Here is a 57671-nt window from a genome sequence, read left to right as displayed (position 1 = left end):
TTTCTCCACTGAACACGCCAACTCCGCATGGGGATAACGGCTCAGTACGTCACCCATCATTGCACGTGCCACACCCTGGCGCCGGTGGCCAAGCTGCACCGCCATGAACGCGATACCGCAGGCTTGCGGGTCATCCTTCACCGGCAGGTACAGGCAAAAGCCGATCAGCTTGTCCTCTTCCATCGCCACCACCAACTCGACGGCAATGCCCTTGGCACCATTCAGCGCCTCCAGGTACAGGTGCACCTCAAAGCCAATGGCGTACTGGTAGATGTTGTACAGCAGGTTGCTCGGCGGCAGCGCCACGCTGCTGATGTCGGTGAGGTTGTCCACCACCATCTGCAGGATCTGAGCATTAACAGGCTCGGGGCACGGTGTGGTGTAGCGGGTAAGGCTGAACATGCAAATTCCTGGGTTTAGCGTCAAGACAGCGGCGATTGTACCTGTTGCAGCCCGCACACCTCACGCAAACATCCGCGCAACCAGCGATGGGCCAGGTCAGCGTCCAGCCTGGGGTGCCAGAGCATCGACACGGTGAAGGCGGGCAATGTCAGCGGCAATGCGAAGCTGTGCAGGCCTTGCCGTTGGTGGGCGGTGTAGCGTTCCGGCACGCTGGCGATCAGGTCAGTATCACGGGCCAAGGCGATGGCGGTGGCGAAACCAGCGACCACGGTATTGATCTGTCGCGTGAGGCCCTGGGCGTCGAGCGCGTCGTCGATCTGCCCTCGGTCCTGGCCGCGCCGGGAGACGTAGACGTGCTGGCCTGCGGCATACCGCTCGACGCTGACGTCACCTCGGCTGAGGGTATGGCCACTGCGGACCACACCGACAAGACGATCGCGAAACAGCGCCTGGGTCAGCACTTCCGGGCTGGCGGTGGGGTCGACCACGCCGGTTTCCAGGTCGACGCTGCCCTCACGCAGCAAGGTGCTGTCCTTGTCGATTTTATTGATGAAGCGCAGGCGCACGCCGGGCGCGTCCTGCGCGATACGCGCCAGCAATGCCGGGCCGAAGTTTTCGACGAACTCTTCGCTGGTGCGCAGGGTGAAGGTGCGCGCCACCTGGGCCATGTCCAGAGATTGCACGGGACGCAGCACAGCATTGGCCTCTTGCACCAAGCGGCTCACCTGCTCACGCAACGCCACCGCCCTGGGCGTGGGCACCAGGCCGCGACCGGCGCGTACCAGCAAGGGGTCGCCGGTGGTCTCGCGCAATCGGGCCAGGGCACGGCTCATGGCCGACGGGCTCAGGCGCAGGCGTTTAGCAGCAGCCGCGACACTGCCTTCGGCGAGCAGCACATCCAAGGTGATCAGCAGGTTGAGATCGGGCATCTGCGCTCCTTACAAGGCGTTACATGCATCTATTAACTGCAATCCATGCGTCTTCCGCCATGTTAGGTCACGCCGTAGATTTGTGACAGTTCTCTTCATTCAAGGAATTGCCCATGCAGAACTCCCCACGCGGCAGCCTCATCAGTCTATCCCTGTCCATGCTGCTGGCCTCGCTGGGTACCAGCATTGCGAATGTTGGCCTGCCCAGCCTGACGCGGGCGTTCGATGCCTCTTTCCACGCCGTGCAGTGGGTGGTGCTGGCTTACCTGTTGGCGATCACGGCGGTGATAGTGAGTGCCGGACGCCTGGGAGACCGGTTTGGACGGCGGCGATTGTTGCTTGCCGGGTTGCTGCTGTTCGCCGTGGCGTGCGGGTTGTGCGGCTTGGCGCCGTCCCTTGCGTGGCTGGTTGCAGCACGCGTACTGCAAGGCCTCGGCGCAGCCGTAATGATGGCAATGGCCCTCGGCATGGTCGCAGACACTGTTACCAAGGAGCGTACCGGCCGCGTGATGGGTTTGCTGGGCACGATGTCCGCCGTCGGCACTGCAATGGGGCCCAGTGTCGGTGGTGTATTGCTGAGCCTGTGGAGCTGGCGCGCGATTTTCCTGATTGGCGTGCCATTGGCTGGGGTGGCCGTCGCCCTAGCCTACCGCTATCTGCCGGTTGACCGGCCCCGCGTGGCATCCCGCGACGGCTCAAGTTTCCGGGCATCACTAAAAGATGCGTCGTTGCTCACCGGCCTGGTCATGAGTGCCCTGGTAGCGGCTGTGATCATGGCCACTTTTGTGGTCGGACCGTTCTATTTGTCCCGAGGCCTGGGACTCGACCCCGAATGGATGGGCCTGGTCATGGCGGTCGGGCCCTGTGTCGCGGCCATCAGCGGCGTCCCCGCCGGCTGGCTCACCGACCGCGTCGGCAGCCCGCGCATGACACTGGCCGGTCTGGGCCTGATGGCCTGTGGTGCGCTGCTGTTGTCTTTCGCGTCGGGCCTGCTCGCCTACCTGGGCGCACTGGTGATCCTGACCACGGGTTACAGCCTGTTCCAGGCCGCCAACAACACCGCTGTGATGAGCGACGTGGAGGCCGCGCGTCGCGGCACCGTCTCGGGCCTGTTGAACCTGTCACGCAACCTCGGGCTGATTGTCGGCACCTGGGCGCTGGGCGCGGTGTTCGCCTGGGCCAGCCCGGATGTCACCCGTGCGCTCCCCCAATCCGTGATCTATGGCCTGCATGCAACGTTCGGTGTCGCACTGACCTTGATCCTGCTGGCATGGGTGATGGCATGGCGCCGATTCAGTGCCTTCAACCCCCTGCAGAACACCCATTGAGGCAAAAAAACAAAAAAGGCGTTGCACCAGACCGGGTTACATCGCGCATCATGGGCACTTTCAAGCTCAAGGGTAACGTCCATGCGCGTTCTGTCATTGATGATGGGTCTTACGACGCTGGCCGCCACTACGGTGTTCTGCGCCAGCGCGATGGCGAATGAAGAAAGTCAGTTGGTACAACAGATCAACCAATACCGCAGCCAGGTGCAACGCTGCGGCGACCAGGGTTCCCAGGAACTGCCGCCATTGGCCAGCGACACGCGGCTGGTGCTGCCGGCCACCAACGTAGGCGACCTGCAGCAGGCGCTGGCGCGGGCCGCGTACCCGATGGTCAACGTGCAGGCCATCAGCCTGTCGGGGCCAAAAGATGCCCAGGCGGCCATGAAGGCGGTGCGTGAAAGCTTCTGCCGCGTGGTGCTGGACCCGCAATTTGTCGATATCGGCGTGAGCAACAGCGGCCAGGACTGGCGCATCGTGCTCGCCCGCCCACTGCTCACCAGTGGCCTGGGCGATTGGCAGACTGAAGGCAAGCAACTGCTCAACCTGGTCAACACCGCGCGGTCGCAACCACGCCAGTGCGGCACCCAGGCGTTCACGGCCACCACGCCCTTGTCCTGGAACGACGACCTCGCTGGCGCCGCCAACAGCCACACACGCAACATGGCCAACGGTAATTTCTTCGATCACCTCGACCACGACGGTCGCACGCCTGGGGATCGAGCCGAACTGGCTGGGTATATTGCGAAGAACATCGGCGAAAACATCGCCGCCGGTCTGGATACACCCCGCAAAGTTGTCGACGGTTGGCTTGCCAGTCCGGGCCATTGTGCCAACCTGATGAACCCGCAATTTCGTGAGTTGGGTGCGGCCTATGCCATGGACCCGAAGAGCGATGCAGGAATTTACTGGACGGGGGTTTTTGGCGCCCAGTAGGCCCACCCGCACATCCACTCAAATGGATAGTGCGTCAAATTGCTATCACCGCGATAATCCCGCTGAACTGCCAGCGGGCATTCCGGTCAGTTGCTTGTTGGGCCGCCCCTTTCAGGCGTTAAACAGACCGTGGCAAACAAGGTGTTCTGGCAATGATGAATTGGCTGCAAAGCAGCAGCGACATGGCTGAGCGGGTTCGCCAGCATGATTGGACGAGTACGCCCCTGGGGCCGCTGGAGCAGTGGCCGGATGTGCTCAAGACCACCGTAGCGTTGTGTTTTGCGTCGAGCTTCCCACAATCAATCATTTGGGGGCCTCACCTGACTACGTTGTACAACGACGCGTTCATTCCGATCCTGGGCGACAAACCTTTTGCACTGGGTCGTCCATTCAGTGAGGTGTGGCGTGAAGTCTGGGCCGACGTGGGTCCCATCGCCAATGCGGCGTTTGAGGGGCATGCCACCTATATCGAGAATTTCCCCCTGCTGATCGAGCGCGGCGCTGGCCTCGAACAAGCCTATTTCACCTTTTGCTACAGCCCTATCCGCGATCCCGAGGGCAAGGTTGTCGGGATGCTGGATACCGTCACCGAAACCACGGCCACCGTGTTCCTCAACCGCCGCCTGGCGGTGCTGGACGCCGTGGGCAGCGCCGTGGCCAATGCCACTGACGCCGAAAGCATCATGTCCACCACCACGCGCCTGTTGGCCGAGCACCTGCACGTCTCCAACTGTGCCTACGCCGACATGGATGCCGATGAAGACGGCTTCACGATTCGTGGCAACTGGGCCGCGCCGGGATCACCGAGCATCGTCGGCCACTACAGCCTGGCGTCATTCGGCGCGCGGGCCGTGCAGCAACTGCGTGCCGGAGAACCGCTGGTGGTGCAGGACAACCGCGTCGAATTCCCGCCGGAGGAAGCCGCCAGCTACCAGGCCCTGGGCGCGCTGGCGACCGTCTGCTTCCCACTGATCAAGGATGGCCGCCTGACCGCGTTGATGGCGGTGCACCACAAGACGGCACGCGTCTGGTCGCCCTACGACTTGGCGCTGGTCGGGGAAGTCACCGAGCGTTCCTGGGCGCATATCGAGCGGGTGCGCGCCGACGCCGCCGTACGCGAGGGCCTGGCGGCGTTCACCGAGCTCAATGCCACCCTAGAACAACGGGTGCAGGAGCGCACTCTCGCCCTCACCCAGACGGAAGCGGCGTTGCGCCAGTCCCAGAAGCTGGAAGCCATCGGCCAATTGACCGGCGGCGTGGCCCATGACTTCAACAACTTGCTGACCATCATCCGCTCGTCGGTGGACTTCCTGCGTCAACCGGGGTTGTCCGAGGAACGGCGCCAACGCTATATGAGCGCCGTTTCCGACACCGTCGAGCGCGCCAGCAAACTCACCAGCCAACTGCTCGCTTTCGCCCGACGCCAGCCACTCAACCCGGAAGTCTTCGATGCAGGTCTGCGGGTCAAGAATATCGGCGAGATGCTCGAAAGCGTCACCGGCGCACGTATCCATGTGCAGGTGCAGTTGCCCGAGCGTCCTTGCCATGTGCGCGTCGACGCCAGCCAGTTTGAAACCGCGCTGATCAATATCGCCCTGAATGCCCGGGACGCCATGGACGGGCAAGGCACCCTCACCTTGCGCGTGGCCCCGGTGGAGACCATGCCGCGTATCCGGGGCGACGAGGAAAGCCGCCAACCTTTTGTGAGCATCGCCCTGGCCGACACCGGCAGCGGTATTCCCGGTGAAACAGCCGAACGCATTTTCGAACCGTTCTTTACCACCAAAGCCGTGGGCAAAGGCACTGGGCTGGGGTTATCCCAGGTATTTGGCTTTGCCAAGCAATCCGGTGGCAACGTCGATGTAGCCAGCGAACTGGGACAAGGTACCGTATTTACCTTGTACCTGCCGCAGGTCGCGCCCCAGGTGCTGTCCCATGAGCCTCTTCAGGAAGACCTGACGCCGATCCCCGACACGGCACAGCGCCATATCCTGATCGTGGAAGACAACCTCGAAGTGGGCCGCTTCGCCAACCAGATCCTGCAGGACCTCGGTTACCGGACCACATGGGCTACCGACGCGGAACAGGCACTGGCGGTGGCCGGCACGGATGCCCTGGCATTCGATGGGGTATTTTCCGATGTGGTGATGCCTGGCATGACCGGCGTGGCCATGGCCAAGGTGCTGCGCCAACGGCGCCCGGATTTGCCGGTGGTGCTCACCTCAGGCTACAGCGAGGAACTGGCCGAGAGTGGTTATGAAGGGTTTGAGTTCCTGCCCAAGCCCTACTCCGCCGACCAGGTTGCCCGCGCGCTCGCCAAAGCGATGCCCTGAGTCCTACTCCGCCACCGCCACCTGATTGCGCCCCTGGGCCTTGGCCCGATACAGCGCCTTGTCAGCCGTGTTCATCAGGCCGTGCAAGTCCTGATCCTGGGTGTGGGTGGAGGCCACGCCAAGGCTGGCGGTCAAGCCATGCACCGGTTCGGAGGCCAGGCCCGAGATGGCCTTGATCAACTGCTCGGCAATGTCCCGCGCGGTTTCCAGCGACGTATTGGGCAACAGCACCGCAAATTCCTCGCCGCCCAGGCGCCCGTACACGTCGGCCTGGCGGAAGGAGGCGCTGATCACCCCACCAATCTGGCGCAGCACCTGGTCACCGGCCTGGTGGCCGTAGGTGTCGTTGATTTCCTTGAAGTGGTCCATGTCCATCATCAACGCACACAGCGGCTGACGATTGTGACGGCATTGTGCGTACAGCACCTGGGCATGTTCGAAGAAGGCACGGCGGTTCATCAGGCCGGTGAGTTCGTCGGTCTGTGCGGCGCGGGTGGAAATGTTGTGGGCACGCTCCATCTGGCGTGTCAGGCGGAAGGCCTTTTCCAAGGCATCCGACAGCTTGCGCGTGGCGCTGACCACAAAGGTGGAGAACACCAGGACGGCAATGGCCACGCCCACTTGCATGGAGGACGGCTGGAACAGCAACCACAGCGTGCACGGCAACAGCACTACGGCCATGGAGGCCAGCGTCATATAGCGATAAGCCGAGTAACAGGAGACTGCGCTGACTGACATGCCCACGGTAAACAGCATCACCAGCACCTGGGACAACCGATCATCGGTGGGCATGACCGCCAACGCTCCGATCCCCCAAGTTGCGGCAGACAGCATCAACGTGACCCAGTAGCGGCGCTCCCAGCGGTCCGGCGTACGCTCGGCATTGGGGCAGCGGAACCACTCCATGAACATCTTGATGCGAACCAGGGAAGTCACCGCCAATACCACCAGCCAGACCAGGATGACCTGATGGTCAAACCGATCCCAGCACAGCCAGCACAGCATCACCGCGGCCAGGTAACTGCCGAAAATCGCAGCAAATGACTGCCGGAACAGCTGGTGCAAACGATCGGTCCGCACCTGCTCCTCTATAAAGCAATCCTGGTCCTGCCCACGCCCAAGGCCATTCATGAAATTCGCCCGATTCGACTGCCACGACAAAGGCGCCATTGTGGCACCCTGCCAGTAGTGCGGACAACAGAATCCAGCACGGTAGAGCCTTTAAAGCGATTCCGGGCGCAGAATCAGCACGCCCAGCGGCGGCAGATTCAACGACAGCGATACCGCCTGCCCATGGTGCGGCTCATCCTGGGTAAATACCTCGCCTCCATTACCGTAGTTGGAGCCTGCGTACATCTCGGCGTCACTGTTGATCACCTCGCTCCAGCGCCCGCTGAACGGCACGCCGACTTTATAGCCCTCGCGCGGCACCGGGGTGAAGTTGGCCACCACCAGCACCGGCTTGCCGTCCTTGCTCCAGCGCAGCCACGCGTAGACGCTGTTGATCGCGTCGTCACCGATCAGCCACTGGAAGCCTTGGGGCGCGTCATCCTGTTCGTGCAGGGCCGGTTCTTCGCGGTACAGGCGATTGAGGTCGCCCACCAGTTTTTGCACGCCTTTATGTTCGGCGTACTGCAGCAGGTACCAATCCAGTTGCTGGTCGTGGTTCCACTCGCGCCATTGGCCGAATTCGCAGCCCATGAACAACAGTTTTTTGCCGGGGTGCATCCACATGAACGCCAGGTAAGCGCGCAGGTTGGCGAACTTTTGCCAACGGTCGCCAGGCATCTTGTCGATCAGCGAATGCTTGCCGTGCACCACTTCATCATGGGAGATCGGCAGGATAAAACGCTCGGACCAGGCGTAGACCAGGCCGAAGCTCAACTCGTTGTGATGATGGGCGCGGTACACCGGGTCCTGCTGGATGTAATGCAGGGAATCGTGCATCCAGCCCATGTTCCATTTGTAGTTGAAGCCCAGGCCGCCTTGCTGGGTGGGCTGGCTGACGCCGGGCCAGGCGGTGGATTCCTCGGCGATCACCAGGGCACCGGGGGCCTCGATGGCGACCACATCGTTGAGGTGACGCAGGAAGTCGATGGCCTCGAGGTTTTCGCGGCCGCCATGGCGATTCGGCACCCATTCGCCGGCTTTGCGTGAATAGTCGCGGTAGAGCATCGAGGCCACGGCATCCACGCGCAGGCCGTCGATATGGAAGTGTTTGAGCCAGTGCAAGGCCGAGGCCAGCATGAAGCCATGCACTTCGGTGCGCCCCAGGTTGTAGATCAGCGTGTCCCAATCCTGATGGAAACCTTCCAACGGGTTGGCGTACTCGTACAACGCGGTGCCGTCGAATTGCGCCAGGCCGTGGGTGTCGGTGGGGAAATGCGCCGGCACCCAGTCGAGGATCACGCCGATATCCGCCTGGTGCAGCGCGTTGACGAAATAGGCGAAATCCTGCGGCGAACCAAAGCGTGCCGTCGGTGCGAACTGTGACAAGGCCTGGTAGCCCCAGGAGCCGCCGAACGGGTGCTCCATGATCGGCATCAGCTCGATATGGGTGAAGCCCAGTTGCTGCACATAGGGAATAAGGCGTTCGGCCAGTTCACGCCAGTTGTACTGGCGCGCCACTTCGCCCGCTTCGTCCAGCTCGGCCTGCCAGGAACCCACGTGCAATTCATAGATCGACAGCGGCGCGCTGGTCTTGTGCTTCTCGACCCGCGACTGCATCCATTCGTGGTCCTGCCAATCCACCTGCAAGGGCTCGGCGACTTTTGACGCCGTGTCCGGCGGCAATTGAGTGGCCAACGCCACGGGGTCGGCCTTGAGCGGCAGGATCCCATTGGCGCCGAGTACTTCGTACTTGTAGGCCGCACCCGGTTGCAAGCGTGGGATAAAGATCTCCCACACGCCGGAAGGATGGCGCAGGCGCATCGGATGCCGGCGACCGTCCCAGATATTGAAGTCACCCACCACCGACACGCGCCGCGCATTCGGTGCCCACACGGCAAAGCGCACACCTTGCACGCCGTCGACACTGGTCACCTGAGCGCCCAGGCAACTGCCGAGGTCGCGGTGATTGCCTTCAGCGAATAGGTACAAGTCCATTTCACCCAGCAACAGTTGCTGGAAGCTGTAAGGATCTTCGGTGACTTGCTCACCACCGGCCCACTGGATTTTCAGCAGGTACGCCTGGCGCGTGTGAAAGTGCCCGACAAACAGGCCTGGCACCTGGGTCGCGTCCAGGCTGCCGATCTGCTCGCCACTGTCGCGGGCCAGTACCTGGACACTCAAGGCCTCCGGCAGAAACGCGCGGATAAACTGGCCGCCGTGGTCATCATCGTGCGGCCCGAGAATCGAGAACGGGTCGTGGTGTTCGGCGCGTACCAGCGCTTCGACGTCCTTGGACGCCGGCAATGCAGTCAACTTCGGTTGCAGCGGTTCTTTATGTGTAAAGCTCATGACGTCTCCCCACCGCGTGCAGTTTTAGATATGGATCCAAGCCCTCTCAACAGTCCGTGCAACCCTTGCAGGGGCACCGGCAACCACGTTGGGCGGTTCTCCGCTTCGTAGGCCACTTCGTACGCGGCCTTCTCCAAGCTGAACAACGTCAGCGCAGCATCCTGGCCCTTGGCATCCTGCCAGTCATGCGCCAGTGTAGACGTAGCTGACTGATAAGCCTGGATAAATGCCTGGCGTGCTTCTTTCAGATAACAATCGGTTACACGTTTACGGGATACCGCCGCTTCGGGCGAGTGATCCACCCCTTGCACATTCAAGGCCATGGCCGCTGCGTAATCGAACGAGCGCAACACGCCGCTCACATCTTTATACGGGCTGTGCTTGCCGCGTCGTTCGTGCAGCGGCCGCGCCGGCTCACCTTCAAAATCGATCAAGTACGCGTCGCCTTTCACCACCAGCACCTGGCCCAGGTGCAAATCACCGTGCACCCGAATGCGCAAGCCGCCTGCCGTGGCTTTCGCCAAGGCCTGCACATGGCTGGCGATGGCTTTTTTCTGCGCCAGCAAATCACTGACCAGCGCTTGATCGGCCGGGTTCAACTGGCTTTGATGAAGTTTGAGCAACTGCAACGCGCGGTCCAGTTGCGCGCCGACGTCCTTGGCCCAGGCCTGGGTGTCCTTGGCGCTGGTGACCTCTGGTTTGAAGTCTTTGTTGGTGGTCTTGGCGCCGAGCACCAAGTGCATTTCGCCCAGGCGCTGGCCGAGCAGACCGGCAAAGTCCGCCAGCTCGCCAAGGGCGTTGTAGTGCTGCTCCTGCTCGGAAATGGCTTCGGCCAGTTCGTCGCGGATCGCCCGTTCCAGGTTGTTCTGGGTCCAGCTCCAGGCGTCGCCCTGGTTGCTAAGGTAGCCTTGGGCAATCATCAGCAGGTTGTCCTGCCCTTCGGCATCATGGCGCACCATCGAGCCCAGCAGCGGCGAGATGTTGGGGTAGCCAGCTTCGGTCAGGTAGGCGCTCATTTCCAACTCCGGGTGCACGCCGGAAGCGACTTTGCGGATCAGTTTGAGCACCAGGCTTTCACCCACCACCACCGAACTGTTGGACTGCTCGGCCGACAGGTAGCGCACTTCGGACTCATCCGTCAGTTGCAGCTTGGCCAGGTGCGGCGTGGCGGCAAAGCGCAGCTCGCCTTCGTTGGTGTTGAGCACGGTGCCCGCCTGCAAACCCTGGATGACGGCGCGGATAAAGTGTTCGAGGCTAAAGGCATCAGTCACCAACCCCACCTGACGCACTCGGCGTACACGGGCCAAGGCCAATTGCTGCGGCAAGGCACTGGTGAACTGGTCTTCACCGAGAAAACCCAACGGCAGTTGATAACGGCTGACCTGGCCACCCGCTGTCACCTCAAGCTCGCTGAGCAACACAGGGTGCTGGGGATCGCCAAAGCGCACACCGTAGGCGATGCGAACACTGTCGATGGCCGTGTCCTTGCCGGCGAACCAACGGCGCTTGGGCAACCAGGCCGGCAGTACCGCCTGTTCCAGCGAGGCGCGGCACGGTTCGTCCAGCAGTTCTTCCATGCGCTTTTTCAATACCAATGTAGTGAAGTCCGGCATGCTCTGGGCGGGTTCCACGTGCCAGCTCGGCATCTGGTTTTCCGGCGCCAGCACAAACCAATAAAAGCCATATGGCGCCAGGGTCAGCAGGAAATTCAGCTGGCCGATGGGTGGGAACGCATTACCGCCGAGCATCTCCACCGGCACCATGCCGGCGAATGCTGACAGGTCCAACTCGGCCGCCTGGGCACTGCGCGACACGTTGGCCACGCAGAGGATGATCTCGTTGCGCCCGTCTTCGCTGGTGAATTCACGGGTATAGGCCAGGATGCGGCGGTTGCTCGGCGAGAGCATTTTCAAGCTGCCACGACCAAACGCCTTGGATTGCTTGCGCACTGCCAGCATGCGCCGGGTCCAGTTCAGCAGCGAATGCGGGTCCTGGGCCTGGGTCTCGACATTCACCGATTGATAGCCGTATTGCGGGTCCATGATCGGCGGCAGTACCAGGCTGGCCGGATCGGCCCGGGAGAAACCGCCGTTGCGGTCGATGGACCATTGCATCGGCGTACGCACGCCATCGCGGTCGCCGAGGTAGATGTTATCGCCCATGCCGATTTCATCGCCGTAGTACAGGGTCGGCGTGCCGGGCATCGACAGCAACAGGCTGTTGAGCAACTCGACACGGCGACGATCACGTTCCATCAACGGCGCAAGACGGCGACGAATGCCCAGGTTGATCCGCGCGCGGCGGTCAGCGGCGTAGTAGTTCCACAGGTAGTCGCGCTCCTTGTCGGTGACCATTTCCAGGGTCAGTTCATCGTGGTTACGCAGGAAGATTGCCCATTGGCAGTTGGCTGGAATCTCCGGGGTCTGGCGCAGGATGTCGGTGATCGGGAAACGATCTTCCTGGGCCAGGGCCATGTACATGCGCGGCATCAGCGGGAAGTGGAAGGCCATGTGGCATTCATCGCCGTCGTCGCCCTTTTTTTCACCAAAGTAGAGCTGGGTGTCTTCCGGCCACTGGTTGGCTTCGGCCAGCAACATGCGGTCGGGGTAATGGGCGTCGATTTCGGCGCGGATCTGCTTGAGCACATCGTGGGTTTCAGCAAGATTTTCGTTGTTAGTGCCGTCACGCTCGATCAGGTAGGGAATGGCGTCGAGGCGCAGGCCGTCGATGCCCATGTCCAGCCAGTAGCGCATCACCGACAACACGGCTTTCATCACCTGGGAGTTGTCGAAGTTGAGGTCGGGCTGGTGGGAGTAGAAACGGTGCCAGAAGTATTGGCCGGCGACCGGGTCCCAGGTCCAGTTGGACTTCTCGGTATCGAGGAAGATGATGCGCGTGCCGTCGTATTTCTGGTCGTCATCCGACCACACGTAGAAGTCCCGCGCCGCCGAACCCGGCTTGGCCTTGAGGGCGCGCTGGAACCACGGGTGCTGGTCGGAGGTGTGGTTGATCACCAGTTCGGTGATCACCCGCAGCCCGCGCTTGTGCGCCTCGGCAATAAAGCGCTTGGCGTCGGCCATGGTCCCGTAGTCGCTGTGCACGCCACGGTACTCGGCAATGTCATAGCCATCGTCGCGACGTGGCGAGGGGTAGAACGGCAATAGCCAAATGGTGTTTACGCCCAGGTCCGCGATGTAGTCGAGCTTGGCGATCAGGCCGGGAAAATCACCGATACCGTCGTTATTGGAGTCGAAATAGGATTTGACGTGAACCTGGTAGATCACCGCATCCTTGTACCAGAGCGGGTCTTTGATGAAGGTGGCAGCGTTGGGTTTCTTCGCCATTGGAAACTCCTGGAAAATTCATCGGAAGGTTCAAGACGATGGGGTGATGCGCCAGATGCCAAACGGCATCTGCGGCTCCAGCCGTGTCCACTGGGTCTTGCCATACCAGGTCCAACGATGGCCGTTCATCAAGTCTTCACCTTGGGTCTGGGCATCGTCCGGCAGCCCCAATTCCCACAATGGCAACTCAAAACTGGCTTCCTGGGCGTTATAAGGATCCAGGTTCACCGCCACCAGAATGAAGTTGCTGCCATCCTCGCTGCGCTTGCCGAAATACAGGATGTTGTCGTTCCAGGCGTTGTAAAGCGTGAGCCCCAGGTGCGTCTGCAACGCCGGGTTCTGCCGGCGGATGCGGTTGAGCTGGGCGATCTCGGCAATGATGTTGCCGGGCGCGGTGAAGTCCCGTGGGCGGATTTCGTACTTTTCCGAATCGAGGTATTCCTCTTTGCCCGGCACCGGCGCCGACTCGCAGAGTTCGAAGCCGGAGTACATGCCCCACAGACCCGAGCCCATGGTGGCCAGCGCGGCACGGATCAGGAAGCCGGGTCGGCCGGATTCGTGCAGGAAGGCCGGGTTGATGTCCGGTGTATTCACGAAGAAATTCGGCCGGTAGCATTCGCGCCACGGCGACTCGTTCAGCTGCGTCAGGTATTCGCTCAACTCAGACTTGGTATTACGCCAGGTAAAATAGGTGTAGCTCTGGGAATAGCCGACCTTGCCCAGGCGCGCCATCATCGCCGGTGTGGTGAAGGCTTCGGCCAGGAAGATCACTTCCGGGTACTTGGACCGCACATCGCTGATCAGCCATTGCCAGAAAGGCAGCGGCTTGGTGTGGGGGTTGTCGACGCGAAAGGTCTTCACGCCCTCTTCCACCCAACCCACGACGATGTCGCGCAGCTCGGTCCACAGGCTCGGGATGGCGTCCGCCGCATAGAAGTCGACGTTGACGATGTCCTGATACTTCTTCGGCGGGTTCTCTGCGTATTTGATCGTGCCGTCCGGGCGCCAGTTGAACCAGCCCGGATGCTCCTTGAGCCATGGGTGGTCCTGGGAACACTGGATGGCGAAGTCCAGGGCGATTTCCAGGCCATGCTCGGCGGCAGCCTGGACCAGGCGGCGGAAATCATCGCGGCTGCCCAGTTGCGGGTGAATCGCCTCATGGCCGCCGTCTTCGCTGCCGATGGCATAGGGGCTGCCCGGGTCATCCGGGCCGGCGGTCAGGGCATTGTTCTTGCCTTTGCGGTGGCTGCGGCCGATGGGATGGATTGGCGGGAAGTACAGCACGTCAAAACCCATGTCATGGATCATCGACAGCCGCGAGTGCACGTCATTGAAGGTGCCGTGGCGCGCAGGATCATCTGTGATCGAGCGTGGGAACAGCTCATACCAACTGGCAAACAGCGCCGCCTCGCGCTCCACATCAATCGGATAGACCGTACTGATGCTCAGGTAGGCGCGGTGATCGGCCTGGGTCATCAGGTGTGCACTGTCTTCGTGCAGGAACTGCGCAACCTGCTCGGTTTCCAGCAGGCCGGAGAGTTCGTGGTGCAACAGCATCAGGCGGTCACGCAGCTCATTGTCACTGCGCTCGGCGGCCTGCAGCACCAGGCTGCGGCCTTCCTGCAGTTCCAGGCTGACCGGCACACCCGCCTCATGCTTCTTGCGCAGCTCGTAACAAAAGCTGGCGAAGGTATCGATCCAGGCTTCAATGCAATATTCGTGAGGACCCTGCTGGGCCACGGTAAACGCGCCTTCCCAGCCGTTGTTGCCCACATCGGTCATGACCACGCTATGCCAGCTTTCGTCCTGCAGCGGGCGCCAGCGGATCAGCACAGCGAGCTTGTCATGGCCGTCGGCGAACACTTTGCTGCTGACATTGACCCGCTGGCCGACCACGGCCTTGACGGCAAATTCGCCGCCATCAATCACGGGAGTGGTGCTTTCAATCGCGATCCTGGGCAGCAACAGTGCCTGGGACAGTGGTAACAAGGATTCTGTTTCAGCCGTCATCGAGCATCTTCCCCTTACGCCCTGTGGACGCTCTTTGCTTGATCCGAATTCTGAGGCGGCCGGGCTCTTCCTGAGCGAGGCCGTAATAGGTCCGAGCCTGGGTCGCCGTTAAAAGTTCAGCTAGATGTGCCGCCATCCGGCGGGGAATCAATTCGCCCCGGCGGCTGTCCACCGATAGAGCAAAGCACAAAGGAGGCCACACCGATGAATATCCCGATCCCGGCGGAAACGCCGGACCCGAATATCGACAAACCGACCCTGCCGCCGACGGAGCCCGAACCGATTCCAGAGAAGGAACCGCCGAAAAACGAGCCGCCTGCAGTGGAAGAACCGCCGAATACGATGCCACCGGTAATCGTCTGAAACACACGGGCGCAGGGTTCGGTTATTAACGGACGAACCCTTGCTTACCGGTTAAAAAAACAAGAAAAACCGAAGCGTCTTACATGCTTGGCAGCAAACAGCCTTCCGATAAATCAACTGGCCGTTCTTATACTCCTATGCGTAGACGCCCTCCTGATTGCGGGTGGTAGCGTTTTATTTTTTTGATTTAACGCGAGGACGAGCAATGTCGACCATCAATCCCAACCAACCCACTCACTCCATACAGCCGCCCGCCTTGGAAAAGTCCGCTTCGACTTCGCAGGCACAGGATCAACAAGGGGATGTAACCCTCAAAAAGCTCAAAACACTATTGACCCCTGCAAACATAAAGCACCTATTGGAGCACCCCGATTCTGAAGAGTCCCGTGAATTCCTCGCCCAGCTTCGCCCATTGATGACCCCAGCCAATATCAGTTTAATGTTGCGGGGCCCCCATGCAGAAGCACGAGCCAAAGTACTTGAAGAAATCGGCATGTTGTTGAACAAAGACAAGCTCGAAACGGGCCAGAACGCCCTCTTTAAAGGATTGGAGAAAGATTTCATTCGGCGCGCATCGCTGAGAAATCTCGAGTTGCTGACCAAAGCCTTTGATGGAGGGCTGGAGGATATGTACGGGTTCCTGAGCACCTCCAATGAAGCCCTGGGCAACCTCCGGCAGCGGATCGCAGATACAAAATCGGCTAACAAGGAACTCAGTGGTTTCGGTGGCATGCTGAGTAAAGAGAAAATCGACGGAGTGCGGCGCGAGCACAAGCACTGAGCGCAAACGCCGCCTGACAGATCCGAATCATTCATCCTTTTCCAGCAACCGGACGATCCGCGGCATCACACTGAATACCGCGAGGGCCAATAATGTGCTGAGCACCGCTGTCGACTCCCGCCCTAGCCCAGCGGAGACGCCAATCGCAGCGGTCATCCACAACCCCGCCGCCGTCGTCAGCCCTTTTACATGGCCTTCTGCATCATCCTTGCCCTTGATGATCGTGCCCGCACCCAAAAAGCCAATCCCGGCAATCACCCCTTGCACCACCCGACTCATGGCATCCGCCTGGTTGCCGGACATTTGCGGGACAAGCACGAATAACGCTGCCCCCAGAGCCACCAGCATGTGGGTGCGTACCCCGGCAGCCTTGCCTTTGCTCTCTCGCTCGAAGCCAAGGATGCCGCCCAGGATGGCGGCGATCAGCAGGCGCACAGTGATCTGGGTAAGCTGCCTGGCATCGCCGATATCGGCGAATTCAGCCTGCAGGGTTTGCCACGCTTCATGCCACCAGGCGTTCATGGGTGCCGTCCTTTGTCATTGTCGTTAAAAGGTGGACAGCAACGACCGCCAGTCAGTTGCCTGGAACCGGTGCACATCGCGGCCCCCTAACCTTCATAGCCCATGAAAAAAGGAGTCCGGCATGCCTATTCGTATCGACAACCAATTGTGCTATTTCACGCTTGATGACAATGGCCAGGAACAGAGCGTGCCGGCGACCCGGGTCAATATTGTTACTGACCTCGACAAGTCGATGTCCTACGTGGAATTGGCAGCCCAGCGGATCTATATCACCGAGGCCGAGGCCGATGCCCTGACCGTGGCCGGTGCCCACGATGGTCGTCAGCATGTGAAGGCCGATGAACCTGGTTCGCTGATTTAATTGATCCGTGTCAGCGCTCTCTAAATAATGCTGCCCCCCTGGCCCCATGGGGTGCAGCACATTGTCGCAGCGATCGACATCCGCCCCATCTGATCCGCTTTTTCTCGCCATACCTGAGTCTGTTATGCAAACAGCACGGCGCGCATAGTTCATCCGCCTGATGGAGGCTGATGAGCGAACGACCATGAGCGAACACATCCCAACCGTGGAAATTTTTGAGCCCACACACCCAAAGAAGGTGAAGGCCAAATCCAGCGACAACCTGATTCATACCCGCAGTTTCACCGGCCTGTTCCGTACCTTGCGCGTGAGCGGTGCAGCCTTCCTGTTCCTGGCGTTTTTCGGCACGGTGTGGCTGAACTGGGACGATCGGCAGGCGGTGCTGTGGGACTTGGCTGAAAGCAAATTCCATATCTTTGGCGCGACCTTCTGGCCGCAGGATTTCATCCTGTTGTCGGCACTGTTGATCATCTGCGCCTTCGGCCTGTTTGCGATCACCGTATTTGCCGGCCGCGTGTGGTGCGGCTACACCTGCCCGCAAAGCTCGTTTACCTGGCTGTTCATGTGGTGCGAAAAAGTCACCGAAGGCGAGCGCAACCAGCGTATCAAGCTACAAGCGGCGCCCTGGAGTCTGAACAAACTGGCGCGACGCTCGGCCAAGCACACCTTGTGGCTGGGAATCAGCGTGCTGACCGGCCTGACGTTTGTCGGCTATTTCACGCCGATCCGTCCCCTGGCGACCGAACTGCTGACCTGGCAGATGGGCGGCGTCAGCCTGTTCTGGGTGCTGTTCTTTACCGGCGCCACCTACATCAACGCCGGTTGGCTGCGCGAAGCGGTGTGCATGCACATGTGCCCGTATGCGCGGTTCCAGAGCGTGATGTTCGACAAAGACACCCTGACCATTTCCTACGACGTGGCCCGCGGCGAAAGCCGTGGCCCGCGCAAACGTGACGTCAAACCCGCCGACGTCGGCCTGGGCGACTGCATCGACTGCCAGTTGTGCGTGCAGGTCTGCCCCACCGGCATCGACATTCGCGACGGCCTGCAAATGGAATGCATTGGTTGCGCGGCGTGCATCGACGCCTGCGATTCGATCATGGACAAGATGGGCTACCCGCGTGGCCTGGTGAGCTACACCAGCGAACATCAACTGCAAGGCGGCAAGACGCACCTGCTAAGGCCGCGCCTGATCGGCTACAGTGCCGTGCTGCTGGTGATGATTGCTGCGTTGGTGGTGGCGCTGGTGGAACGGCCGATGGTGTCGCTGGACGTAACCAAGGACCGTGGCATGTTCCGCGAGAATGCCCAGGGTTTGATCGAAAACATCTACAGCCTCAAGGTGATCAACAAGACCCAGCAGCGCCAGGACTACCGCTTGGAACTGGTGGACGCCGATGGCTTCCAGTTGCAAGGCAAGACCGAGATCAGCCTGGCGCCGGGGGAAATCAGCGATGTACCGGTGTCGGTGGCGTTGCTGGCGGATAAACCGGCGAGCAGTTCGCAGACCTTGCGTTTCAAGGTCTCGGATGTGGATGAGCCGGGTATCTATAGCATTGCTGACAGCCGCTTTGTAGCGCCATTGAACCGATAAAAACACTCACACTGACTGAGCCCCCATGAAACGCTACGAAAAATTCGCCGACGACATCGCAGAACTGATCCGCTCCGGCGTACTCGGCCCCGGCCAGCGGGTGCCGTCGGTGCGCTATGCCAGCCAGACCTACGGCGTCAGCCCGTCCACGGTATTCCAGGCCTACTACCTGCTGGAGCGCCGTGGCCTGATCCGCGCACGGCCGCGTTCGGGCTACTTCGTCAACACCCATGCGCCCAGTCCGTTTTCCGAGCCGGTGGTGAGCGAGCAGGTGCACGAATCCACCGAAGTGGACGTGAGCGAACTGGTGTTCTCGGTACTCGACTCGATCAAAGACCCTAACACCGTACCGTTCGGCTCGGCGTTCCCCAGCCCCATGCTGTTCCCGCTGCCGCGCCTGGCCCGCTCCCTGGCCAGCGCCAGCCGCGAAATGGACCCACGCCTGGTGGTCACCGACATGTCGCCGGGCAACCCGCAACTGCGCCGGCAGATTGCCCTGCGCTACATGGTGAGCGGGTTGATGCTGCCGATGGAAGAACTGCTGATCACCAACGGCGCGCTGGAGGCCTTGAACCTGTGCCTGCAAGCCGTGACCGAACCCGGCGACCTGGTGGCCATTGAAGCCCCGGCGTTCTATGCCTGCCTGCAGGTGCTGGAACGCTTGAAACTCAAGGCGGTGGAGATTCCGGTGCATCCGCGCGATGGTATCGACCTCAACGCCCTGGCGCAGACCTTGGAACGCTACCCGATCAAGGCCTGCTGGACCATGACCAGCTTCCAGAACCCTATGGGCGCGACCCTGCCGGAAGCCAAGAAACAGGCACTGGTGGAACTGTTGCGCGGCCATCAGGTACCCCTGATAGAAGACGATGTGTACGCCGAACTGTATTACGGCCAACAAGCGCCCAAACCCGCCAAGGCCTTCGATACCGAAGGTCTGGTGATGCATTGCGGTTCCTTCGCCAAAAGCCTGGCCCCGGGCTATCGCGTAGGCTGGGTGGCAGCCGGACGCTTTGCGCAGAAGGTTGAGCGGCTGAAGCTGATGACCTCGCTCTGCCCGTCGATGCCGGCACAGGCGGCGATTGCCGATTACTTGCAGCACGGTGGCTATGACCGGCACCTGAGGAAGTTGCGCTATGCACTGGAAGAGCAACAAAGCGCCATGCTCGCCGCCATCGCCCGTTATTTCCCGGCGCAGACGCGGGTCAGCCAACCCGCCGGCGGGTATTTCCTGTGGCTGGAGCTACCGGAGCAGACGGACTCGTTGAAGTTGTTCCAGATGGCGTTGGCGCAAGGCATCAGCATCGCGCCGGGGCCGATCTTCTCGGCGACCCAGCGCTTTCGGAACTGCATTCGCTTGAATTACGGAAGCCCGTGGACCGAGGCATCGGAAAAGGCCATGGAGACGTTGGGGCGGATTGTGCGGTCTTTCTGATAAGATGGATGGCTTTTCGCCACCCCTCTTCACTTATTAAGACCCTGTTTTTGCGTACACCTTTACGCCTACGTGGGAGGGATAAATACTGTATCTAGCACGGAGGCATGAATGAACGACCTTATTATCCTGAAAGGTTTGGCACTCTCTAATTACAGAGGTTTAGGCAACACTATTCAAAAGATGGCACCCTTTGACAGATTTAATTTTTTTGTCGGTGAAAATAATGCGGGGAAATCCATTATCCTCAATTTCATCTCAGAGCATGGGCAGTATCTTGACCCATCACCAAAACTGTTAGACAAAAGCCCTTTTTTGAGGCTCTCCGGACTCGACATCAATGTCAACACCAAACAAACGCACCCAACTCTGGGTTTAGGATGCTCTACTGAAGATCTTCTAAAATTCACTTCAACTCCCGACTCCTCTTTTAATCAATTTGCGTCTCACCCAGACTTTTACTCCACCTGCAGGGAAGTTCTTGCACCTATAACTGACAGCAACAACTGGGTATGGGTCAACGTTCAGAAAAGCAGCAAAGACACTTGGCAACCTATGCAACAAAATCTACGCACGGCAGTCACCAACATTTCCGACAGGACACTGCTACGTATTCAAAAAATAGTAAAAGACCAGTATGGAGAAAACCATACCCCCGCCCCACACAATACCATCGAACGATGGATCGAGCGCCTACTCGTCGGCGCAAAAACAAACATCACAAAACAACCCATACTCATTCCAGCACTTCGTAAAATAACGCATGAAGAAACAGATACATTCGAGCATTCCGGGACAGGACTAATAAATAAGATCTTTAAACTTCAATTACCCGATACATACGGCTTAGATACGCATGCCGACTTCGACAAAATAAACAAACTCTTAAAGTCTGTCCTTCGGAACGATTCAGTACAAATACACATATCACACAAACATAGTATATCGGTAAAGATAGACGGAAAAATGCTTCCATTGCATGCGCTTGGAACAGGTCTTCACGAGATCATTATCATTGCCGTAACCTGCACATTACTGGAGCACCAAATCATCTGCATTGAAGAACCTGAACTTCACTTGCACCCAACATTACAACGACGCCTTATGCAATATTTACTTAACGAAACGACCAATCAATATTTCATTGCAACTCATTCAGCCTCAATCATGGATATGAGCAATGCCTCCATTTTTCATGTGAGCAGCAAGAAACAAAAAAACCCTGATGGATCGACTGCTGACTTTGAAGAAACCACTATCAGCCGTGCCGCATGCAGTGCATCAAAATCAAACCTAGTACAACAATTAGGCTATCAGGCGTCGGACATCCTTCAAGCCAATTTCATAATATGGGTGGAAGGCCCTTCCGACAGACTATATTTGAACCACTGGCTAAATAAATACTTGGAAACATCTGAAAAAAAGATCATGGAAGGTGTGGATTACTCCATCATGTTTTACGGTGGCAGGCTCCTCAGTCATTTATCCGCAGATGACTTAACCGAGACTGACGATGATATCGCCGCTCTGATTGACGTCAAAAAACTCAACAGAAATCTCGCCTTCATTATTGATAGTGATAAAGGAACCGCAAACAGCGCCATCAACAAAACCAAACAAAACATCAAAAGCACGATTGAATCCAATCACGGTGCGACACATAAAGATCTTTGCTGGATTACAGCCGGCAGGGAAATCGAAAATTACATTTCGCCTGAGAGTACACTGCAAGCTCTTCAGCACGTATACGCAACGACATTCAAAGAGCGCCCCGACCAAGACGACTTCACACACCCACTGCATTTTCTTAGAAACGACCACGTTTTTTTCAAGAAAGCGGATAAAGTGAAAATCGCAAAATATATTTGCGACCAACCAGCCAATCTCAACATTCTCGATCTAAATGAGCGCATTGCGGAACTGGTTGAGCGAATCATGCTCGCCAGGTATCACTGACAATCGAATTTTCCATCATCCATTGGCCATTTCACTGCTACAGGGAAATGGCCCTCGCGACGAACCTTAGCGACCTCCTCCAAGGTCTAGAAACGTCCCGGTGGCATACGACGCCTTGTCCGACAGCAGCCAGATGATCGCTTCCGCCACTTCATCAGGGCGCCCGCCTCGGGCCATGGGAATACCGGATTCGAGCTTGCTGACCCGGTCCGGATCGCCGCTCAAGGCATGGAAGTCGGTGAAGATGTAGCCAGGGCGAACCGCGTTGACGCGAATGCCTTCGCCCGCCACTTCTTTCGACAACCCAATGGTGAAGGTATCCAGCGCTCCTTTGGAGGCGGCATAGTCGACATACTCACCGGGCGACCCCAGGCGTGCTGCCACCGACGACACATTGACGATACTCCCACCCTGCCCGCCATGCTTGGGCGACATGCGCAGCACCGCATGCTTGGCACACAGGATCGGGCCGAGTACGTTAGTCTTCATGATTTTCAGGATGCGAAATTCGGACATCTCATCCACGCGGGATTTATGCCCCACCGTACCCGCATTGTTGACCAGTGCGGTAACACGGCCCAACTCGGCGTCTACACGGTGGAACAACGCGATCACTTCATCCTCGATGCTCACATCTGCCCGCACGGCAATGGCTTGGGCGCCCAGCGCACGCACTTGTTCCAGTACGCGATGGGCCGCCTCTTCGTCGGACTGATAGTTGATGCAGATGCGATAGCCCTGGCGAGCGGCCAGCAAGGCCGTCTCGGCGCCAATCCCACGACTGCCCCCGGTGATGATGACGACTTTGTCCATGCGTGCGGTCTCCTGATTCAACCTGATGTTTAGGGTTGGATCCAAGAATACCTGTCACGCACGGCTTTTGTCAGGCGCAACGGCCTCTTCGGCGCGTTGGATATCCGCCATGAAGCCCTCTGCCGGCAACGGGTGACCCAGCAGGTAACCCTGTAGGGAATTGCACCCAAGCCGTGTCAGGAAATTCTGCTGCACATCCGTCTCGACGCCTTCGGCAACAATCCGTAATCCCAGGGCCTGGCCAAGGGCGACGATGGCCGAGACGATGGCCGCGTCGTCGCTGTCGTGTTCCAGGTCGCGCACAAAGCCACGGTCGATCTTCAGCTCGTTGGCCGGCAGGCGCTTGAGGTACATCAGGCTGGAGTAGCCGGTGCCGAAGTCGTCGATGGACAAGTCGACGCCCATGTCCGACAGCTGCTGCAACACCGTCATGCTCGCGTCGGCGTCGCTCATGGCTGTGGTTTCGGTGATTTCCAGGGTCAGGCTGTTGGCCGGCAGTTGGTGCCGCTCAAGCGCCACCGCCACACTTTTGACCAGCCCGGCGTGGCAGAACTGCAAGGCCGAGAGGTTCACGGCGATGCGCCAGTCTTCATAACCCTGGGCGTACCACAGGCTCATCTGGCGGCAGGCTTCGTTGAGTACCCATTCGCCGATGGGAATGATCAACCCGGTTTTTTCCGCCAGCTCGATAAACATCGCCGGCAGCAACAGCCCCTGTTGTGGGTGCTCCCAACGCAACAGGGCTTCGGCACCGACCGGAATGCCGCTGACCGCGTCGAACTTGGGTTGGTAGTACAGGCGAAACTGTTCCTGTTCCACGGCATTGCGCAGGTCCTGCAACAACTGCAATTGCTTGCGCGCGTTGGTGTTCATCGACGCATCAAAGAAGCTGTAGCCGTTCTTGCCCATGCCCTTGGCGTGGTACATCGCGGCGTCGGCGTTCATCAACAGTTCCTGAGGGTTGTGGCCGTTGCCCGGGAACATCGCGATGCCGACACTGGCGGAGATCTTCAGCTCATGCTCGGCCACCTGGAAGGCGCGGTTGATCAGGATCACCTGGCGTTCGGCAAGGCCCAGGGCATCGTCCGGCTGGGTCAGTTGCACCAGCAACACAAACTCGTCGCCGCCGATGCGCGCCAAGGTGTCCTGGCTGCGCAAGTCTTCGCGCAGGCGCAGGCCGACTTCGCGCAGCAATTGATCACCCATATGGTGACCAAACGCATCGTTGACGGGCTTGAAGCCATCGAGGTCGATAAACATCAGCGCGAAGCAACCGCCCTGCTCTTTGACGGCCTGCATGGCTTGCTGAATGCGGTCCGCAAGCAACGTTCGGTTGGGCAGGCCGGTGAGCATGTCGTGCAGGGCCAGATGGGTCAGTTCCTGGTTGGCTTGAGTCAGGGAATCGGCCAGCACCGCCGTACGTGCTTCCAGGCGTGCGTCGAGCAACGAGGTGAGCAAGGCGATAGCCAGTACCGCCAGGGTCGTGACCAATACCAGGTTATCCAGGCCCTTGCCGCTCAAGCCGTTCAGTGCGGCGCCGCAGAAACTCTCATCGGCAAAACGTGCCGCGGCCATGCCGGTGTAATGCATGCCGACGATGGCAAAGCCCATCACCACCGCCGCGCCCCCCCGTAAAAGGCGGACGTACGGTGTGTTACGGCGCAGATTGTGGGCGATCCACAGCGCAGCGCCAGACGCGACCACCGCGATCAGCAGCGACGCGCCAAACAAGGTGGGGTCATAGTCGATGCCTGGGGTCATACGCATGGCGGCCATGCCGGTGTAATGCATGCACGCGATGCCGGTGCCCATGACCAGCGCGCCAAACCCCAGTTGCCAGGCGGGCAAACGCGGCTGGCTGATCAGCCACAAGGCAAAGCCGCTGGACAACACCGCGATCAACAACGACAGCGCCGTGATGCCCAGATCGAAGCCCAGGGCAAACGGCAAGCGCAGCGCCAGCATGCCGATGAAGTGCATCGACCACACCCCCACGCCCATCGCCATGGCGCCGCCGGCGATCCATAAATAAACGGCGCGGCCTTTGGCGGTAGCGATGCGACCGGACAGATCCAGTGCAGTGTAGGAAGCGAGGATCGCGACAAACAGCGAGATCACAACCAGCGAGGGTGAATAACTACCGATGAGCATGGGACTTCTCGTGCGCAGCGGGCCTGAGAAGCCCGTGCCAGGTGGCAAAGCGGGCGATTGTAGCGAGAATAATTCTTGAGCAGTTGATTAATTATCAGAGGGCCATTAGTGGCATTTTGACGTCAATCAACTGGCTGCACACCCCGCCAAAATCAGTCCTTCTCGGCAATCGGTATCTGACCGTCCCAACCACCGCCCAATGCCGCGATCAATTGCACACTGGCCACCAGGCGCGTCTGCAAAAGGGTCAACACCGTGCGTTCGTTGCTCAGCGCGGTCGCTTGCGTGGTAACCACATCCAGGTAGGCAATCAGACCCGCCTTGTACTGGTTTTGCGTCAGGCGCAACGACTCACGGGCGGCGTCGAGTGCTTCATTGCTGACCACCGCCTCGTCTTCCAGCACCTTGAGTTGCACCATGTAGTTTTCCACTTCACGGAACCCATCCAGCACGGTCTGGCGGTATTTGGCGACGGTCTCGTCGTAGCTGGCCACGGTGCGGTCGACTTCCGCCGAACGCTGGCCGCCGTCAAACAGGGTCATGGCCAGTTTTGGCCCCACCGACCAGAAGCGGTTCGGCAGGCTGATCCAGTCGGCATAGGTGCTGCTGGAGTAACCACCGGCCAGGCTCAGGCTCAGGTCCGGGTAGTAGGCGGCCTTGGCCACGCCGATATTGGCGTTGGCGGCGATCACCGAGCGTTCGGCCGAGGCGATGTCCGGGCGGCGCTCCAGCAGTTGCGACGGCAGGCTCACGGGAATCTGCGGCAGTGCCGGGATGTCCTTGCTCACCGCCAGGTTGAAGTTGGCCGGCGCCTCGCCGATCAACACCGCAATCGCGTTTTCCAGCTGGGCGCGCTGCCAGATCAGGTCGATCAGGCTGGCCTGGGTGGTCTTGAGCTGGGTTTGTGCCTGGGCTACCGCGTCCTTGCCGGAAACCCCGGCGCGGTACTGGTTTTCGGTCATTTGCAGGGAGCGCTGGTAGGTCTCCAGCGTGGCTTGCAGCAAGCGCGTCTGTTCATCCATGACCCGCAGTTGCAGGTAGCTTTGCACCAGTTCGGACTGCTGACTCAGGCGCATCGCCGCCAGGTCCGCCGAGCTGGCTTCAGCGCTGGCTTCGTTGGCTTCCAGGCCCCGGCGCAATTTGCCCCAGATATCCGCTTCCCAGCTCACGCCCAACTGGGCATTGAGGGTGTCGCGGATACCGCTGCTGGAACTGCTCAGGCTCGCGTTACTGCTACCGGTGCCCTGGCTGGCGCGGGTTTTCCCGGCGCTCAGGTCGACAGTGGGATAAAACGCCCCACGGGAGCTGCGCACCAACGCCTGGGCCTGGCGGAAGCGCGCTTCAGCCTGGGCCACGGTCTGGTTGGACGTGTTCAGGCGTACCACCAGGTCATTGAGCTGGCGGTCACCGTAAAGCTCCCACCAGGCGCCACGGGCCAGGGAATCGCTGGGCGTGGCTTGGCGCCAACCTTGGGCTTCTTTGTACTGGACCGGTTCGACGACTTCCGGGCGTTTGTAGTCGGGGCCAATAGCGCAAGCACTGAGCAATAACGCCAATCCCATTGTAGGAGCGAGCTTGCTCGCGAAGGTCGTCAACGAAAACGCGCCCTGCCTGAAAGTACGCGGTGACGGTGAGTTTTTCGCAGGCAAGCCGGCTCCTACAGGGGACTGCGGTGCATTGGCGTTGATTGAATCGGTCATAGCGCAGTGTCCAGGGCAGCATCGGTACGCACGCCGCGCCATTTATTGAAGCGATGGCGCGCGCGGTCGAGATAGAGGTAGACCACCGGGGTGGTGTAAAGGGTCAGGATCTGGCTGAACACCAAACCGCCGATAATCGTCAGGCCCAACGGACGGCGCATTTCCGCACCATCGCCCGCGCCCAGCAGCAACGGCAAGGCGCCGAGGATGGCCGCCAGGGTGGTCATCAGGATCGGGCGCAAACGCAACAGGCAGGCGCTGCGGATTGATTCCAGCGGGCTCATGCCGTCGTGGCGCTCCAACTGCAACGCCAGGTCGATCATCAGGATCGCGTTTTTCTTCACCACGCCGATCAGCAGGAACAGCCCCAGCAAGGAGATCAGGCTGAACTCGCCACCGGTCAGGTAGATCGCAAGCATCGCGCCGACACCGGCCGACGGCAGGGTCGAGAGAATGGTCAGCGGGTGAATATAGCTTTCATACAGAATGCCCAGCACCAGGTACACGGCCACCAGCGCGCCGAGGATCATGAACGGCTGGCCCTTCTGCGTCGCCGCGAATGCATCCGCGGTGCCGGCCATCTTGGCGATCACGTCTTCCGGCAGGCCAACCTTGGCAATCGCCCGTTCAATGGCGGCTGTGCCCTGCTCCACCGTCACGCCGGGCGCCATGTCGAACGCGATGTTCTCCGAGGCGAACTGGCCTTCGTGGCTGACGCGGTCGTCGGCCAGGCTGTTCTCATAATGGGCAATGGTCGACAGCGGCACCCGCGCACCCGTGGAGGTGATCACTTGCATCTGGTTGAGGGTGATCGGGTCCTGGGCGTATTTGGGATTGACCTCCATCACCACCTGGTACTGGTTGAGGCTGTCATAGATGGTGGAAATCTGCCGCTGGCTGTAGGCGTTGTTGAGCACCGCCGTGACCATGTTCATGTCGATGCCCAGGCGCTTGGCCTGGTCGCGGTCGACAATCAGCGTGACCTGCGCCGCACCCCGGCCTTCACGGGCGTCGATGGCGGTGAGTTCCGGCAGCTCGCGCAAGGCCGCCACCACTTTCGGGTACCACAGGCGCAAGGCCGCCAGGTCGCCGCTTTGCAGGATGTAGGAATACTGCGCGCTGGTCTGGTCGCGACTGCCGCCGAATTGCAGGTCCTGGTCAGCCATCAGGAACAACCGCCCGCCCGGCACCAGCGGCACATCCTTGCGCAGACGCTCGATCACCGCCTGGGCGGAAATCTTGCGCTCGCTGATGGGCTTCAAGCGAACCAGCATCACCGCATTGTTGGTGCCGTTGTTGCCGCCGATAAAGCCGGCCACGCTGAGCACCGCCGGGTCCTTGAGCACCGCCTTGCGGAAGGTTTCCATTTTCGGCTGCATCACGCTGAACGACAGGCCGTCATCACCGCGCACAAAACCGATCAACTGGCCAGTGTCCTGCTGCGGCATGAAGGTCTTCGGCACCACCACATAAAGCGCGACGTTCATGCCGATGGTCAGCAACAGGCTGAGTAACGTCAGGCGCCGATGGCGCAACACCCAGTCCAGGCTGGTGGCGTAGCCGGCGACCATGCGGTCGTTGACCTTCTGGCTCCAGCGCTGCAACCCGGTCATCTCGCCCTTCACATGCGGCTTGAGCCAACGCGCGCAGAGCATCGGGGTCAGGGTCAGCGAAACAATCAGCGACACAATGATCGCCGCCGACAAGGTGATGGAAAATTCGCGGAACAGGTTGGTGACAATCCCGCCCATGAACAGGATAGAGAGGAACACCGCCACCAGCGACACGTTCATCGACAGCAAGGTGAAGCCGACTTCCTTGGCGCCCAGGTACGCCGCCTTCATCGGAGGCACGCCTTCGTCGATATGCCGGGAAATGTTTTCCAGCACCACGATGGCATCGTCCACCACCAAACCGGTGGCCAGGATCAACGCCATCAACGAGAAGTTGTTCAGCGAGAACCCGTACAGGTACATCACCGCAAAGGTGCCCACCAGTGAGACCGGCACCGCCAGGGTCGGGATCAGCGAGGCGCGGAAGTTACCCAGGAACAGGTACACCACCAGGATCACCAGGCCCACTGCGATGAGCAAGGTCATCTCGGCTTCGTGCAAGGTCGCGGTGATCACCGGCGAGCGGTCCATGGCCAGGCTCAGCTTGACGCTGGACGGCAGCACCGCCTGCAACGCCGGTAACTGCGCCTTGATCTGCCGGACCGTCTCGATGATGTTGGCGCCAGACTGGCGGTTGATCACCAGCAGCACCGCCGGTTCGTTGTTGAAGAATCCGCTGTTGTAGCGGTCTTCCACGCCGTCACTGATCTTGGCCACATCGCCCAGGCGCAGGGCCGCGCCGTTCTGGTAGCGGATCAGCAGCGGCTCGTAGTCCTTGGCCTTCTCCAACTGGTCGTTGGCCTGGATCTGCCAGTTGCGCTGGCTGTCTTCCAGGGAACCCTTGGGCCGACGCTGGTTAGCGTTGGCGATGGTGTTGCGCACATCGTCAAGGGCCACGCCGTACTGGTCGAGGGCCTTGGGTTCGAGCTCGATGCGCACCGCCGGCAGGGAGCTGCCGCCGATCTGCACTTCACCAACGCCAGGGACCTGAGACAGGCTTTGCGACAGAATGGTCGAGGCCAGGTCATACAGCTGGCCCTTCTGCAACACGTCCGAGGTCAGCGACAGCACCATGATCGGCGCCTGGGACGGGTTGATCTTCTTGTAGGTGGGCATGCTGCGCATACCGCTGGGCAGCAGGTTGCGCGAGGCATTGATCGCCGCCTGCACTTCCCGCGCCGCGCCGTTGATATCACGGTCGGAGTCAAACGCCAGGATCACCCGCGTAGAGCCCTGGCTCGACGAACTGCTCATAGTGGTGATGCCGGCAATCGCGCCGAACGAGCGCTCCAGCGGCGTCGCCACCGTGGATGCCATCACCTCGGGGCTGGCACCGGGCAAGCTGGCCGACACCACGATCACCGGGAAGTCGATCTGCGGCAGCGGCGACACCGGCAACAGGTTGAAGCTCACGCCGCCGAGCAACAGGATCGCCAGGCTCAGCAGCATGGTCGCGACCGGCCGGCGGATGAAAGGTCCGGACAGGTTCATGACTCAACCGGCTCCAGGCTTTGCGGCTCTTTGCGCCAGCGGCGGCCGAGGCGGTCGAAATACAGGTAGATCACCGGCGTGGTGAACAGGGTGAGCACCTGGCTCACCAGCAGGCCACCGACCATTACCAGGCCCAGCGGTTGGCGCAGTTCCGCACCGGAACCGGTGGCGAGCATCAACGGCACCGCGCCGAACAATGCGGCCAGCGTGGTCATCAGGATCGGCCGGAAGCGCAGCAGCGCCGCCTGGTAGATCGCGGTCTGCGGGTCAAGGCCCTGGTTGCGTTCGGCGTCGAGGGCGAAGTCGATCATCATGATCGCGTTCTTCTTGACGATACCGATCAGCAAGATGATGCCGATGATCGCGATCATGCCCAGGTCATTGCCGCTGAGCAGCAACGCCAGCAAGGCCCCCACCGCCGCCGACGGCAAGGTCGAGAGAATGGTGATCGGGTGGATATAGCTCTCGTAGAGCACGCCCAGCACGATGTACATGGTGACCACCGCCGCCAGGATCAGCAGCAAAGTGCTCGACAGTGAGGCTTCGAAGGCCTGGGCTGCGCCCTGGAACTGAGTCTGCACGCCCACCGGCATGCCAATGTCTTTCTGGGTCTGGTTGATCAGCTCCACACCTTTGCCCAGCGCCACGCCAGGGGCCAGGTTGAATGACATCATCACCGCCGGGAACTGGCCGATATGCGCAATCGCCAATTGCGCCTGGCGCTGTTCCACACGGGCCAGGCTGGACAGGCGCACCTGGCCGCCGTCGGTAGTTTTCACGTGGATCTGGTTCAGCGCGTCCGGGCCGAGGGTTTCGCCGGACTGGGCCTGCAGCACCACGCGGTACTGGCTGGCCTGGGTGTAGATGGTGGAGATCTGCCGCTGGCCGAAGGCGTCATACAACGCGTCGGTGATGGTCGACACGCTGACGCCCAGGCGCGAAGCCGCGTCGCGGTCGATCACCAGGTACACCTGCAAGCCTTTGTCCTGCAGGTCGCTGGCGACGTCAGTGAGTTCGGGCAACTGGCTCAACGCGTGGACCAGTTTGTCACTCCACAGTGCCAGCAACTCGGCGTCCGGCGAGGACATGCTGAATTGGTACTGGGTGCGGCTCACGCGGTCTTCGATGGTCAGGTCCTGCACGGGCTGCATGAACAGGCGGATACCCACCAGCTTGTCGATTTCCGGCTGCAGGCGGGTGATCACCTGGGCCGCGCTCAGGTCGCGCTGGCCGTGGGCCTTGAGGTTGATCAGCAAGCGCCCGCTGTTGAGGGTCGCGTTGTCGCCGTCCACACCAATGTAGGAAGACAGGCTTTCCACTGCCGGATCAGCCAGGATGATCTTGGCCAGGTCCTGCTGGCGCTGGCTCATGGCGGCAAAGGAAATCGACTGTGGCGCTTCGGAAATACCCTGGATCACGCCGGTGTCCTGCACCGGGAAGAAGCCCTTGGGCACGATCAGGTACAGGAACACGGTCAGGCCCAGGGTCGCGATGGCCACCAGCAGGGTCAGCGGCTGATGCTTGAGCACCCACTGCAGCATGCTGCCGTAACGTGCGATCAACCAGTCGATCCAGGCGCCGCTGGCCTTGTAGAAGCGGCTTTGTTCCTCTTCCTTCGGCTCACGCTTGAGCAAACGCGCGCACATCATCGGCGTGAGCGTCAGCGAGACTACCAGGGAAATCAGGATCGCCACCGCGAGGGTGATGGCGAACTCTCGGAACAGCCGTCCCACCACGTCAGCCATGAACAGCAGCGGAATCAGTACCGCGATCAGCGACAGGGTCAGAGAAATCAGGGTGAAACCGATTTGCTTGGCGCCCTTGAGTGCCGCAGCCAGCGGCGTTTCGCCTTCCTCGATATAACGGGAGATGTTCTCCAGCATCACGATCGCATCGTCCACCACAAAACCAGTGGCGATGGTCAGGGCCATCAGCGTCAGGTTATTGATGGAGAACCCCGCCAGGTACATCACGCCAAAAGTGCCCACCAGGGACAGCGGCACCGCGATGGACGGAATGATCGTGGCGCTGACCCGGCGCAGGAACAGGAACGTCACCATCACCACCAGGGCAATAGCGATGAGCAATTCGTGTTGCACGTCCTTGACCGAGGCGCGGATGGTCTGGGTGCGGTCGGTGAGTACCGTCACGTCGAGGCCGGCCGGCAAGTTGTCGGTGATGCTCGGTAGCAGCGCCTTGATGCGGTCCACCACCTCGATCACGTTGGCGCCTGGCTGGCGTTGGATGTTCAGCAGGACGGCCTGGTTTTCATTGGCCCAGGCGGCGAGGCGTTCGTTTTCGGCGCCGTCGACGATCTGGGCCACGTCTTTCAGGCGCAGCGGCGCGCCATTGTTGTAGGCCAGGATCAGTTCGGCGTATTGCTGGGGCGAGACCAACTGGTCGTTGGCGTCGAGCATCGACACGCGGGTGGGGCCGTCGAAGTTACCCTTGGGCTGGTTGACGTTGGACGCGGCGATCAGGGTGCGCACGTCCGACAGGTTCAAGCCATTGGCCGCCAGGGCCTCGGGGTTGACCTTGATGCGCACGGCCTGGCGCTGGCCGCCCGCGATGCTGACCATGCCGACGCCGCTGATCTGCGCGATTTTCTGCGCCATGCGCGTGTCGACCAGGTCATTGAGCTTGGGCAGCAGCATGGTCTTGGAGGTGATTGCCAGGGTCAGCACCGGGGTATCCGCCGGGTTGACCTTGTTGTACACCGGAGGCGCCGGCAGGTCCTTGGGCAACAGGTTGGTCGCGGCGTTGATCGCGGCCTGCACCTGCTGCTCGGCGACATCCATGTTGATGTCGAGGTTGAAACGCAGGGTCAGCACCGACGCACCGCCGGAGCTGGTGGAGGCCATCTGCGTAAGGCCGGGCATTTGCCCGAACTGGCGTTCCAGCGGCGCGGTGACCGCACTGGTCATCACGTCGGGGCTGGCGCCGGGGTACAGGGTCATCACGCGGATCGTCGGGTAATCCACCTGGGGCAACGCCGACACCGGCAGCAAGCGATACGAAATGATGCCGGCCAACACAATGGCCAGCATGCTCAGCGTGGTGGCAACCGGGCGAAGGATAAACAGCCGCGACAGGTTCATGAACCGACCTTTTGCGCCTTGCCGGCAGTGGTGCCGGTCTCCCCTTTCGCCGCGGGCTTGCCTTGCAGGTGCTCGGTCGGGGTGGTCGGCACTTCGCTGCTGTCGTTGACCACCTCGATTTCACTGCCGTCCTTCAAGCGGTCGGTGCCTTCCAGCACCACGCGGTCGCCAGCCTTGAGGCCTTCCTTGATCACGGTATTGTCGCCATCGGTATCACCCACCACCAGCGGCTGCACCTTGACCTTCTTATCACCGTCGAGCACATAGACAAAGGTACCGGTGTTGCCGAACTGGATCGCCGCCGACGGCGCCAGCACCACGTTATGCAGGGTGTCGGCCAACAGGTGCACATTGACGAACTGGTTCGGGAACAGTGCCTGGTCCTTGTTATCGAAACGCGCCTTGAATTTCAGGGTGCCGGTGGTGACGTCGATCTGGTTGTCCAGGCTCTGCAGCACGCCGACGGCCTGCTGTTTCACATCGCCACGGTCCCAGGCTTCCACGGGCAGCTTGTTGCCGGCGTGGTAGCGGGTGAGCACGGTTTCCAGGGTGTTCTCCGGCAAGGTGAAGGCCACGCTGATCGGCTGGGTCTGGGTGATCACGGCCAGGAATGTGGTGTCGTTGGCCGCCACCAGGTTGCCTACGTCCACCTGGCGCAGGCCGACGCGGCCGCTGATCGGCGCGCGGATCTTGGTGAATTCGAGGTTGAGCTTGGCGTCATCAACCGCGCCCTGGTTGGTCTTGACCGTGCCCTGGTATTGCAGGACCAGCGCTTCGGCGGTGTCCAGGGTCTGCTTGGCGATACTGTCCTGGGCGTACAGGTCGCGGTAACGCTGCACGTCGACCTGGGCATTTTTCAGCTGGGCCTGGTTCTGCATCAGCGTGCCCTGGGCCTGGAGCAAGGCGTTCTGGTAGCTGCGGGGGTCGATCTCGGCGAGCAGGTCACCGGCCTTGACCATCTGGCCTTCTTCAAAGGCGATCTTTACCAACTCACCGCCCACCCGGCTGCGCACATTGATGGTGTTGAGCGCGGTGACCGTGCCCAAGGCCTTGTAGTACACCGGGAACTCGCCCAGCACCGCAGGCGCCACACGCACTGGCACCGGGCCGGCAGAGCCACCGAAACCCGGGCGCATCATCCCCGACTTGCCGGCACGTCCGGCTGGCGCCTGCGCGGCGGCATCCTTGTGGCTGGCGGGCCAGAATTTCCAGCACAGGCCGGCGATAACCAGCAGCACAAGCAGGCCGAACAGCCAGCGGCGGGACTTACGGGGGGAGGATTGCATGGAGTGATCAACCATTGGGCGCGAGAGCTTCTTCTTTGGGAGGCTGAAAGATAAGCACTGGGGCGCATTTAGAAAAGCGCCTTTACCGGCTATTTACCTTGGGCTTACAACTTTTAACTTCTGACCTTAGTTCATCGACCGTTTCGCTAAGCATCTGAGCTACAAATAAAAACGGCCTGGACTAGGCCAGGCCGCAATCATGCATCAAGCGTGTTACTGCAAAACGACAGTAACGTACCGAAACAGTTACTTCAAAACAGCCAGGGCTGCTTCGTAGTTTGGCTCTTGGCCGATTTCTGGCACCAGTTCGCTGTGCAGCACGTTGTTGTTCTCGTCCAATACCACTACGGCGCGGGCGGTCAGGCCTTGCAGAGGGCCGTCGGCCAGCGAAACGCCGTAGTCGACCGCGAAGTCGGCGTTGCGGAAGTCCGACAGGCTCAGCACATTGTCCAGGCCTTCGGTGCCGCAGAAACGCTTCTGGGCAAACGGCAGGTCAGAGGAGATGCACAGCACGACGGTGTTGCTCAGGTCGTTGGCCTGGGCGTTGAACTTGCGTACCGAAGTGGCGCAGGTCGGGGTGTCAACGCTTGGGAAGATGTTCAGAACCTTGCGCTTGCCGGCGAAGGTTTCCAGGGACGCTTCTGACAGGTCGACAGCAACAAGGCTGAATTCAGGAGCGGTGGAACCGGTTTTCGGCAATTCGCCTTCAACCTGGACAGGGTTACCACGAAGGGTGACTTGAGCCATGAACGGAATCCTTATGTTGATTTGGGTTTAACGAATTCGAGAGGCCGAAGTTAACCACAAAGTACGTTGGCTACCTACCGCCAAACATAAATTGTCATGTCGTCGGTTATGGTTTAATTGCGCGCTTTGCGCCCTGCCCTTCAAGGAGAACGATGTCGATGAATGCCCCTGCCACCAAAGTCCTGGTCATTGGATACGTCTGGCCGGAACCCCGCTCCTCGGCTGCCGGCGGGCATATGATGCAAATCCTTGAGAGCTTTCTTACACAAGGATGGGATATCACCTTCAGCAGCCCGGCCACCATCGGCGAACACAAGGCCGACTTGCCTGCGCTGGGCATCGCCGAACGCGCCATCGAACTCAATAACAGCAGTTTCGATGATTTTATCCGCGAACTGGCACCGGATATCGTGCTGTTCGACCGTTTCATGATGGAGGAACAGTTCGGCTGGCGTGTCGAGAAGCACTGTCCCGATGCCCTGCGGGTGCTGGAAACCTGCGACCTGCAAAGCCTGCGTGATGCGCGCCAGCAGCGTCTGAAGGATCACCTCAAAGCCCATCTCCACAGCGAGGATTTCAGCGCACTGTTCGCGCCGGCGCTGGATGATGAATTCCAGCTGATGGCCAATACGGACATCGCCAAGCGCGAAATTGCCGCGATCTACCGCTGTGACATCAGCCTGATGATCTCGGACGTGGAAGCGCAGCTGCTCACCGAGCAATTCAACGTACCCGCCGCCCTGCTCCACTGGTGCCCGCTGATGTTGCAGCCGCCGACCGAGCCCTTCGTGCCATTTGAAGACCGTGCGCACTTCCTCAGCATCGGCAACTTCCGCCACGCACCCAACTGGGATGCGGTGTTATGGATGAAAAACAGCCTGTGGCCGCTGATTCGCCAGCAATTACCGGGCGCGCAGCTGCATATCTACGGGTCCTATACCCCGCCCAAAGCCACCGCTTTGCACAACCCGGCCCAGGGCTTTCATGTGATGAACTGGGCCGAAGATGCCCTGCAAGTCATGACCGCCGCGCGTATCTGCCTGGCGCCCTTGCGGTTCGGCGCCGGCATCAAGGGCAAACTGGCGGACGCGATGCTCTGCGGCACGCCGAACATCACCACGCCAATCGGTGCCGAGGGCATGGGCGATGACCAACCTTGGCCGGGCGTGATCGAACACAGCGCTCCAGCCCTGGCCGCCGCTGCGGTGTCGCTCTACCAGGACCGCAAACGCTGGACCCAGGCCCAGGAAAACGGCCGCCAATTGTTGGTCCGTCGCTACGACCAGAACGTCCATGGCCCTGCGCTGGTGGCCTGCCTGGAACAGTGCCGCAGCAATCTGAATGCCCACCGCCGGGACAACTTCACCGGCAGCATGCTGCGCCACCATGCGCATAAAAGTACGCAGTACATGTCCCAATGGATCGAGGCGAAAAACCGCAGCCTATAAACACCAGCGCTGGCGAGGGCGCGCGCGACGGGGCATTATCCTACGCAGCAACCACAATAAAGCGACGGCAGCATGACCCGAGCAGCGCGTATCACCGACCCTTCCTACGAACTGATGGACGACCACAACGGCCTGTCCATCATCTATCGCCAGCACGGCTTCCCCTGCCCGCTGGTGCGCTGGCACTTCCACAAGGAATATGAGCTGCACCTGATCGTGGCCAGCTCCGGCAAGGTGTTCATCGGCGACTACATCGGCAACTTCTACCCGGAAAGCCTGTTCCTCACCGGCCCCAACCTGCCCCACAACTGGATCAGCCAGGTGGAGGAAGACGAGGTGGTGCCCAAGCGCGACATGCTGGTGAATTTCACTGATGAGCTGTTCGAGCAAGGCAGCCACATCTTCGCCGAACTCAAGACCCTGGCGCCGTTGCTGGAGCGCGCGCAGTACGGCATCGAGTTCCGCTGCAAAAAAACCATCGCCCAGGCCATGACCTTGATGCAGCGTATCGAGGACACCCAGGGCATGGCGCGCCTGGGGCATTTCTTTATCCTGCTGGAAGTGTTGAGTGCGTGTGAGGACTACCAACTGCTCTCCGGCGTGACTACGCCGCAACTGGCCGATGAGCACAGCATCGACCGTACCAACCGCGCGGTGGACTATATTTTTGCCCACTACGCGCGGGAGTTGCCGCTTGAAGAGGTGGCGGAGTACCTGGGAATGAAGCCCACCTATTTCTCAAGGGTGTTCAAGCAGGCGACTGGGCGTACTTTTATCGAATTCGTCAATCGGCTGCGCATCAGCAAGTCCTGCGAGTTGCTGGCCGATGGCGATAAAGCCGTGACGGATGTGTGCTTTGAATCAGGCTTCAACAATATTTCCAATTTCAACCGACGCTTTCAGCAACTCAAGGGCATGACGCCTTCCCACTACCGGCGTCTTGCGGTGCAGCGTTTGACCGAACAGAATCTGGCCTGAACCGCTTTCTGTAGGAGCCGGCTTGCCGGCGATGCAGACACCTCGGCGTGTCAGGTGCACCGTGTCGATGCCATCGCAGGCAAGCCAGCTCCTACAGTGGATCACCGTGCTCCCGGATAAATCGTTTCAGCCAATCACCACAGAGTGCAAAAAAGTATCAGTCCCAGTGCGCCCAAGGATTTGTCACATCGCCATTTCAAGGCTGTAATCAACCGCACACTCTTCCTGACTCCCTGTAGGAAGACACAACAACAATAACCGTCCTTCTGTAGCCCCCTGGGCGCGGAAATGGAGTGCGCGATGAAGTTCACAGCAAAAGCTCTGCTTGCCTTTTCTTGCATGACCCTCAGCGCCGTCAGCCTTGGCGCGCAAACCCTCACCATTGCCACCGTCAACAACAGCGACATGATCCGCATGCAAAAGCTCTCGAAAACCTTCGAGACCGAGCATCCGGAGATCAAGCTGAACTGGGTGGTGCTCGAAGAAAACGTGCTGCGCCAACGCCTCACCACCGACATCGCCACCCAGGGTGGGCAGTTCGACGTGTTGACCATCGGCATGTACGAAGCTGCACTGTGGGGCGCCAAAGGTTGGCTGGAGCCGATGAAGGACCTGCCGGCGTCCTACGACCTCGATGATGTATTCCCTTCGGTGCGTGACGGTTTGTCTGTCAAAGGCTCGCTGTACGCCCTGCCGTTCTACGCCGAAAGCTCGATCACCTATTACCGCACCGACCTGTTCAAGAACGCCGGGCTGACCATGCCTGAGCACCCGACCTGGACCCAGATCGGCGAATTCGCCAGCAAACTCACCGACAAGACCAAAGAACAATACGGCCTGTGCCTGCGCGGCAAAGCCGGTTGGGGCGAGAACATGGCACTGATCACCACCCTGGCCAATGGCTACGGTGCGCGCTGGTTCGATGAAAAGTGGCAGCCGGAATTCAACGGTCCAGAATGGAAAGACGCGCTGAACTTCTACGTCGACAACATGAAGAAATCCGGCCCGCCGGGTGCTTCCAGCAACGGTTTCAACGAAAACCTGGCGCTGTTCAACAGCGGCAAGTGCGCGATCTGGGTCGACGCCAGCGTGGCCGGCTCGTTCGTCACCGACAACACCCAGAGCAAAGTGGCTGACCATGTCGGCTTTACCTTTGCCCCGCACGAGAAGACCGACAAAGGCACCTCGTGGCTGTACTCCTGGAGCCTGGCGATCCCCACCAGTTCCAAGGCCAAGGACGCTGCCAAGGTGTTCACCAGCTGGGCGACTTCCAAGGAGTACGGTGCATTGGTCGCCAAGACCGATGGCATCGCCAACGTACCGCCAGGCACGCGCAAGTCGACCTACAGCGACGAGTACATGAAGGCGGCGCCGTTTGCCAAGGTGACCCTGGAGTCGCTGAAAGTCGCAGACCCCACCAAGCCGACGCTCAAGCCGGTGCCGTATGTCGGTATCCAGTTGGTGACCATTCCAGAGTTCCAGGCGATCGGGACCCAGGTCGGCAAGTTCTTCTCGGGTGCGCTGACCGGTCAGCAGACGGTGGATGCTGCATTGACCGCCGCACAGACCACTACCGAGCGTGAAATGAAGCGGGCCGGTTATCCCAAGTAACCTCCCTGACCTGTAGGAGCGAGCTTGCTCGCGAAAAAGGTACATCCGAAGCCGCACTGGGCCTGGAATGCCTTCGCGAGCAAGCTCGCTCCTACAGGGGTTTTGCGCACCTGCCTCTAATCGGTCTTGATTACCATGAATACACCCGCCAAAAACCGCCTGGCCAACCCCGGCTGGTTCCTTGTCAGCCCCTCAGTCGCCCTGCTGCTGCTGTGGATGATCGTGCCGCTGGGCATGACCCTGTACTTTTCGCTGATCCGCTACAACTTGCTCTACCCTGGCGAAAACCAATTCGTCGGGCTGGAAAACTTCACGTATTTCATCACCGATTCGGGCTTCCTGCCCGGCGCCACGAATACCTTGTTGCTGGTGGGCAGTGTGCTGCTGATCAGTGTGGTGTTCGGTGTGCTGATCAGTGCCCTGCTGGAGGCCAGTGAGTTCTTCGGCCGTGGCCTGGTACGCGTGTTGCTGATTTCGCCGTTCTTCATCATGCCCACCGTCGGTGCGCTGATCTGGAAGAACCTGATTTTCCATCCGGTGTCCGGAATCCTGGCCGCCGTGTGGAAGTTCTTCGGCGCAGAACCCGTGGACTGGCTGGCGCACTACCCGTTGCTGTCGATCATCATCATCGTGTCGTGGCAGTGGCTGCCCTTCGCGATCCTGCTGCTGATGACCGCCATGCAGTCCCTCGACCAGGAACAAAAGGAAGCCGCACGCCTGGACGGTGCCGGCGCCATCGCGATTTTCTGGCACCTGACCCTGCCGCACCTGGCCCGCCCGATTGCCGTGGTGGTGATGATCGAGACGATCTTTTTGCTCTCGGTGTTCGCCGAGATCTTCACCACCACCAACGGTGGCCCCGGCTACGCCTCGACCAACCTCGCCTACCTGATCTACAACCAGGCGCTGGTGCAGTTCGACGTGGGCATGGCCTCGGCCGGCGGCTTGATTGCCGTGGTCATCGCCAATATCGCGGCGATCATCCTGGTGCGGATGATCGGCAAAAACCTGACTGACAAGCCTTGAGGGCCGCGCCATGACGCTTCAACAATCCCGCCGCCTGCAAAGCCTGTTGCTCGGCACGTTGGCCTGGGCCATTGCGATCCTGATCTTCTTCCCGATCTTCTGGATGGTGCTGACCAGCTTCAAGACCGAAATCGATGCGTTCGCCACACCGCCGCAGTTCATCTTCACGCCGACGCTGGAGAACTACCTGCACATCAACGAGCGCAGCAACTACTTCAGCTATGCGTGGAACTCGGTACTGATTTCCTTCAGCGCAACGGCGCTGTGCCTACTGATCTCGGTGCCAGCGGCCTACTCCATGGCGTTCTACGAAACCCAGCGCACCAAAGGCACGCTGCTGTGGATGCTGTCCACCAAGATGCTGCCGCCGGTGGGCGTACTGATGCCCATCTACCTGTTGGCCAAGAGCTTTGGCCTGCTGGATACGCGCATCGCGCTGATCATCATCTACACCCTGATCAACCTGCCGATTGTGGTGTGGATGGTTTACACCTACTTCAAGGACATCCCCAAGGACATCCTCGAAGCTGCGCGCCTGGATGGCGCGACCCTGTGGCAAGAGATGGTCCGCGTGCTGCTGCCGATTGCCAAGGGCGGCCTGGCCTCTACCGTGTTGCTGTCGCTGATCCTGTGCTGGAACGAGGCCTTCTGGTCGCTGAACCTGACCTCCTCCGCCGCAGCGCCGCTGACCGCGTTGATCGCCTCCTACTCCAGCCCCGAAGGCTTGTTCTGGGCCAAATTGTCCGCCGTGTCGACCCTGGCCTGCGCGCCGATCCTGATCTTTGGCTGGATCAGCCAGAAACAGCTGGTGCGTGGTTTGTCCTTCGGCGCCGTCAAATAATAATTCCTAGCGGAGGCCCATCATGGCCAACCTGAAAATCAAGAATCTGCAAAAAGGCTTCGAAGGCTTTTCCATCATCAAGGGCATTGACCTGGAAGTGAACGACAAGGAGTTCGTGGTGTTCGTCGGCCCGTCGGGCTGCGGTAAATCCACGTTGCTGCGCCTGATCGCCGGGCTGGAAGAGGTCAGCGAAGGCACCATCGAACTGGATGGCCGCGATATCACCGAAGTGACCCCGGCCAAGCGTGACCTGGCGATGGTGTTCCAGACCTACGCGCTCTACCCGCACATGAGCGTGCGCAAAAACATGTCGTTCGCCCTGGACCTGGCCGGTGTCGACAAGAAGCTGGTGGAGAGCAAGGTCAGCGAAGCGGCGCGCATCCTGGAGCTGGGCCCGTTGCTGGAGCGCAAGCCCAAGCAGCTGTCCGGCGGCCAGCGCCAGCGTGTGGCCATCGGCCGCGCAATTGTGCGTAACCCGAAGATCTTCCTGTTCGATGAACCGCTGTCCAACCTCGACGCCGCCCTGCGTGTGCAGATGCGCCTGGAACTGGCGCGCCTGCATAAAGAGCTGCAAGCGACCATGATCTACGTGACCCACGACCAGGTGGAGGCGATGACCCTGGCCGACAAAGTGGTCGTGCTGAACAGTGGCCGTATCGAGCAGGTCGGCTCGCCGCTGGAGCTGTATCACCAACCCGCCAACCTGTTTGTGGCGGGTTTCCTCGGCACGCCGAAGATGGGTTTCCTCAAGGGCAAGGTCACCCGCGTTGAAAGCCAAAGCTGCGAAGTGCAGCTGGATGCCGGCACGTTGATTAACCTGCCGCTGAGCGGTGCCACCTTGAGCGTGGGCAGTGCCGTGACGCTTGGGATTCGTCCGGAACACCTGGAAATCGCCTCTCCTGGCCAGACGACTTTGACCGTCACCGCCGACGTCGGCGAGCGCCTGGGCAGCGACACCTTCTGCCACGTCAACACCGCCAACGGCGAGCCGCTGACCATGCGGATCCGTGGCGACATGGCCAGCCAGTACGGCGAGACGCTGCACCTGCACCTGGACCCGGCGCACTGCCATCTGTTCGACACCGACGGTGTTGCCGTGGCCCGCCCACTGCGCGCTGCCGCCTGATTTCGCGAGACTTTGCTGATGAAACTGAATAAACAGAACCTCACCCAGTTGGCACCGCACGTGAAGCTGCCCACCTATGCGATTGCCAGCACCACGCAAGGCATCGCCCATATCGGCGTCGGCGGTTTCCATCGCGCGCATCAGGCCTATTACACCGACGCGCTGATGAACACCGGTGTTGGCCTGGATTGGAGCATCTGCGGCGTCGGCCTGCGGGCCGAAGACCGCAAGGCCCGCGATGACCTGGCTGGCCAGGACTACTTGTTCACCTTGTATGAACTGGGCGATACCGACGACACCGAAGTGCGCGTGATCGGCTCGATCAGTGACATGCTGCTGGCCGAAGACGGCGCCCAGGCGCTGATCGACAAACTGGCCGACCCGGCGATCCGTATCGTCTCGCTGACCATCACCGAAGGCGGCTATTGCATCGACGACAGCAACGGCGAGTTCATGGCCCACCTGCCGCAGATCCAGCATGATCTGGCGCACCCGAGCGCACCAAAGACCGTGTTTGGTTTTATCTGCGCCGCGCTGACCCAACGCCGCGCCGCCGGCACCCCGGCGTTTACCGTGATGTCCTGCGATAACCTGCCGCATAACGGCGCCGTGACGCGCAAGGCGCTGCTGGCCTTCGCCGCACTGCACAACGCCGAACTGCACGACTGGATCAAGGCCAACGTGAGCTTTCCGAACGCCATGGTCGACCGCATCACACCGATGACCAGCACCGCGCACCGCCTGCAACTGCATGATGACCACGGTATCGACGATGCCTGGCCGGTGGTGTGCGAACCCTTTGTGCAGTGGGTGCTGGAAGACAAATTCGTCAACGGTCGCCCGGCCTGGGAAACGGTCGGTGTGCAGTTCACCGATGACGTCACGCCCTATGAAGAAATGAAAATCGGCCTGCTCAACGGCAGCCACCTGGCGCTGACCTACCTGGGGTTTCTCAAGGGTTATCGGTTTGTGCACGAGACCATGAACGACCCGGTGTTTGTCGCCTACATGCGCGCCTACATGGACCTGGATGTCACGCCAAACCTGGCGCCGGTGCCAGGCATCGACCTGACGGACTACAAGCAGACGCTGGTGGACCGCTTCTCCAACCAGGCGATTGCCGACCAACTGGAGCGCGTGTGCTCGGATGGCTCGTCGAAGTTTCCCAAGTTCACCGTACCGACTATCAACCGCCTGATTGCCGATGGGCGTGAGACTGAGCGCGCCGCGTTGGTCGTGGCGGCGTGGGCGCTCTACTTGAAGGGGGTGGACGAGAATGGGCTGAGCTACACGATCCCTGACCCGCGTGCCGAGTTTTGCCAGGGGCTGGTGAGTGATGATGCGTTGATCAGCCAACGTCTGCTGGGGGTGGAAGAGATTTTTGGCAAGGCTATTCCCAATTCGGCTGAGTTTGTGGCAGCGTTCGAGCGGTGCTATGCAAGCTTGCGTGACAACGGCGTCACCGCAACCCTGCAAACCCTCTTGAAGAAACCGGCTTAAACCTGTGGGAGCTGGCTTGCCTGCGATAGCGATCTGTCAGTCACCCCTGGCTGACTGAACCGCCGCCATCGCAGGCAAGCCAGCTCCCACATAGATCGCATGTTCACTCCAACAATAATTAATGCTGAGCACCCCGCCATGACCCAGCAAAACCTGTTTCTCGGCATCGACTGCGGCACCCAAGGCACCAAGGCCATCGTCCTAGACGCCACGAGCGGCAAGGTGCTGGGCCTGGGCGCAGCGGCACACACATTGATCAGCGGCGCCAATGGCCGCCGTGAGCAGCACACCCTGGAATGGCTGGATGCCTTTACCGAAGCCACCCATCGTGCCTTGCAACAGGCCGGTGTGGACGGCCAGGACATCCTCGGTATCGGCGTTTCCGGCCAGCAGCATGGTTTGGTGCTGCTGGATGAGCAAGGCCAGGTGCTGCGCCCGGCCAAGCTGTGGTGCGACACCGAAACCGCGCCGGAAAACGAAAGGCTCTTGCAACACTTGGGCGGCGAAAGCGGTTCCCTGGAACGCCTCGGCGTGGCGATTGCACCGGGCTACACCGTGTCCAAGCTGCTGTGGACCCGTGAACAACACCCGGACATCTTCGCGCGCATCGCGCATATCCTGCTGCCCCACGACTACCTGAATTACTGGCTCACTGGCCGCGCCGTCGCGGAATACGGCGATGCATCGGGCACCGGCTACTTCAACGTGCGCACCCGCGAATGGGATATGGCGCTGCTCAAGCACATCGATCCAAGCGGGCGTCTAGAGCGGGCGCTGCCACAACTGATTGAAGCCCATCAAAGCGTCGGCACCGTTCTTCCAGCCATTGCCGAACGCCTGGGCATCAACCCCAACGCCATCGTTTCCAGTGGCGGTGGCGACAACATGATGGGCGCCATCGGCACTGGCAATATTGCCCCCGGCGTGATCACGATGAGCCTGGGTTCGTCGGGCACCGTGTACGCATTCGCCGACCAGCCCAACGTCAGCCCGCAAGCCTCGGTCGCCACCTTCTGTTCATCCAGCGGCGGCTGGCTGCCGTTGATCTGCACCATGAACCTGACCAACGCCACCGGGGTGATCCGCGAGCTGTTCGACCTCGATCTGGTTGCCTTCAACGCCTTGGTCGAGCAAGCACCGATAGGCGCCGACGGCGTGAGCATGCTGCCGTTCCTCAACGGCGAACGCGTGCCTGCCCTACCCCACGCCACCGGCAGCCTGCACGGGTTGACCATGACCAACCTGACCCGCGCCAACCTGTGCCGCGCGGTGGTCGAAGGCACCACCTTCGGCCTGCGCTACGGCCTGGACCTGCTGCGCCAGACCGGCCTGCAAAGCCAGAGCATCCGCTTGATCGGCGGCGGTTCGAAAAGCCCGGTCTGGCGGCAGATGGTCGCCGATATCATGAATACCGAAGTGGTCTGCACCGAACAAAGTGAAGCCGCCGCCCTGGGCGCGGCGATCCAGGCGGCGTGGAGCCAGTCCGGCGAGTCCCTGGCCAGCCTGTGCGACAAATGCGTGAGCGTCGACCCAACCAGCCGCACGCTGCCGGTCTCGGCCAGCGTCAGCGCGTATCAACACGCCTACGAGCGCTATCAACAGCTTGTGGCAACCCTTTAAGAGCGAACGACTATGTATCTGGTGTGTGGTGAAGCGCTGTTCGATTTTTTCAGCGAGGAAGACGCCAGCGGGCAGGCTTCCAAGGTCAATTACAAGGCGATTGCCGGCGGTTCGCCGTTCAACGTCGCGGTCGGCTTGCGCCGCCTGGGTATCGAGGCGGGCTTGTTCGGCGGCTTGTCCACCGACTTCCTCGGACGTCGTTTGTTGCAGGTGCTCAAGGATGAGGGCGTCAGCGAGCAGTTCCTGGTGGAATTCGCCGCGCCGACCACTTTGTCGATGGTCGCCGTGGGCGCCAATGGGTCACCGCAGTACAACTTCCGTGGTGAAGGCTGCGCCGACCGCTTGCTGGAAGTCAGCCATCTGCCCGAGCTGGATGATGACATCCGTGGCCTGCATATCGGCTCGTTCTCGCTGGTGGTGCAACCCATCGGCGACACCCTGCTGAGCCTGGTCAAGCGCGAAAGCGGCAAGCGCCTGATCAGCCTCGACCCCAACGTGCGGCTCAACCCACAGCCGGATATTCAGCTGTGGCGCGACCGTGTGGCGGAACTGGTCAAGCATGCCGACCTGATCAAGGTCAGCGACGAAGACTTGCACTTGCTCTATCCCGAACAGTCGCCGGAAAGCGTGCTGCAGGGTTGGCTGCAACACCGTTGCCAGTTGGTGTTCCTCACCCGTGGCGGCGACGGCGCCAGTGTATTCAGTCGCCAACATGGCCATTGGTCTGCGCCGGCAATCAAAGTGGTAATGGCCGATACCGTGGGAGCGGGTGATACATTCCAGGCCGCGTTGATTGCCTGGCTGACCGAGCAGCAGCTTGACTCGGTAGAGGGCCTGCAACAGCTCACGCGGGAACAGGTCGACGCCATGCTGGGCTTTGCCGTTCGCGCCGCTGCATTGACCTGCACCAAGACCGGTCCGGACCTGCCTTACCGCCATCAGGTGAGCTGAACCCGGCAGCAACATGACCAATGTGCCACCACGCAGGCCACGTATTCCGTGGCCTGCGCGCGTTTATATAAACATTGCCATGTAGGAAAACTGTGCTAAACCCCAACAGGAGCAGTAATTACAATAGATGCAGGACAGACCCATGCGAAAAAGCAACGGTTTTTCAACCCGCGCCGTTTTAGCTGTCGGCCTCCTCTCACTGCAATACACCACATCACAACACGCCTACGCGGCCTGCACACTCACTCCCGGTCCGGGCAACGACACGTTTATTTGCGACAGCGGCACCAGTGCCGGCCTGACCGACCTCCTGGGCGATAACCGCCTGATCCTGCCAGCAGGTGGCAGCGGCACCATCAACGGCAACGTCATCTTCGGTCCGGGGGCAGACGCCGTGCGGATCGAATCCGGCCTGATCAACGGCGCCGTACAGCAAGGCGCCGGCATCGATGACTTCATTATGAACGGCGGGCAAATCCAGTCCCTGGCCCAGGGCGACGGCCGTGACACTTTCCGGATGACGGGCGGCACCATCGTCGGCGCGTTCGAGGACGGCGACGTGGCGCAGCAAACCGGTGGCACTATCGGTCGGGTCGACATGAAGCTCGACAAGAACTTCTATGACCTGTCCGGCGGCGCAATCCTGGGCAACCTGGTCACCGGTTTCGATATCGATACGATCAACATCTCGGGCGGCGACATTGGCGGCAATATCAGCACCAGCGGCGGCGACGACAGCATCACGGTCAGTGGCGGCGTGATCAATGGCGAGATCCGCGCCAGCGTCGGCGATGACACCTTCAACTGGCTCAACGGAGGCCAGATCAAATCAGCGGTGCTGATGGGCGATGGCGACGATACCGCGTTGCTGCGCGGACTCAGCGAAAGCCTGCTGGCTGCCACGCCCTCCATCGATGGCGGCCTGGGCAACGATCAACTGACCTTCGACAGCACGACGTCCAGCACGGCGGCCCGCTATATCGGCTGGGAAACGGTGAATCTCACCAACACTTCGCGCTTCGACCTGGCGGGCGATTTTTTCCTGGGTGACAGCGCAAGCAATACCGGCACCTTCAACATTGACGGCAGCAGTACGCTGGCCGTGACCCAAGGCAGCGTGCGGCCGTATCTCGCAGGCCAACTGGTGACGCTGAACAACGCCGGTACCATCGATATGACCACCGGCAGCGCCACCGCCAACGATGCGCTGACGGTGTATGGTAACTACGTAGGCAATAACGGCCAGGTGTGGCTGCAAACCGTGCTGGGCGATGAAAACTCCGCGACGGACAAGTTGGTGGTGTCCGGTGGCACGCTGAGTGGCCACACCCAATTGGCGGTAAGCAATCTTGGCGGCGTCGGGGGCTTTACCCGCAACAATGGGATTGAGGTGGTGCAGGCGCTCAACGGCGCAGTGAGCAGCACCGATGCCTTCTCGTTGAAGGGCTCGGTCTCGGCCGGGGCCTATGAATACTTGCTGTTCAAGGGCGGCGTGAAGGCCGGTACCGAAAACAACTGGTACCTGCGCTCGTCGGTGGTTGCCGTGCAACCGCCGGCGGTGCCACCCGTGCCACCGACACCACCGGTGGTGGTGCCCGTACCGCCGATTCCAGCGACACCGCCGGTGGTCGACTCCGACGAGCCGCCGGTGGAACCGCCGACCTCGCAACCCGTCGCGCCGGTCGAGCCCCCCGCCCCGCCGCCCAGCCAGGTTGCAGCAGGCAACTCGCCGGAATCCGCCGCGAGCAACCCGGCGCTGCCGACCGCCATTGCCGGTGCCGAGCCCATCCCGCTGTACCGCTTGGAAGTGCCGGTGTATTCGGTGGTGGTGCCCGCCGCACAGTTGATGACCCTGCAAGCGCTGGGCACCTTTCATGATCGCCAAGGCGAGCAAAGCCTGCTGACCGAGACCGGTGCGGTGCCGGCGGGTTGGGGGCGTGCCTATGGCAGCGACTTCAACAAGCACTGGTCAGGCACCGTGGCGCCGAGCTTCGACGGCTCGGTCAAGGGCTATCAGGTCGGTCATGACCTGTATGCATCCGAAACCAGCGGCGGGCAGATCCAGCGCTTCGGGCTGTTTATCGGCCAGAGTCGCCTGAACGGGAACGTAAAAGGTTTCTCGATGGGCTGGCAGAACAATCGTTCCGGACGGGTGAAACTCGATGGCGATAACGTCGGTGCCTACTGGACGCTCACCGATCCGACCCGCTGGTATGTGGATCTGGTTGCGATGGGCACGCGCCTGAAGGGCGACAACAAGTCCGAGCGGGGTATAAAGATGGACACCAAAGGCCATGCCCTGGCGCTGTCCGCCGAAGCCGGCTACCCGATTGCCGTTTCCGAGCATTGGGTCGTGGAACCCCAGGCCCAGGTGATCCGCCAGACGATCGACCTGGACAGCCAGAACGACGGTATTTCCAGGGTCTCGTTCGACTCCCAGGAGTACTGGACCGGCCGCCTCGGCGCCCGCCTCAAAGGTCGCTACCTGGTGAATAACACACCGGTCGAACCTTATCTGCGGGCCAACGCCTGGCGGACATTCGGTGGCAGCGACACGGTGACTTACGATGATGTGGACCGTATCAAGAGCGATCACAAGTCTTCCACGGCGGACGTGGGTGTCGGCGTGGTTGCGCGGCTGTCGTCTTCGGTGAGCGTCTACTTGGCCGCAGACTACAACACCAACCTGGACGGCAACCCGATGGAGGGTGTCAGCGGCAATGCCGGAGTGCGGATGAGCTGGTAAACATGAAGGTTTTGTCAGCCTGGTAAACATTAATCGATGGTTAATCCCGCACGCCGACAGTGAAGTTGTACCCACTTGTTGCGGAGAACCATCATGAAACTGCGCACTTTGATGTTCGGCGGCGCCTTGGCGCTCGCCGCAGTATCAGGCCTGGCTCAGGCCGACGAGCAAGGCGCCGCTGTCAAACCGGTGCCTTACCACTACGGCATGCCGATGAATATCGCCAAAGTCCTGGCGATGAACGAAACCCAGACCGATGAATGCAAAGTCATCAAGGCAGATATCAAGTTTTTGGATAAGGCGGGCAAAGTCGAAGACGTGAGCTACCGGAAGATGTCCGAAGCGTGCGATTTCCAGAACTGATTGGCGGGGTTGAACAGCACTGGGCCTGGCAGTCACCAGGCCCACAGGTCAAGCACAAGCATTCTCAATAAGCTCGCCCTCCTACGCGTTGCAGGACAGGACTGTGCGCGTGCTTGAGGTCTTCGCGCAACCCGGTGATCAGGTTGCAAATGGCTCGACTGCTGTCGAGTCTGTCCGCGTTGATGCCTTTGACTTCCAAATCCACCCGGTCACGGTCGCGGTCGTCGTAGACCTTGATCGTCAGCGAAGCATCTTCGGCTTTGGTGCATTCGCACCGTTTGGGCAGGAAACTTCCTTCAATAATGCTGCGAAGCTCTAGTTCCGAAAGCATGGTCAACCTCTCCTTTCCTGAGACTGCCAACAGAGTGTCGTTATGTATCCGGCGGGCGCTCACCCGCTACGTCTTGCCGACCCTGACAGACGCTTACAACACCCAAGCCTACTCGGCAAAACCAGCCTTCGTTGTAACCTTTCCTCATAAGCCCAATGGTGCGTTATATAAGCAAAATTGCAGTGTTTGAATCATCGTCGAACCCCTTCGATTAAACGGTTAACCCAGCACTTAGGCGTGCACGGCGCCCTGCGCAGCCACTCTTTCAGCAACATGTCGCAAACTATCGAAGTTGATGTTCGCCCCGGAATTGATCGCCACCAGCGTCTTTCCGTGCAGCAGGTGACGGGTGACATACTTGCGAACCCCCGCGACCGCCAACGCACCTGAAGGCTCGGTGATCGAGCGCGTATCGTCGTAGATCAGCTTGATCGCGCTGCACAGCTCATCGTTGCTGACCGTAATGACGTCATCCACCCACTCCCGGCAGATTTCAAACCCATAGGCGCCCACCTGCGCCACCGCTGTGCCGTCGGCAAACCCATCGACGCTGGGCAACACCACCCGTTCACCGGCCTTCAACGCTGCCATCAGGCAACTGGAGCCTTCGGGTTCGACGCCGACGATGCGCACCTCGGGCCGCAGGTATTTGACGTAGGCGGCGATCCCGGCGATCAGGCCACCGCCGCCCACCGGCACAAATATCGCGTCCAGGGCACCTTGCTGCTGGCGCAGGATTTCCATGGCCACAGTGCCTTGGCCGGCAATCACGTCGGGATCGTCGAAGGGCGAGACAAAGGTGCATCCCGAGGTTTCAGCCAGTTGCAGCGCGTGGGCCAGGGCAAAGGGGAAACTCTCGCCATGCAAGACCGCTTCAGCGCCTCGGGAGCACACGCCGAGCACCTTCAACTCCGGCGTAGTGCTGGGCATGACAATCCGCGCCTGGATCCCCAGCTCCCTTGCCGCCAGCGCCACGCCCTGAGCATGGTTGCCGGCCGATGCGGTGACCACGCCGCGCGCCTTTTGCTCGTCGCTCAACTGCACCAGCTTGTTGTAGGCGCCACGGATCTTGAACGAGAAGGTCGGCTGCAGGTCTTCACGCTTGAGCAGCACCTGGTTGCCCAGCAACGCCGACAACGCCGGTGCAGCCTGCAGAGGCGTGCGTACTGCCAGATCGTAGACCGGCGCGGCGAGGATCTTTTTTACGTAATGCTCAAGGAGTGCCGAATCGGCGGTGCAGGTACTCATAGGTGTTTCCTGGCTTTGTGTTCAAGGCCCAGGAGACGGAAAAACAAAACCCGCCTCTAGGGCGGGTTTGGGTACAGCCGTGCGCTATCCCGCCAAATGAGGAATGGCGGTAATAATGCTTGGCTGGCTGCAAAAGGTTTGAAAGGTCATGTCACGAAATTAACCGTCCCCGGCCGGACAAGTCAACAAAAGGTTTACTCATAACATACGAAACGTATACGCTTTGTATATCAATCCAACACAGTGAACCCCATGGGCATCGTCAAGATCACCGACCAACTGCACGAACAACTGCGCCTGGCCAGCGCCGCGATGGACCGTTCCATCAACGCCCAGGCCGAATTCTGGATCAAGATCGGCCTGCTCGCCGAGCTCAATCCCCACCTGCCCTACAATGAATTGATCAACAAACTGTTGCTGGACAAACCCGACCTGATCCGGGGGCGCAGTTGATGATCAAGACTGCCGCCCAACTGGCCGTGATGCGTGAAGCCGGGCGCCTGCTGGCCCAGGTGTTCACGATGCTCGACGGCTTTGTCGCCGTTGGCCGCTCCACCCTGGAGCTGGACGCCGCCGTCGAAGCCTTCATCCGCAACGACCTCAAGGCCCGCCCCGCCAGCCTGGGCCAATACGACTACCCCTTCTCCATCAACACCTCGATCAACGAAGTGGTGTGCCATGGCATGCCCAGCGCCAAGGACATCCTCAAGGACGGCGACATCATCAACATCGACATCACCCTGGAAAAAGGCGGCTACATCGCCGACTCCAGCAAGATGTACATGATCGGCAGCGTTGCGCCCAAGGCCCAGCGCCTGGTCGAGAAAACCTTCGAAGCCATGTGGGCGGGCATCCGTCAGGTCAAGCCCGGCGCGCGCCTGGGCGATATCGGCCACGCTATCCAGAGCCACGCGCAAGCCAATGGCTACAGCGTGGTCCGCGAGTATTGCGGCCACGGCATTGGCCGGCAGATGCATGAAGAGCCGCAGGTCCTGCACTTTGGCCGCCCCGGAACGGGGTTGGAGCTACGCGAAGGCATGGTGTTTACCGTTGAACCGATGCTCAACCAGGGCAGTTCGAAAGTGCGCAGCCTCAAGGATGGCTGGACGGTGGTGACCAAGGACAACAGCCTGTCGGCACAGTGGGAACATACCGTGGCGGTGACGGCGGATGGGTTTGAAGTGCTGACGCTGCAACCGTCCACCTGAGCGACATACAACCTGTGGGAGCTGGCTTGCCTGCGATGCAGTACACACGGTGTTTCAGGAACACCGCAGTGATGCCATCGCAGGCAAGCCAGCTCCCACAAGGGATCGGTGTTCACACGACATTGGCGCCGCCCGCTATTCGTTTGAGCCCCAACACCATCAGCCCTCCTCCTAGCCCCATCGCCGCCAGAAACAACGGATACGAAACCCACCACGGCGTCCCCGCCGTCATCATGCTGAACTCCGACATGCCGCCGATGCTCGCAATCAGGTTGAGCGGCAGGAACACCACGTTGATCAAGGTGAGCTTGCGCAACAGGTTGTTCATGCTGTTGTTCATCAGGTTGCCACGGGCGTCGATCAGCCCGGAAAACACGTTGGAATAGATCTCCGCCTGTTTGTAGCACTGGTGGTTCTCGATGATCAGGTCGTCGATCAGCGCCAGTATCTCCGAACTGAAATGCTCCTTTTCCGCGTGGTTGCGCAACCGCGAAAGCACCGCGCCGTTGCTGTGCAGCGCGTTGATGTAATAGATCAGGCTTTCGCTGAGGCTGAACATCTGCATCAAGTGGTGGTTGCTCATGGATGCGTTGAACTGCTGCTGCAATTCCCGTGCGACCAGCTTGATCACCTTGAGGTGGCCCAGGTAGTGGTGAATGTTGTTGAGCAGCAAGTCGAGCAATACATCCAGCGGCGTGTGCAGCGGGCGGCGTTTGCCGAGGCCGCTCAGCGGGGTTTCGTCGGTGGCGATCACCAGCAGGCGGCCAGGCGAAAACAGCAGGCCGCAGGACGACACCTCGAACACCAGGTTGCCGCCACCGGAGTAGTTTTCCGGGCGTTTCCAGATCAGGAACAGATTGTCCGGGTGAAACTCGATGCGCGAGACCTCATCGGGGTCCAGCGCCGAGGCCAGGGCGTGCTCGTCGAGCTTGTGGTGGTCGCGCAGCCACTCGCGCTCGGCCAGGTCAGGGTTGTTGAACAACTGGATCGGGGCATCGTCTCGTTCCCCACTGTGCAGCTTGCCTTCGGTCAGTTCGAAACGCTGGATCATCGGCGGGTCACCAGACCTGGCCCTGACGCTTCAACTCCAGGCGCCGCACAAACTCCTCCAGCACCAGCCCATACAAATCGTCCTGCAAATAAGCATCTTCAATACCCGCGTCCAGGTTGGGGTTGTCGTTGACTTCGATCACCACCACCTTGTCGCCGGACTGCTTGAGGTCGACGCCGTAGAGGCCATCGCCGATCAGGTTGGCGGTCTTCACGGCCAGTTCCACCACCGCCTTGGGCGCCTCGTGGACCGCCAGGGTGCGGCATTCACCGTTAATGGCCTGGCCGATGGCCTTGTGGTTGTAAATCTGCCAGTGGCCCTTGGACATGAAGTACTGGCAGGCAAAGATCGGCTTACGGTTGAGCACGCCGATACGCCAGTCGTACTCGGTGTAGAAGAACTCCTGGGCCAGCAACAGCACCGAATGTTCGAACAACTCGGCGGTGGCCTTGAGCAAGGCTTCCTGGCTTTCGACCTTGATTACGCCACGGGAAAAACAGCCGTCGGGGATCTTCAGCACCAGCGGGAACCCCAGACGCTCGCCGACCCGTTCGAAGTCTTCCGGTCGCTCCTTGTAGAGGATTTCGGTGGCGGGCATGCCCAGTTGGTGACTGTTGAGCAGATCGGTGAGGTAGACCTTGTTGGTGCAGCGCAGGATGGACGTCGGGTCATCCATCACCACCAGGCCTTCGCTTTCGGCTTTCTTGGCGAAGCGGTAGGTGTGGTTGTCGACGCTGGTGGTCTCGCGGATTAGCAAGGCGTCGTATTCGGCCAAGCGTGAATAGTCCTTGCGCTCGATCAGCTCCACATCGATGCCCAGGCCCTTGCCAACGCGGATGAAATTATCCAGGGCCTTGGCGTTGGACGGCGGCAATTGCTCTTGAGGGTCGTGCAAGATGGCCAAGTCATAACGGGCCAGGCGACGTGAACGCGGCTGGCGCCAGATCTTGCGGCTGAAGTTGTCCAGCGCGTGGGCGAATTGATCTTCCTGATCGTCGCGCAACTTGTGCAGCACGCCCGATTTAACGCCTTCAATATGCCAACCGTTATTCTTTTTAAAATCAACTAACAAGATCGGGCATGGAAAGGCTTCAAACAACTGACGGGCCAAGTCCTGCAACGGCTCTATATTGGTCCGGCCAAAGTAAAGTGTCAGGGTAAAGCCTTCGGTATTGCTGTAGAGATGATGACTCAAGGCTTTATCGAGGGTTTTATCCAAGTCATCCAGGGCCAGCCCGTACAGCGACTTCTTCGTCAGTTCACTGATGGTACGCACCGACGGAATTACCTTATGCCCGCGGGCTTCAGCCAGCAGCGAACAGTAGTAACCGTGCCCCAGGTACTTGTAGCTGCGGCACAGATTGATCACCTGTACGCGCTTGCCGGTCTCGTTTTCACGGGTCTGCTCTAGGTATTCCTGGGCGGTGACGATGTCTTCGCTGGGGAAGTAGGAGGCCCAATCTTCCTTGCGCTCGACAATGATCACGACTTGACTGTTGCCTTTAGGTGGTGCGGAAAAATAACCTGCATTAGTTATTGTCGCCGCGAGGGTTTGCTCGGATACTTCACGCCAATGACCTTGTACCGCCGACATAATATTTGATCCGCTTTAGAGAACTCGACCTTTTCTATTAAGCACGATCTTTTAGAGAAGTCCCGTTTCGTTACGCAACTTTTACGGCGGTCATATGGCTCTTTGCTTTCGCGTTGCAACCCGCTTGGATGTGCCTGAATTACTGGCCTTGGAACAGCGCTGCTTCACCACCGACAAGCTGTCACGGCGCAGTTTCCAATGGATGGTCAGCCGCGCCCATGGCCAGTTGCTGGTGGCGGACAATGACGGGCAATTGCTCGGTTATGCGCTGGTGCTGTTGCGCCGTGGCACCTCGTTGGCGCGTCTGTATTCCATCGCCATTACCGAACCTGCGCGTGGCACGGGGCTGGGCAAACAGTTGTTGAGCCGCGTTGAAGCTATCGCCGTGGCACGGGGTTGCACCCGCCTACGCCTGGAAGTGCGCACCGACAACCCCGGCGCTCTCAGCCTCTATGAGCGCAACGGTTATCGGCGCTTTGCCCTGATCGATGCCTATTACGAAGACCACACCGCCGCCCTTCGGTTAGAAAAGACCTTGTCCAGACTCAGCCTCTTGTAGGAGCGAGCTTGCTCGCGAAGATCGCCCAGACACCGCGTTAAACCAGGAGTCTCGCGTCATCGTTGACGTTTTTCGCGAGCAAGCTCGCTCCTACAGGGCTCTTGGCTTCCAGTTCGCGCACCAGCGGCAACACACGTCTGCCGAAGTACTCGACTTCTTCCTGGAAGTGCAGGAAGCCCGCCAGCACCAAGTCCACGCCCACCGCCTTGAGCGCGACGATGCGCTCGGCAATCTGTTGGGGCGTGCCGATCAGGTTGGTCTTGAAGCCATCGTTGTACTGCACCAGGTCTTCAAAGCTGGATTTGGCCCAATTGCCCTCGCCTTCCGGCGATGCCTTGCCCGCTTGCCTGGCCGCATCGCCAAAGGCATTCACCGCCTCCGGGTCGGCTTTGTCGATGATCTCCGCGAGCACGGCGCGGGCTTCTTCCTCGGTGTCGCGGGCGATCACGAAGGCGTTGACGCCGACTTTGACCGAATGGTTGCTCGCCGCCGCTTTCGCGCGAATGTCATCGACCTGGGCCTTGATGCCTTCCGGGGTGTTGCCGTTGGTGAAGTACCAGTCCGACACCCGCGCCGCCATGTCCCGCGCGGCCCGTGAGCTGCCGCCCTGGAACACCTCCGGTTGGCCCAGTGGCTTGGGCTTGAGGGTGTAGTTGTTGAAGCGGTAGAAGTCGCCCTTGAAGGTGAAATCGTCCTGGGTCCAGATGCCTTTGAGAGCACGGATGAACTCTTCGGAACGGCGATAACGCTCATCGTGCTCCAGCCAGTGTTCGCCGATGGCCTGGAACTCGCCCTTGAACCAGCCACTGACGATGTTCACCGCGATACGGCCGTTGGTGATCTGGTCGATAGTCGCCAGTTGCTTGGCCGCCAACGCGGGTTGCCAGGGGCCTGGCAGGATCGCGGCGATCACCTTGAGCGTGGTGGTCGCGGCCAGCAGCGCATGGCTGAATGCCACGGATTCATGCTGGTTTTCGGCACCGTAGCCCGCAGTGAAACGGATCTGCGTAAGGCCGTACTCAAAGCCGGCCGCTTCTGCCAGTTGCGCCAGTTTGCGGTTGTAGTCGATGCCCCAGTGGGTGCGTTGTTCGATCTTGCTGACCACCAGCCCACCGCTGACGTTGGGCACCCAGTAGGCAAATTTCACGGCTTGCTGGCTCATCTCGCGTTACCTCGCACAATAGGGATGTACTGAGGGCTTGAGCAGCAAGCGTGCCAGGCCGGGGAAACGCACGGGCCATGGGCGTTGCACGCAATACCGCATGCAGGCGTCGATGTCGCAGAGTGGGCGGGTTTGTCGATCCGCTGTTGCCAGGGCAACAGTGGCTGAACGCTTTAGCCCATGAATACGGGCGCAGATACCCGGCACGGAGTGTGCAATCCCCCTTGCATTGATCACTGCCCAGGAACCTTGCCCATGACCGAACAACACGTCATCAACCCGCTGTCCACCGGTGTCGACTACCCGACACTGGCTGCGCGCTTTCGTCCGATTTTCCAACGCATCGCCGACGGTGCCGTAGAGCGCGAACAATCCCGCACCCTGCCCCATGAACCGATTCAATGGCTCAAGGAAGCGGGCTTTGGCGCGGTGCGCGTGCCGGTGGAATATGGCGGCGGGGGTGCTTCCCTGCCGCAATTGTTCGAACTGCTGATCGAGCTGGCCGAAGCCGACTCCAACGTGCCCCAGGCTTTGCGTGGGCACTTCGCGTTTGCCGAAGATCGTCTGAACGCCCCGCCCAGTGCCGGCCGGGATCGGTGGTTCAAGCGGTTCGTGGACGGCGACATCGTCGGCTGCGCCTGGACCGAGATTGGCAACGTGGCGATCGGCGATGTGGTCACCCAGGTCAGCCCTGACGGCGACCGCTGGAAGCTCAACGGAGAGAAGTTCTACAGCACGGGTAGCATCTTCGCCGATTGGATCGACGTGTATGCCCAACGCAGTGACACCGGTGGCGATGTGATCGCCGCCACCCGCGCCCGCCAGGCGGGCGTGGTGCACAGTGATGATTGGGACGGCTTTGGCCAGCGCACTACCGGCAGCGGCACGTCGCGCTTTACCGACGCGGTGGTGGATGCGGAAAACGTCATCGACTTTGCCAGCCGGTTTAAATACCAGACGGCGTTCTATCAGTTGGTGTTGCTCGCCAGTTTGGCGGGGATTGGGCGTGCGGCCTTGCGGGATGTGGCGCATCAGGTGCGCAGCCGTAAGCGTATTTACAGTCATGGTAATGCGGCGCATGTGAGCCAGGATGCGCAGGTTCTACAGGTGGTGGGGGAAGTGGCGGCGCTGGTGTATGCCGCTGAGGCGAGTGCGCTGAGGGCGACGCTGCCGGCGCAACGGGCGTATTTGGCGCGGTTTGGGGGGGATGATGCTGCTGAGCGTTTAGCCAATGTGGCGGCAGAGATTGAGTCGGCTACGGCGCAGGTGGTGGTGTCGGGGTTGATTCAGCGGGCGACCAGTGAGTTGTTTAATGCGCTGGGGGCTTCGGATGTGCGGCAGGGTAAGGCGCTGGATCGGCATTGGCGGAATGCGCGGACCGTTTCGTCGCATAATCCGGTGATTTATAAGGCGCGGATTGTGGGGGATTGGGTGGTTAATGGGGTGGAGCCGCCGTTTGTTTGGCAGATTGGGAATGGGCGGGGTTGAGCCTGGGTTTTTGAGGGCATATCCGTTATTTAGGTGATGGCGGCTTATGGTTCCGCCCTTACGGCGGGTCACTTTTGGAAAAGAGCCCCAAAAGTAACCAAAAGGGCTCTTGCCCCAACACTCGGTACCTCGCCTAGGCTCGGTGTGCCCGTAATCCGACAGTGATTTGGG

41 protein-coding genes and 2 pseudogenes (1 of these 43 running past the window's edge) are annotated in these 57671 nt (G+C 60.4%); 24 read left to right on the top strand and 19 right to left on the bottom strand.

The window, feature by feature from the left end:
- Nucleotides 1–402 carry the 5' portion of a GNAT family N-acetyltransferase gene (locus HX793_RS21435; RefSeq protein ID WP_177053885.1) on the bottom strand. Its footprint begins 267 nt before the window's first position, so the window shows 402 of its 669 coding nt (coding positions 1–402); its start codon is at nt 400–402; the stop codon falls past the left edge of the window.
- A 20-nt stretch (nt 403–422) separates the two neighbouring features.
- Nucleotides 423–1331: a LysR family transcriptional regulator gene (locus tag HX793_RS21430; RefSeq protein WP_177053884.1), complete on the bottom strand. Its 909-nt coding sequence runs from the start codon at nt 1329–1331 to the stop codon at nt 423–425.
- 113 nt (nt 1332–1444) lie between these two features.
- On the opposite strand from HX793_RS21430, the gene HX793_RS21425 reads away from it, so the two are divergent.
- The 3 genes from HX793_RS21425 (at nt 1445) to HX793_RS21415 (ending at nt 5925) form a co-directional block, all read left to right on the top strand.
- Complete coding sequence (locus HX793_RS21425; RefSeq protein WP_177053883.1) at nt 1445–2659, top strand: MFS transporter; 1215 nt, start codon at nt 1445–1447, stop codon at nt 2657–2659.
- An 81-nt stretch (nt 2660–2740) separates the two neighbouring features.
- Nucleotides 2741–3592 carry a CAP domain-containing protein gene (locus HX793_RS21420; RefSeq protein WP_016980330.1) on the top strand — a complete coding sequence of 284 codons (852 nt, stop codon included), beginning with the start codon at nt 2741–2743 and terminating at the stop codon, nt 3590–3592.
- Between the two features lie 152 nt (nt 3593–3744).
- The gene (locus HX793_RS21415) at nt 3745–5925 is read left to right on the top strand and encodes a GAF domain-containing hybrid sensor histidine kinase/response regulator (RefSeq protein WP_177053882.1); all 2181 of its coding nucleotides are present in this window, start codon (nt 3745–3747) and stop codon (nt 5923–5925) included.
- Between the two features lie 3 nt (nt 5926–5928).
- Here the strand turns inward: HX793_RS21415 and HX793_RS21410 are convergent, their stop codons facing one another.
- From HX793_RS21410 to HX793_RS21395, 4 genes are read right to left on the bottom strand one after another with little or no spacing between them, the layout of a single operon-like run.
- On the bottom strand, nt 5929–7095 hold the full coding sequence (locus HX793_RS21410; protein WP_016980332.1) for a GGDEF domain-containing protein: 1167 nt from the start codon (nt 7093–7095) through the stop codon (nt 5929–5931).
- Between the two features lie 51 nt (nt 7096–7146).
- Nucleotides 7147–9384 carry a 1,4-alpha-glucan branching protein GlgB gene (gene glgB / locus HX793_RS21405; protein ID WP_177053881.1) on the bottom strand — a complete coding sequence of 746 codons (2238 nt, stop codon included), beginning with the start codon at nt 9382–9384 and terminating at the stop codon, nt 7147–7149.
- Nucleotides 9381–12728: a maltose alpha-D-glucosyltransferase gene (gene treS, locus HX793_RS21400; RefSeq protein WP_177096216.1), complete on the bottom strand. Its 3348-nt coding sequence runs from the start codon at nt 12726–12728 to the stop codon at nt 9381–9383. The genes glgB and treS overlap by 4 nt, the downstream gene beginning before the upstream one ends.
- A gap of 30 nt (nt 12729–12758) precedes the next feature.
- Entirely contained in the window at nt 12759–14738 is a 1980-nt protein-coding gene (locus tag HX793_RS21395) for an alpha-1,4-glucan--maltose-1-phosphate maltosyltransferase (RefSeq protein WP_177059467.1), read from the bottom strand.
- Between the two features lie 204 nt (nt 14739–14942).
- Here HX793_RS21395 and HX793_RS21390 point away from each other — a divergent pair, with 204 nt between their 5' ends.
- Nucleotides 14943–15101, top strand: a complete 159-nt coding sequence (locus tag HX793_RS21390; RefSeq protein WP_177059468.1) for a hypothetical protein — start codon at nt 14943–14945, stop codon at nt 15099–15101.
- A 205-nt stretch (nt 15102–15306) separates the two neighbouring features.
- The gene (locus HX793_RS21385) at nt 15307–15882 is read left to right on the top strand and encodes a hypothetical protein (protein WP_177053877.1); all 576 of its coding nucleotides are present in this window, start codon (nt 15307–15309) and stop codon (nt 15880–15882) included.
- Between the two features lie 27 nt (nt 15883–15909).
- Here the strand turns inward: HX793_RS21385 and HX793_RS21380 are convergent, their stop codons facing one another.
- On the bottom strand, nt 15910–16404 hold the full coding sequence (locus tag HX793_RS21380) for an MgtC/SapB family protein (RefSeq protein ID WP_177005262.1): 495 nt from the start codon (nt 16402–16404) through the stop codon (nt 15910–15912).
- A gap of 121 nt (nt 16405–16525) precedes the next feature.
- On the opposite strand from HX793_RS21380, the gene HX793_RS21375 reads away from it, so the two are divergent.
- The 4 genes from HX793_RS21375 to HX793_RS21360 all read left to right on the top strand — a co-directional run bounded on the left by HX793_RS21375 (nt 16526) and on the right by HX793_RS21360 (nt 21750).
- Nucleotides 16526–16765 (top strand): DUF3203 family protein, encoded by a 240-nt coding sequence (locus HX793_RS21375; RefSeq protein ID WP_177053876.1) that lies wholly within the window; start codon nt 16526–16528, stop codon nt 16763–16765.
- Between the two features lie 184 nt (nt 16766–16949).
- Nucleotides 16950–18359 carry a cytochrome c oxidase accessory protein CcoG gene (ccoG, locus tag HX793_RS21370; protein WP_177053875.1) on the top strand — a complete coding sequence of 470 codons (1410 nt, stop codon included), beginning with the start codon at nt 16950–16952 and terminating at the stop codon, nt 18357–18359.
- 25 nt (nt 18360–18384) lie between these two features.
- A complete protein-coding gene (gene mapR / locus HX793_RS21365; protein ID WP_016980342.1) occupies nt 18385–19794 on the top strand; it encodes a GntR family transcriptional regulator MpaR in 1410 nt (469 codons plus the stop codon).
- A 111-nt stretch (nt 19795–19905) separates the two neighbouring features.
- On the top strand, nt 19906–21750 hold the full coding sequence (locus tag HX793_RS21360; protein ID WP_177053874.1) for an AAA family ATPase: 1845 nt from the start codon (nt 19906–19908) through the stop codon (nt 21748–21750).
- A 66-nt stretch (nt 21751–21816) separates the two neighbouring features.
- On the opposite strand, the gene HX793_RS21355 is transcribed toward HX793_RS21360, so the two are convergent.
- From HX793_RS21355 to tpx, 7 genes are all read right to left on the bottom strand, one after another.
- A complete protein-coding gene (locus tag HX793_RS21355) occupies nt 21817–22563 on the bottom strand; it encodes an SDR family oxidoreductase (protein ID WP_177053873.1) in 747 nt (248 codons plus the stop codon).
- A 54-nt stretch (nt 22564–22617) separates the two neighbouring features.
- Nucleotides 22618–24714, bottom strand: a complete 2097-nt coding sequence (locus HX793_RS21350) for a putative bifunctional diguanylate cyclase/phosphodiesterase (RefSeq protein WP_177053872.1) — start codon at nt 24712–24714, stop codon at nt 22618–22620.
- A gap of 152 nt (nt 24715–24866) precedes the next feature.
- The gene (locus HX793_RS21345; RefSeq protein ID WP_256354474.1) at nt 24867–26276 is read right to left on the bottom strand and encodes an efflux transporter outer membrane subunit; all 1410 of its coding nucleotides are present in this window, start codon (nt 26274–26276) and stop codon (nt 24867–24869) included.
- A gap of 134 nt (nt 26277–26410) precedes the next feature.
- The gene (locus HX793_RS21340; protein ID WP_033901487.1) at nt 26411–29518 is read right to left on the bottom strand and encodes an efflux RND transporter permease subunit; all 3108 of its coding nucleotides are present in this window, start codon (nt 29516–29518) and stop codon (nt 26411–26413) included.
- Nucleotides 29515–32616, bottom strand: a complete 3102-nt coding sequence (locus HX793_RS21335) for an MdtB/MuxB family multidrug efflux RND transporter permease subunit (protein WP_016980347.1) — start codon at nt 32614–32616, stop codon at nt 29515–29517. Before HX793_RS21335 ends, HX793_RS21340 begins: the two co-directional genes overlap by 4 nt.
- Nucleotides 32613–33917, bottom strand: a complete 1305-nt coding sequence (locus HX793_RS21330; RefSeq protein WP_177096220.1) for an MdtA/MuxA family multidrug efflux RND transporter periplasmic adaptor subunit — start codon at nt 33915–33917, stop codon at nt 32613–32615. The genes HX793_RS21335 and HX793_RS21330 overlap by 4 nt, the downstream gene beginning before the upstream one ends.
- Before the next feature lie 231 nt (nt 33918–34148).
- Entirely contained in the window at nt 34149–34649 is a 501-nt protein-coding gene (gene tpx, locus HX793_RS21325) for a thiol peroxidase (protein WP_016980349.1), read from the bottom strand.
- A gap of 158 nt (nt 34650–34807) precedes the next feature.
- Here tpx and HX793_RS21320 point away from each other — a divergent pair, with 158 nt between their 5' ends.
- From HX793_RS21320 to HX793_RS21270, 11 genes are all read left to right on the top strand, one after another.
- Nucleotides 34808–36097, top strand: coding sequence for a glycosyltransferase (locus HX793_RS21320; protein ID WP_177096222.1), 1290 nt, complete (start codon nt 34808–34810; stop codon nt 36095–36097).
- A gap of 72 nt (nt 36098–36169) precedes the next feature.
- Entirely contained in the window at nt 36170–37075 is a 906-nt protein-coding gene (locus tag HX793_RS21315) for an AraC family transcriptional regulator (RefSeq protein ID WP_177053867.1), read from the top strand.
- 300 nt (nt 37076–37375) lie between these two features.
- On the top strand, nt 37376–38686 hold the full coding sequence (locus HX793_RS21310) for an ABC transporter substrate-binding protein (protein ID WP_177096225.1): 1311 nt from the start codon (nt 37376–37378) through the stop codon (nt 38684–38686).
- 135 nt (nt 38687–38821) lie between these two features.
- The gene (locus HX793_RS21305) at nt 38822–39712 is read left to right on the top strand and encodes a carbohydrate ABC transporter permease (protein WP_032864136.1); all 891 of its coding nucleotides are present in this window, start codon (nt 38822–38824) and stop codon (nt 39710–39712) included.
- A 10-nt stretch (nt 39713–39722) separates the two neighbouring features.
- Nucleotides 39723–40553 carry a carbohydrate ABC transporter permease gene (locus tag HX793_RS21300; protein WP_003173672.1) on the top strand — a complete coding sequence of 277 codons (831 nt, stop codon included), beginning with the start codon at nt 39723–39725 and terminating at the stop codon, nt 40551–40553.
- A 22-nt stretch (nt 40554–40575) separates the two neighbouring features.
- Nucleotides 40576–41679 carry an ABC transporter ATP-binding protein gene (locus HX793_RS21295; protein ID WP_016980354.1) on the top strand — a complete coding sequence of 368 codons (1104 nt, stop codon included), beginning with the start codon at nt 40576–40578 and terminating at the stop codon, nt 41677–41679.
- A gap of 18 nt (nt 41680–41697) precedes the next feature.
- A complete protein-coding gene (locus tag HX793_RS21290; RefSeq protein WP_177096227.1) occupies nt 41698–43179 on the top strand; it encodes a mannitol dehydrogenase family protein in 1482 nt (493 codons plus the stop codon).
- A 138-nt stretch (nt 43180–43317) separates the two neighbouring features.
- Entirely contained in the window at nt 43318–44799 is a 1482-nt protein-coding gene (xylB, locus tag HX793_RS21285) for a xylulokinase (RefSeq protein WP_177096229.1), read from the top strand.
- A gap of 12 nt (nt 44800–44811) precedes the next feature.
- Nucleotides 44812–45750, top strand: coding sequence for a carbohydrate kinase family protein (locus HX793_RS21280; RefSeq protein WP_177096231.1), 939 nt, complete (start codon nt 44812–44814; stop codon nt 45748–45750).
- 142 nt (nt 45751–45892) lie between these two features.
- Complete coding sequence (locus HX793_RS21275) at nt 45893–48496, top strand: autotransporter family protein (RefSeq protein ID WP_177096233.1); 2604 nt, start codon at nt 45893–45895, stop codon at nt 48494–48496.
- A 93-nt stretch (nt 48497–48589) separates the two neighbouring features.
- A complete protein-coding gene (locus tag HX793_RS21270; protein ID WP_177059483.1) occupies nt 48590–48859 on the top strand; it encodes a DUF2790 domain-containing protein in 270 nt (89 codons plus the stop codon).
- 64 nt (nt 48860–48923) lie between these two features.
- Here the strand turns inward: HX793_RS21270 and HX793_RS21265 are convergent, their stop codons facing one another.
- Nucleotides 48924–49190, bottom strand: coding sequence for a DUF1652 domain-containing protein (locus tag HX793_RS21265; RefSeq protein ID WP_026000066.1), 267 nt, complete (start codon nt 49188–49190; stop codon nt 48924–48926).
- A gap of 261 nt (nt 49191–49451) precedes the next feature.
- Nucleotides 49452–50438: pseudogene (ilvA, locus tag HX793_RS21260) on the bottom strand (threonine ammonia-lyase, biosynthetic); the annotation flags it as partial.
- A 252-nt stretch (nt 50439–50690) separates the two neighbouring features.
- Between ilvA and HX793_RS21255 the strand changes: the two are divergent.
- The gene (locus HX793_RS21255) at nt 50691–50891 is read left to right on the top strand and encodes a ParD-like family protein (RefSeq protein ID WP_003190946.1); all 201 of its coding nucleotides are present in this window, start codon (nt 50691–50693) and stop codon (nt 50889–50891) included.
- Nucleotides 50891–51646, top strand: coding sequence for a type I methionyl aminopeptidase (gene map / locus HX793_RS21250; RefSeq protein WP_177053858.1), 756 nt, complete (start codon nt 50891–50893; stop codon nt 51644–51646). Before HX793_RS21255 ends, map begins: the two co-directional genes overlap by 1 nt.
- Nucleotides 51647–51758: 112 nt before the next feature.
- On the opposite strand, the gene HX793_RS21245 is transcribed toward map, so the two are convergent.
- Together HX793_RS21245 and HX793_RS21240 are read right to left on the bottom strand one after the other, a co-directional pair.
- On the bottom strand, nt 51759–52697 hold the full coding sequence (locus tag HX793_RS21245) for a magnesium transporter CorA family protein (protein WP_177059484.1): 939 nt from the start codon (nt 52695–52697) through the stop codon (nt 51759–51761).
- A gap of 7 nt (nt 52698–52704) precedes the next feature.
- Nucleotides 52705–54291 carry a RimK family ATP-grasp domain-containing protein gene (locus HX793_RS21240; RefSeq protein ID WP_218178724.1) on the bottom strand — a complete coding sequence of 529 codons (1587 nt, stop codon included), beginning with the start codon at nt 54289–54291 and terminating at the stop codon, nt 52705–52707.
- Nucleotides 54292–54385: 94 nt separating this feature from the next.
- Here HX793_RS21240 and HX793_RS21235 point away from each other — a divergent pair.
- Nucleotides 54386–54829 (top strand): annotated as a pseudogene (locus HX793_RS21235) (GNAT family N-acetyltransferase); the annotation flags it as partial.
- Between the two features lie 58 nt (nt 54830–54887).
- On the opposite strand, the gene sfnG reads toward HX793_RS21235, so the two are convergent.
- Nucleotides 54888–56012 carry a dimethylsulfone monooxygenase SfnG gene (gene sfnG, locus HX793_RS21230; RefSeq protein WP_177096237.1) on the bottom strand — a complete coding sequence of 375 codons (1125 nt, stop codon included), beginning with the start codon at nt 56010–56012 and terminating at the stop codon, nt 54888–54890.
- Between the two features lie 255 nt (nt 56013–56267).
- Between sfnG and HX793_RS21225 the strand changes: the two genes are divergently transcribed.
- On the top strand, nt 56268–57500 hold the full coding sequence (locus HX793_RS21225) for an acyl-CoA dehydrogenase family protein (protein ID WP_177096239.1): 1233 nt from the start codon (nt 56268–56270) through the stop codon (nt 57498–57500).
- Nucleotides 57501–57671 lie beyond the last annotated feature (171 nt).

Source organism: Pseudomonas reactans (genome assembly GCF_013387025.1).
Lineage (GTDB): Bacteria > Pseudomonadota > Gammaproteobacteria > Pseudomonadales > Pseudomonadaceae > Aquipseudomonas > Aquipseudomonas reactans.
The sequence above is the reverse complement of the archived record's forward strand: the minus strand, read 5'-3'. Positions and strand labels throughout refer to the sequence as shown.

Bases quoted from the DNA above. Each gene is read 5' to 3' on its own strand.
- HX793_RS21430 (WP_177053884.1), bottom strand. From the start codon at position 1,331: ATGCCCGATCTCAACCTGCTGATCACCTTGGATGTGCTGCTCGCCGAA.
- HX793_RS21425 (WP_177053883.1), top strand. From the start codon at position 1,445: ATGCAGAACTCCCCACGCGGCAGCCTCATCAGTCTATCCCTGTCCATG.
- HX793_RS21420 (WP_016980330.1), top strand. From the start codon at position 2,741: ATGCGCGTTCTGTCATTGATGATGGGTCTTACGACGCTGGCCGCCACT.
- HX793_RS21415 (WP_177053882.1), top strand. From the start codon at position 3,745: ATGATGAATTGGCTGCAAAGCAGCAGCGACATGGCTGAGCGGGTTCGC.
- HX793_RS21410 (WP_016980332.1), bottom strand. From the start codon at position 7,095: ATGGCGCCTTTGTCGTGGCAGTCGAATCGGGCGAATTTCATGAATGGC.
- glgB (WP_177053881.1), bottom strand. From the start codon at position 9,384: ATGAGCTTTACACATAAAGAACCGCTGCAACCGAAGTTGACTGCATTG.
- treS (WP_177096216.1), bottom strand. From the start codon at position 12,728: ATGGCGAAGAAACCCAACGCTGCCACCTTCATCAAAGACCCGCTCTGG.
- HX793_RS21395 (WP_177059467.1), bottom strand. From the start codon at position 14,738: ATGACGGCTGAAACAGAATCCTTGTTACCACTGTCCCAGGCACTGTTG.
- HX793_RS21390 (WP_177059468.1), top strand. From the start codon at position 14,943: ATGAATATCCCGATCCCGGCGGAAACGCCGGACCCGAATATCGACAAA.
- HX793_RS21385 (WP_177053877.1), top strand. From the start codon at position 15,307: ATGTCGACCATCAATCCCAACCAACCCACTCACTCCATACAGCCGCCC.
- HX793_RS21380 (WP_177005262.1), bottom strand. From the start codon at position 16,404: ATGAACGCCTGGTGGCATGAAGCGTGGCAAACCCTGCAGGCTGAATTC.
- HX793_RS21375 (WP_177053876.1), top strand. From the start codon at position 16,526: ATGCCTATTCGTATCGACAACCAATTGTGCTATTTCACGCTTGATGAC.
- ccoG (WP_177053875.1), top strand. From the start codon at position 16,950: ATGAGCGAACACATCCCAACCGTGGAAATTTTTGAGCCCACACACCCA.
- mapR (WP_016980342.1), top strand. From the start codon at position 18,385: ATGAAACGCTACGAAAAATTCGCCGACGACATCGCAGAACTGATCCGC.
- HX793_RS21360 (WP_177053874.1), top strand. From the start codon at position 19,906: ATGAACGACCTTATTATCCTGAAAGGTTTGGCACTCTCTAATTACAGA.
- HX793_RS21355 (WP_177053873.1), bottom strand. From the start codon at position 22,563: ATGGACAAAGTCGTCATCATCACCGGGGGCAGTCGTGGGATTGGCGCC.
- HX793_RS21350 (WP_177053872.1), bottom strand. From the start codon at position 24,714: ATGCTCATCGGTAGTTATTCACCCTCGCTGGTTGTGATCTCGCTGTTT.
- HX793_RS21345 (WP_256354474.1), bottom strand. From the start codon at position 26,276: ATGGGATTGGCGTTATTGCTCAGTGCTTGCGCTATTGGCCCCGACTAC.
- HX793_RS21340 (WP_033901487.1), bottom strand. From the start codon at position 29,518: ATGAACCTGTCCGGACCTTTCATCCGCCGGCCGGTCGCGACCATGCTG.
- HX793_RS21335 (WP_016980347.1), bottom strand. From the start codon at position 32,616: ATGAACCTGTCGCGGCTGTTTATCCTTCGCCCGGTTGCCACCACGCTG.
- HX793_RS21330 (WP_177096220.1), bottom strand. From the start codon at position 33,917: ATGGTTGATCACTCCATGCAATCCTCCCCCCGTAAGTCCCGCCGCTGG.
- tpx (WP_016980349.1), bottom strand. From the start codon at position 34,649: ATGGCTCAAGTCACCCTTCGTGGTAACCCTGTCCAGGTTGAAGGCGAA.
- HX793_RS21320 (WP_177096222.1), top strand. From the start codon at position 34,808: ATGAATGCCCCTGCCACCAAAGTCCTGGTCATTGGATACGTCTGGCCG.
- HX793_RS21315 (WP_177053867.1), top strand. From the start codon at position 36,170: ATGACCCGAGCAGCGCGTATCACCGACCCTTCCTACGAACTGATGGAC.
- HX793_RS21310 (WP_177096225.1), top strand. From the start codon at position 37,376: ATGAAGTTCACAGCAAAAGCTCTGCTTGCCTTTTCTTGCATGACCCTC.
- HX793_RS21305 (WP_032864136.1), top strand. From the start codon at position 38,822: ATGAATACACCCGCCAAAAACCGCCTGGCCAACCCCGGCTGGTTCCTT.
- HX793_RS21300 (WP_003173672.1), top strand. From the start codon at position 39,723: ATGACGCTTCAACAATCCCGCCGCCTGCAAAGCCTGTTGCTCGGCACG.
- HX793_RS21295 (WP_016980354.1), top strand. From the start codon at position 40,576: ATGGCCAACCTGAAAATCAAGAATCTGCAAAAAGGCTTCGAAGGCTTT.
- HX793_RS21290 (WP_177096227.1), top strand. From the start codon at position 41,698: ATGAAACTGAATAAACAGAACCTCACCCAGTTGGCACCGCACGTGAAG.
- xylB (WP_177096229.1), top strand. From the start codon at position 43,318: ATGACCCAGCAAAACCTGTTTCTCGGCATCGACTGCGGCACCCAAGGC.
- HX793_RS21280 (WP_177096231.1), top strand. From the start codon at position 44,812: ATGTATCTGGTGTGTGGTGAAGCGCTGTTCGATTTTTTCAGCGAGGAA.
- HX793_RS21275 (WP_177096233.1), top strand. From the start codon at position 45,893: ATGCGAAAAAGCAACGGTTTTTCAACCCGCGCCGTTTTAGCTGTCGGC.
- HX793_RS21270 (WP_177059483.1), top strand. From the start codon at position 48,590: ATGAAACTGCGCACTTTGATGTTCGGCGGCGCCTTGGCGCTCGCCGCA.
- HX793_RS21265 (WP_026000066.1), bottom strand. From the start codon at position 49,190: ATGCTTTCGGAACTAGAGCTTCGCAGCATTATTGAAGGAAGTTTCCTG.
- HX793_RS21255 (WP_003190946.1), top strand. From the start codon at position 50,691: ATGGGCATCGTCAAGATCACCGACCAACTGCACGAACAACTGCGCCTG.
- map (WP_177053858.1), top strand. From the start codon at position 50,891: ATGATCAAGACTGCCGCCCAACTGGCCGTGATGCGTGAAGCCGGGCGC.
- HX793_RS21245 (WP_177059484.1), bottom strand. From the start codon at position 52,697: ATGATCCAGCGTTTCGAACTGACCGAAGGCAAGCTGCACAGTGGGGAA.
- HX793_RS21240 (WP_218178724.1), bottom strand. From the start codon at position 54,291: ATGTCGGCGGTACAAGGTCATTGGCGTGAAGTATCCGAGCAAACCCTC.
- sfnG (WP_177096237.1), bottom strand. From the start codon at position 56,012: ATGAGCCAGCAAGCCGTGAAATTTGCCTACTGGGTGCCCAACGTCAGC.
- HX793_RS21225 (WP_177096239.1), top strand. From the start codon at position 56,268: ATGACCGAACAACACGTCATCAACCCGCTGTCCACCGGTGTCGACTAC.